At 39.4% G+C, this 57,671-nt stretch carries 51 protein-coding genes, 4 tRNA genes and 2 pseudogenes (1 of these 57 running past the window's edge); 41 read left to right on the plus strand and 16 right to left on the minus strand.

Annotated features, from left to right (window positions below):
• The 11 genes and pseudogenes from BMW42_RS04965 to BMW42_RS05015 form a co-directional block, all read left to right on the plus strand.
• Window positions 1–264, plus strand: a pseudogene (locus BMW42_RS04965) (elongation factor Tu); the annotation flags it as partial.
• Between the two features lie 47 nt (window positions 265–311).
• Window positions 312–387: transfer RNA gene (locus BMW42_RS04970), tRNA-Trp, on the plus strand.
• 77 nt (window positions 388–464) lie between these two features.
• On the plus strand, window positions 465–905 hold the full coding sequence (gene secE / locus BMW42_RS04975; protein WP_035265936.1) for a preprotein translocase subunit SecE: 441 nt from the start codon (window positions 465–467) through the stop codon (window positions 903–905).
• Between the two features lie 7 nt (window positions 906–912).
• On the plus strand, window positions 913–1,446 hold the full coding sequence (nusG, locus tag BMW42_RS04980) for a transcription termination/antitermination protein NusG (RefSeq protein ID WP_035265938.1): 534 nt from the start codon (window positions 913–915) through the stop codon (window positions 1,444–1,446).
• Window positions 1,447–1,561: 115 nt separating this feature from the next.
• The gene (rplK, locus tag BMW42_RS04985; protein WP_004813566.1) at window positions 1,562–1,990 is read left to right on the plus strand and encodes a 50S ribosomal protein L11; all 429 of its coding nucleotides are present in this window, start codon (window positions 1,562–1,564) and stop codon (window positions 1,988–1,990) included.
• Between the two features lie 3 nt (window positions 1,991–1,993).
• On the plus strand, window positions 1,994–2,689 hold the full coding sequence (rplA, locus tag BMW42_RS04990; protein ID WP_035265940.1) for a 50S ribosomal protein L1: 696 nt from the start codon (window positions 1,994–1,996) through the stop codon (window positions 2,687–2,689).
• Between the two features lie 301 nt (window positions 2,690–2,990).
• Window positions 2,991–3,497 carry a 50S ribosomal protein L10 gene (gene rplJ / locus BMW42_RS04995; RefSeq protein ID WP_035265941.1) on the plus strand — a complete coding sequence of 169 codons (507 nt, stop codon included), beginning with the start codon at window positions 2,991–2,993 and terminating at the stop codon, window positions 3,495–3,497.
• 51 nt (window positions 3,498–3,548) lie between these two features.
• Entirely contained in the window at window positions 3,549–3,920 is a 372-nt protein-coding gene (rplL, locus tag BMW42_RS05000; RefSeq protein ID WP_035265942.1) for a 50S ribosomal protein L7/L12, read from the plus strand.
• A 305-nt stretch (window positions 3,921–4,225) separates the two neighbouring features.
• Window positions 4,226–8,314 carry a DNA-directed RNA polymerase subunit beta gene (rpoB, locus tag BMW42_RS05005; protein WP_092766627.1) on the plus strand — a complete coding sequence of 1,363 codons (4,089 nt, stop codon included), beginning with the start codon at window positions 4,226–4,228 and terminating at the stop codon, window positions 8,312–8,314.
• Between the two features lie 145 nt (window positions 8,315–8,459).
• The gene (rpoC, locus tag BMW42_RS05010) at window positions 8,460–12,653 is read left to right on the plus strand and encodes a DNA-directed RNA polymerase subunit beta' (RefSeq protein ID WP_035265945.1); all 4,194 of its coding nucleotides are present in this window, start codon (window positions 8,460–8,462) and stop codon (window positions 12,651–12,653) included.
• A 198-nt stretch (window positions 12,654–12,851) separates the two neighbouring features.
• On the plus strand, window positions 12,852–13,208 hold the full coding sequence (locus tag BMW42_RS05015) for a hypothetical protein (protein WP_035265949.1): 357 nt from the start codon (window positions 12,852–12,854) through the stop codon (window positions 13,206–13,208).
• 61 nt (window positions 13,209–13,269) lie between these two features.
• On the opposite strand, the gene BMW42_RS05020 is transcribed toward BMW42_RS05015, so the two are convergent.
• The gene (locus tag BMW42_RS05020) at window positions 13,270–13,758 is read right to left on the minus strand and encodes a DUF4442 domain-containing protein (protein ID WP_035265952.1); all 489 of its coding nucleotides are present in this window, start codon (window positions 13,756–13,758) and stop codon (window positions 13,270–13,272) included.
• 124 nt (window positions 13,759–13,882) lie between these two features.
• Between BMW42_RS05020 and BMW42_RS05025 the strand changes: the two genes are divergently transcribed.
• The 6 genes from BMW42_RS05025 (at window position 13,883) to BMW42_RS05050 (ending at window position 20,110) form a co-directional block, all read left to right on the plus strand.
• On the plus strand, window positions 13,883–14,761 hold the full coding sequence (locus BMW42_RS05025; protein ID WP_092766628.1) for an alpha/beta fold hydrolase: 879 nt from the start codon (window positions 13,883–13,885) through the stop codon (window positions 14,759–14,761).
• A gap of 92 nt (window positions 14,762–14,853) precedes the next feature.
• Entirely contained in the window at window positions 14,854–16,224 is a 1,371-nt protein-coding gene (locus tag BMW42_RS05030; protein WP_092766629.1) for a Na+/H+ antiporter family protein, read from the plus strand.
• A 308-nt stretch (window positions 16,225–16,532) separates the two neighbouring features.
• Window positions 16,533–17,117 carry an OmpW/AlkL family protein gene (locus tag BMW42_RS05035; protein WP_092766630.1) on the plus strand — a complete coding sequence of 195 codons (585 nt, stop codon included), beginning with the start codon at window positions 16,533–16,535 and terminating at the stop codon, window positions 17,115–17,117.
• Window positions 17,118–17,248: 131 nt separating this feature from the next.
• On the plus strand, window positions 17,249–17,596 hold the full coding sequence (locus BMW42_RS05040) for a lysozyme inhibitor LprI family protein (protein ID WP_035265964.1): 348 nt from the start codon (window positions 17,249–17,251) through the stop codon (window positions 17,594–17,596).
• Window positions 17,597–17,688: 92 nt separating this feature from the next.
• Window positions 17,689–19,608, plus strand: a complete 1,920-nt coding sequence (htpG, locus tag BMW42_RS05045) for a molecular chaperone HtpG (RefSeq protein ID WP_092766631.1) — start codon at window positions 17,689–17,691, stop codon at window positions 19,606–19,608.
• 220 nt (window positions 19,609–19,828) lie between these two features.
• Window positions 19,829–20,110 (plus strand): hypothetical protein, encoded by a 282-nt coding sequence (locus tag BMW42_RS05050; protein WP_092766632.1) that lies wholly within the window; start codon window positions 19,829–19,831, stop codon window positions 20,108–20,110.
• A gap of 62 nt (window positions 20,111–20,172) precedes the next feature.
• Here the strand turns inward: BMW42_RS05050 and BMW42_RS05055 are convergent, their stop codons facing one another.
• A complete protein-coding gene (locus BMW42_RS05055; protein WP_228143084.1) occupies window positions 20,173–21,369 on the minus strand; it encodes a hypothetical protein in 1,197 nt (398 codons plus the stop codon).
• 429 nt (window positions 21,370–21,798) lie between these two features.
• On the minus strand, window positions 21,799–22,512 hold the full coding sequence (locus BMW42_RS05060; RefSeq protein ID WP_092766633.1) for a DsbA family oxidoreductase: 714 nt from the start codon (window positions 22,510–22,512) through the stop codon (window positions 21,799–21,801).
• 298 nt (window positions 22,513–22,810) lie between these two features.
• Between BMW42_RS05060 and BMW42_RS05065 the strand changes: the two genes are divergently transcribed.
• Complete coding sequence (locus BMW42_RS05065) at window positions 22,811–23,605, plus strand: hypothetical protein (RefSeq protein ID WP_092766634.1); 795 nt, start codon at window positions 22,811–22,813, stop codon at window positions 23,603–23,605.
• Window positions 23,606–23,659: 54 nt separating this feature from the next.
• On the opposite strand, the gene BMW42_RS05070 is transcribed toward BMW42_RS05065, so the two are convergent.
• Window positions 23,660–24,655, minus strand: coding sequence for an Lnb N-terminal periplasmic domain-containing protein (locus BMW42_RS05070; protein ID WP_092766635.1), 996 nt, complete (start codon window positions 24,653–24,655; stop codon window positions 23,660–23,662).
• Window positions 24,656–24,912: 257 nt separating this feature from the next.
• On the opposite strand from BMW42_RS05070, the gene BMW42_RS05075 reads away from it, so the two are divergent.
• Window positions 24,913–25,425, plus strand: coding sequence for a hypothetical protein (locus tag BMW42_RS05075; protein WP_092766636.1), 513 nt, complete (start codon window positions 24,913–24,915; stop codon window positions 25,423–25,425).
• A gap of 239 nt (window positions 25,426–25,664) precedes the next feature.
• Here BMW42_RS05075 and drt2 read toward each other — a convergent pair whose 3' ends face one another.
• From drt2 to fadB, 3 genes are all read right to left on the minus strand, one after another.
• Window positions 25,665–27,029 (minus strand): antiviral reverse transcriptase Drt2, encoded by a 1,365-nt coding sequence (gene drt2 / locus BMW42_RS05080; RefSeq protein WP_092766637.1) that lies wholly within the window; start codon window positions 27,027–27,029, stop codon window positions 25,665–25,667.
• A gap of 416 nt (window positions 27,030–27,445) precedes the next feature.
• On the minus strand, window positions 27,446–28,618 hold the full coding sequence (fadA, locus tag BMW42_RS05085; RefSeq protein WP_035265978.1) for an acetyl-CoA C-acyltransferase FadA: 1,173 nt from the start codon (window positions 28,616–28,618) through the stop codon (window positions 27,446–27,448).
• A 12-nt stretch (window positions 28,619–28,630) separates the two neighbouring features.
• Window positions 28,631–30,784 carry a fatty acid oxidation complex subunit alpha FadB gene (fadB, locus tag BMW42_RS05090; protein ID WP_092766638.1) on the minus strand — a complete coding sequence of 718 codons (2,154 nt, stop codon included), beginning with the start codon at window positions 30,782–30,784 and terminating at the stop codon, window positions 28,631–28,633.
• Window positions 30,785–31,289: 505 nt separating this feature from the next.
• On the opposite strand from fadB, the gene lpxO reads away from it, so the two are divergent.
• Together lpxO and BMW42_RS05100 are read left to right on the plus strand one after the other, a co-directional pair.
• Window positions 31,290–32,204 carry a lipid A hydroxylase LpxO gene (gene lpxO, locus BMW42_RS05095; protein WP_092766639.1) on the plus strand — a complete coding sequence of 305 codons (915 nt, stop codon included), beginning with the start codon at window positions 31,290–31,292 and terminating at the stop codon, window positions 32,202–32,204.
• A gap of 129 nt (window positions 32,205–32,333) precedes the next feature.
• Window positions 32,334–33,287: a hypothetical protein gene (locus BMW42_RS05100; protein WP_092766640.1), complete on the plus strand. Its 954-nt coding sequence runs from the start codon at window positions 32,334–32,336 to the stop codon at window positions 33,285–33,287.
• Between the two features lie 32 nt (window positions 33,288–33,319).
• Here the strand turns inward: BMW42_RS05100 and BMW42_RS05105 are convergent, their stop codons facing one another.
• Window positions 33,320–34,369: an AAA family ATPase gene (locus BMW42_RS05105; RefSeq protein ID WP_092766641.1), complete on the minus strand. Its 1,050-nt coding sequence runs from the start codon at window positions 34,367–34,369 to the stop codon at window positions 33,320–33,322.
• 228 nt (window positions 34,370–34,597) lie between these two features.
• On the opposite strand from BMW42_RS05105, the gene uvrC reads away from it, so the two are divergent.
• From uvrC to BMW42_RS05130, 5 genes and pseudogenes are all read left to right on the plus strand, one after another.
• A complete protein-coding gene (uvrC, locus tag BMW42_RS05110; RefSeq protein ID WP_092766642.1) occupies window positions 34,598–36,397 on the plus strand; it encodes an excinuclease ABC subunit UvrC in 1,800 nt (599 codons plus the stop codon).
• Between the two features lie 115 nt (window positions 36,398–36,512).
• Window positions 36,513–37,307 (plus strand): acyl-CoA thioesterase, encoded by a 795-nt coding sequence (locus BMW42_RS05115; protein WP_092766643.1) that lies wholly within the window; start codon window positions 36,513–36,515, stop codon window positions 37,305–37,307.
• A 103-nt stretch (window positions 37,308–37,410) separates the two neighbouring features.
• On the plus strand, window positions 37,411–37,998 hold the full coding sequence (gene pgsA / locus BMW42_RS05120; RefSeq protein WP_035265993.1) for a CDP-diacylglycerol--glycerol-3-phosphate 3-phosphatidyltransferase: 588 nt from the start codon (window positions 37,411–37,413) through the stop codon (window positions 37,996–37,998).
• 57 nt (window positions 37,999–38,055) lie between these two features.
• Entirely contained in the window at window positions 38,056–38,343 is a 288-nt protein-coding gene (locus BMW42_RS05125) for a hypothetical protein (RefSeq protein WP_092766644.1), read from the plus strand.
• Window positions 38,344–38,464: 121 nt separating this feature from the next.
• Window positions 38,465–38,998, plus strand: a pseudogene (locus BMW42_RS05130) (DUF4269 domain-containing protein).
• A 3-nt stretch (window positions 38,999–39,001) separates the two neighbouring features.
• Here the strand turns inward: BMW42_RS05130 and BMW42_RS05135 are convergent.
• Complete coding sequence (locus BMW42_RS05135) at window positions 39,002–40,804, minus strand: ABC transporter ATP-binding protein (protein WP_092766646.1); 1,803 nt, start codon at window positions 40,802–40,804, stop codon at window positions 39,002–39,004.
• 135 nt (window positions 40,805–40,939) lie between these two features.
• Here BMW42_RS05135 and BMW42_RS05140 point away from each other — a divergent pair, with 135 nt between their 5' ends.
• Entirely contained in the window at window positions 40,940–41,563 is a 624-nt protein-coding gene (locus BMW42_RS05140; protein ID WP_092766647.1) for an alpha-ketoglutarate-dependent dioxygenase AlkB family protein, read from the plus strand.
• Between the two features lie 16 nt (window positions 41,564–41,579).
• Here BMW42_RS05140 and ruvX read toward each other — a convergent pair whose 3' ends face one another.
• Window positions 41,580–42,023: a Holliday junction resolvase RuvX gene (ruvX, locus tag BMW42_RS05145; protein ID WP_092766648.1), complete on the minus strand. Its 444-nt coding sequence runs from the start codon at window positions 42,021–42,023 to the stop codon at window positions 41,580–41,582.
• Window positions 42,016–42,570: a YqgE/AlgH family protein gene (locus BMW42_RS05150; protein ID WP_035266003.1), complete on the minus strand. Its 555-nt coding sequence runs from the start codon at window positions 42,568–42,570 to the stop codon at window positions 42,016–42,018. Before BMW42_RS05150 ends, ruvX begins: the two co-directional genes overlap by 8 nt.
• 309 nt (window positions 42,571–42,879) lie before the next feature.
• Here BMW42_RS05150 and BMW42_RS05155 point away from each other — a divergent pair, with 309 nt between their 5' ends.
• From BMW42_RS05155 to BMW42_RS05170, 4 genes are read left to right on the plus strand one after another with little or no spacing between them, the layout of a single operon-like run.
• Window positions 42,880–44,250, plus strand: a complete 1,371-nt coding sequence (locus BMW42_RS05155; RefSeq protein WP_228143085.1) for a COG3014 family protein — start codon at window positions 42,880–42,882, stop codon at window positions 44,248–44,250.
• A 20-nt stretch (window positions 44,251–44,270) separates the two neighbouring features.
• Window positions 44,271–44,675, plus strand: coding sequence for a YcfL family protein (locus tag BMW42_RS05160; protein ID WP_092766649.1), 405 nt, complete (start codon window positions 44,271–44,273; stop codon window positions 44,673–44,675).
• Between the two features lie 10 nt (window positions 44,676–44,685).
• Window positions 44,686–45,285, plus strand: a complete 600-nt coding sequence (gene lpoB / locus BMW42_RS05165) for a penicillin-binding protein activator LpoB (protein ID WP_092766650.1) — start codon at window positions 44,686–44,688, stop codon at window positions 45,283–45,285.
• A 52-nt stretch (window positions 45,286–45,337) separates the two neighbouring features.
• Window positions 45,338–46,321, plus strand: a complete 984-nt coding sequence (locus tag BMW42_RS05170) for a CsgG/HfaB family protein (RefSeq protein WP_092766651.1) — start codon at window positions 45,338–45,340, stop codon at window positions 46,319–46,321.
• Window positions 46,322–46,354: 33 nt separating this feature from the next.
• Here BMW42_RS05170 and recN read toward each other — a convergent pair whose 3' ends face one another.
• Window positions 46,355–48,013 (minus strand): DNA repair protein RecN, encoded by a 1,659-nt coding sequence (recN, locus tag BMW42_RS05175; protein WP_092766652.1) that lies wholly within the window; start codon window positions 48,011–48,013, stop codon window positions 46,355–46,357.
• A gap of 316 nt (window positions 48,014–48,329) precedes the next feature.
• Between recN and BMW42_RS05180 the strand changes: the two genes are divergently transcribed.
• The 3 genes from BMW42_RS05180 to BMW42_RS05190 all read left to right on the plus strand — a co-directional run bounded on the left by BMW42_RS05180 (window position 48,330) and on the right by BMW42_RS05190 (window position 50,469).
• Complete coding sequence (locus BMW42_RS05180) at window positions 48,330–48,653, plus strand: pyrimidine/purine nucleoside phosphorylase (RefSeq protein WP_092766653.1); 324 nt, start codon at window positions 48,330–48,332, stop codon at window positions 48,651–48,653.
• A 136-nt stretch (window positions 48,654–48,789) separates the two neighbouring features.
• Window positions 48,790–49,536 carry a 23S rRNA (guanosine(2251)-2'-O)-methyltransferase RlmB gene (gene rlmB / locus BMW42_RS05185; RefSeq protein ID WP_092766654.1) on the plus strand — a complete coding sequence of 249 codons (747 nt, stop codon included), beginning with the start codon at window positions 48,790–48,792 and terminating at the stop codon, window positions 49,534–49,536.
• Window positions 49,537–49,542: 6 nt separating this feature from the next.
• Window positions 49,543–50,469: a DMT family transporter gene (locus BMW42_RS05190; protein ID WP_092766655.1), complete on the plus strand. Its 927-nt coding sequence runs from the start codon at window positions 49,543–49,545 to the stop codon at window positions 50,467–50,469.
• 16 nt (window positions 50,470–50,485) lie between these two features.
• Here the strand turns inward: BMW42_RS05190 and coaE are convergent, their stop codons facing one another.
• The 4 genes from coaE to pilB are packed head-to-tail and all read right to left on the minus strand — an operon-like array spanning window position 50,486 to window position 54,947.
• Entirely contained in the window at window positions 50,486–51,088 is a 603-nt protein-coding gene (coaE, locus tag BMW42_RS05195; RefSeq protein ID WP_092766656.1) for a dephospho-CoA kinase, read from the minus strand.
• A gap of 42 nt (window positions 51,089–51,130) precedes the next feature.
• On the minus strand, window positions 51,131–51,991 hold the full coding sequence (locus tag BMW42_RS05200; RefSeq protein WP_035266012.1) for a prepilin peptidase: 861 nt from the start codon (window positions 51,989–51,991) through the stop codon (window positions 51,131–51,133).
• Window positions 51,991–53,217, minus strand: coding sequence for a type II secretion system F family protein (locus BMW42_RS05205; RefSeq protein WP_092766657.1), 1,227 nt, complete (start codon window positions 53,215–53,217; stop codon window positions 51,991–51,993). Before BMW42_RS05205 ends, BMW42_RS05200 begins: the two co-directional genes overlap by 1 nt.
• 20 nt (window positions 53,218–53,237) lie before the next feature.
• Complete coding sequence (gene pilB, locus BMW42_RS05210) at window positions 53,238–54,947, minus strand: type IV-A pilus assembly ATPase PilB (RefSeq protein WP_092766658.1); 1,710 nt, start codon at window positions 54,945–54,947, stop codon at window positions 53,238–53,240.
• 261 nt (window positions 54,948–55,208) lie between these two features.
• Between pilB and tpiA the strand changes: the two genes are divergently transcribed.
• The 7 genes from tpiA to nusA all read left to right on the plus strand — a co-directional run.
• A complete protein-coding gene (gene tpiA, locus BMW42_RS05215; RefSeq protein WP_035266016.1) occupies window positions 55,209–56,000 on the plus strand; it encodes a triose-phosphate isomerase in 792 nt (263 codons plus the stop codon).
• Window positions 56,001–56,013: 13 nt separating this feature from the next.
• The gene (secG, locus tag BMW42_RS05220) at window positions 56,014–56,343 is read left to right on the plus strand and encodes a preprotein translocase subunit SecG (protein WP_035266018.1); all 330 of its coding nucleotides are present in this window, start codon (window positions 56,014–56,016) and stop codon (window positions 56,341–56,343) included.
• A 53-nt stretch (window positions 56,344–56,396) separates the two neighbouring features.
• Window positions 56,397–56,481 (plus strand) — tRNA-Leu (locus BMW42_RS05225).
• Window positions 56,482–56,529: 48 nt separating this feature from the next.
• Window positions 56,530–56,606 (plus strand) — tRNA-Met (locus tag BMW42_RS05230).
• A 91-nt stretch (window positions 56,607–56,697) separates the two neighbouring features.
• Window positions 56,698–56,774: transfer RNA gene (locus BMW42_RS05235), tRNA-Met, on the plus strand.
• A 202-nt stretch (window positions 56,775–56,976) separates the two neighbouring features.
• Window positions 56,977–57,501: a ribosome maturation factor RimP gene (gene rimP / locus BMW42_RS05240; RefSeq protein ID WP_035266019.1), complete on the plus strand. Its 525-nt coding sequence runs from the start codon at window positions 56,977–56,979 to the stop codon at window positions 57,499–57,501.
• Between the two features lie 39 nt (window positions 57,502–57,540).
• Window positions 57,541–57,671 carry the beginning of a transcription termination factor NusA gene (gene nusA / locus BMW42_RS05245; RefSeq protein ID WP_035266021.1) on the plus strand. Its footprint extends 1,354 nt past the window's final position, so only the first 131 of its 1,485 coding nucleotides appear in the window; it begins with the start codon at window positions 57,541–57,543; its stop codon lies off the right edge, out of view.

Consider the following 57,671-nt stretch of genomic DNA (forward strand, 5'->3'; position numbering starts at 1 on the left):
GAAGTATACGTGCTTTCTAAAGAAGAAGGTGGTCGTCACACTCCATTCCTTAACGGTTACCGTCCACAGTTCTACTTCCGTACAACTGACGTAACTGGCGCGATTCAATTAAAAGAAGGCGTTGAAATGGTTATGCCTGGTGACAACGTAGAAATGTCAGTAGAATTAATCCACCCAATCGCAATGGACCCAGGTCTACGTTTTGCGATCCGTGAAGGTGGTCGTACAGTTGGTGCTGGTGTTGTTGCGAAAGTAACTGCATAATAGAAGTACAAACGAAAACCGAGAGTTTCGATTCTCGGTTTTGTTATAGGTCAGTAGTTCAATTGGTAGAGCGTCGGTCTCCAAAACCGAATGTTGGGGGTTCGAGTCCCTCCTGGCCTGCCAAATTATTTTTGATAAAAAGCTTGATGCTGGCTAAACTGGTCATATAATAAGTCGCGAATTCAACGACGAGTACAAAAATGTCGAATGATAAATCGCGTGACGCATTAAGCGACGCGCCAATTCCTCAAAGAAACAATTCCGCTGAAGTCGTTAAATCTGGTTCACCAGTTGACGTGATTTTATGGATTATTGCATTGGCATTACTTGCTGGTGCACTTATGGTAAATCAACATCTTCCAGCATATTGGGTTCCCGCAAACAATATTTGGGTGCGTGTTGGGGTGATTTTGGCTTGTATCGTTGTGGCTTTAGGTTTATTATACGCCACCCATCAAGGCAAAGGCTTTGTTCGTTTGTTGAAAGACTCACGCATTGAACTGCGTCGAGTGATTTGGCCAACAAAGCAAGAAACAGTAACTGCATCATGGCAAGTGTTACTTGTTGTTGTAATCACCGCTATTGGTTTATGGTGTTTTGATTACATTATTAGTTGGTTGATGAAGTTTATTATCGGGTAAAAGAGCTATGAAACGTTGGTACATTATTCATGCCTATTCAGGTTATGAAAAACAAGTGATGCGTTCGCTTAATGATCGAATCCAGCGTAGCGCTGTTGCCGATAGCTTTGGTGAAGTCCTTGTTCCTACCGAAGAAGTGGTAGAGATGAAGGATGGTAAGAAACGTAAGTCAGAGCGTAAATTCTTTCCTGGCTATGTGTTAGTTGAAATGGAAATGAATGACGATACTTGGCACATTGTTAAAGAATGTCCAAAAGTACTCGGATTTATTGGTGGTACGGCAGAAAAGCCTGCTCCAATTACGCAAAAAGAAGCTGACGCGATTCTTGCACGTGTACGCAATACTGGCGAAGCACCTCGTCCTAAGACAATGTTCGAGCCAGGCGAAGAATTATTGGTTACTGATGGTCCATTCACAGACTTTAAAGGTGTGGTGGAAGAAGTTCAGTACGAAAAGTCACGCTTAACGTTGACGATTAATGTATTCAATCGACCAACTCAAGTTGAATTGGAATTTCGCCAAGTCGAAAAAACAATTTAATCTGAATTGGTTGAAAACGCCCGATTTTATTAATCGGGCATTGTTGTTGTAACGGTATCGTTACTTGTAAATATTGGGGAGCCTTAACCGGCGTTTGTACCCAGAGGTAATTGAAATGGCTAAGAAGATTGACGGCTATATCAAGCTGCAAGTTCCAGCTGGTAAAGCGAATCCATCTCCACCAATCGGTCCTGCACTAGGTCAACGTGGTGTAAACATCATGGCATTCTGTAAAGAATTCAATGCTGCTACACAAAAACTTGAAGCTGGTCTTCCGATTCCTGTAGTGATCACTGTGTACAACGACAAGTCGTTCACATTTATCATGAAAACTCCGCCTGCTGCTATTCTGCTTAAGAAAGCTGCTGGTATCCAAAAGGGTTCAGCTGTACCTAACAAAACTAAAGTTGGTAAGTTGACTCGTGCTCAATTAGAAGAGATCGCGACTACTAAAGAACCAGATTTAACTGGTGCTGACTTAGACGCGCGTGTACGTACCATTGCTGGTTCTGCACGTTCTATGGGCTTGGAAGTGGAGCTTTAAGACATGGCTAAATTAACTAAACGTCAAAAAGCGATTGCAGCTGCTGTAGAAGCGAACAAAGTTTATACTTTGGAAGAAGCTGTAGCAGTACTTTCTAGCCTTCCAGCTGCTAAATTCAAAGAATCTTTGGATGTAGCTGTAAATCTAGGTGTTGATCCTCGTAAATCTGACCAAGTTGTTCGTGGCGCGACTACACTTCCTGCAGGTACTGGTAAAACTGTACGTGTAGCTGTGTTTGCTCAAGGTGCTGCTGCTGAAGCTGCTAAAGCTGAAGGCGCGGACGTAGTTGGTTTTGATGACCTTGCTGAAAGCATTCAAGCGGGTAACCTTGACTTTGACGTAGTGATTGCTGCTCCAGATGCAATGCGCGTTGTAGGTAAGTTGGGTACAATCCTTGGTCCACGTGGCTTAATGCCAAACCCTAAAGTGGGTACTGTAACTCCTGACGTAGCGACTGCAGTTAAAAATGCAAAAGCTGGTCAAGCACGTTACCGTGTAGACAAAGCGGGTATCATCCATGCTGCGATCGGTCAAGTAGGTTTCACTGCTGAAGCTGTTCGTCAAAACGTTGAAGCTCTTGTAGCTGACCTTAAGAAAGCAAAACCTGCAACTTCTAAAGGTGTTTATATCAAAAAGATCACTTTAAGCTCAACTATGGGTCCTGGTCTTACTATTGATGTAACTAACGTTTCTAACTAAGTTTAACTTAGACAGAATTTTAAAGCCCTGAGTAAGATTTGAAGCGTTGCTTCAAATCTTACGCAAGATACCGGTTTTGGATTTCTTGCGAACTTAGGCAAACTTTGAATTGGTAAATGAGAATTTATCAGCGTCAAAGACCACAGGCGAGGGGAGTTTTATGCTTCGCTCTTAATATTCCAGCCTGCGTAGACGCGGTGGTGTGATTTAGTTCATCCTCCGCGTGTTGACTCAGTGATGAGTTAACGAACTGGGAGTGTACTTCGCGTGAGTACATAAATCACCGTTAGGAGGTTTTACAATGGCTCTTCTTATCGAAGACAAAAAACAGATCGTAGCTGAAGTTAACGCTGTTGCTTCTACTGCTTTCACTGCTGTTGTTGCTGACTACCAAGGTTTAACTGTTGAGCAATTAACTGCTCTTCGTGTTGAAGCTCGTAAACTAGGTGTTACTACACGTATCGTGCGTAATACTTTAGCTAAACGTGCTCTTCAAGATACTCAGTTCGATATCTTGAACGACAACCTTGTTGGCCCAACAATTTTAGCTTTCTCGACTTCTGAAGACGACATGGGCGCAGCTGCTCGTTTGTTTGAAGAATTTGCTAAAACTAATAAAGCATTTGAACTTAAAGCTGCTGCATTCGATGGCAAGGTTTATCAAGGTGCTGAAGTTAGCGTAATCGCGAACCTTCCGAACCAAGAAAAAGCGCTTACTATGCTTGCAAATGTTCTTCAAGCTCCTATTTCGAAATTGGGTCGCCTTATTACTGCGCTCAAAGAGAAAAACGAGTCAGAAGCTGCTTAAGCTTAATAAATCAATTTCCACACCATTCAATATCCATTTGGAGTTATTCTCATGGCTTTAACTAACGAAGAAATCTTAAACGCAGTTGCTGAAAAAACTGTTCTTGAACTTGTTGAACTTATCTCTGCTTTTGAAGAGAAATTCAATGTATCTGCTGCTGCTGTAGCTGTAGCTGCTGCTCCAGGTGCTGGCGCTGCTGCTGCTGAAGAACAAACTGAATTCAATGTAGAGTTGACTTCTTTCGGTGCTAACAAAGTTGCTGTAATTAAAGCAGTTCGTGAAGCTACTGGTCTTGGTCTTAAAGAAGCTAAAGATTTAGTTGAAGGCGCTCCAGCTCTTCTTAAAGAAGGTGTTTCTAAAGAAGAAGCTGAAGAACTTAAGAAGAAACTTGAAGAAGCTGGTGCTCAAGTTACTGTTAAGTAATTTCGCCATGGGGTCATTATTAATTTGACCCCAAAAATTGGCTGATGGCTCTTGGGTCATCAGCCTTTTTGCGTTACAATTATCGGCTCGATTTTTGTTAACTTGATGTAAAAATCATCAATACTAACTATAATTGAATAAAATCAAACGCTTACCAATATTTTTCCATGTTTAAAAATATTGTTAAGCGTTTTAATACCACTGAACATTGCAGCATTTGAACAAAGTGGTGGTCATATCGACCTGCGTAATTCCTTCTAGACCCGTTCTGCAGGCGGGTTTAGTTTACTTTCCGAGGACTCCAGATGGCATACTCATATACCGAAAAGAAACGGATCCGTAAGAATTTTGGTAAATTGCCCCAAGTGATGGATGCTCCGTACCTGCTCGCGATTCAAGTCGACTCGTACAGAACGTTCCTTCAAGATGGCAAAACACCAAAAAACCGCGAAGATATCGGTCTCCAAGCCGCATTTCGTTCAGTTTTTCCAATTGAAAGTTATTCTGGGAATGCTGCTTTAGAATTCGTTGAGTATAGCCTTGGTAAACCAGAGTTTGACGTTCGCGAATGTATTCTTCGTGGCTCAACTTATGCGGCACCAATGCGCGTAAAAATTCGTTTGATCATTAAGGATCGCGAAACGAAATCAATTAAAGACGTACGTGAACAAGAAGTGTACATGGGTGAAATGCCACTTATGACACAGAATGGTACGTTCGTGATCAATGGTACTGAGCGTGTAATCGTATCTCAATTACATCGTTCACCTGGTGTGTTCTTTGATCATGACAAGGGTAAGACGCATTCAAGTGGTAAGGTGCTTTATTCAGCACGTATCATTCCTTACCGTGGTTCATGGTTAGACTTTGAGTTTGATGCTAAAGATTTAGTATACGTTCGTATTGACCGTCGTCGTAAGTTACTTGCGACTGTGATTCTTCGTGCCTTGAACTATACAAACGAACAAATTCTAGACATGTTCTATGAAAAGGTTCCTGTATATCTAGACATGGGCAGCTATCAAATTGACTTGGTTCCAGAGCGTCTGCGTGGCGAAATGGCACAATTTGATATCACAGACAATGACGGTAAGACAATCGTTGAGCAAGGTAAACGTATTAATGCGCGTCATGTTCGTCAAATGGAAGCTGCAGGCTTAACTAAACTTCCAGTACCTGATGAATATTTATATGAGCGTATTACTGCTGAAGATATTACATTACACAATGGTGATGTGATTGCTGCAAACACGGTTCTTAGCCATGAAGTGATGGTTAAAATCGCTGAAGGCGGCGTTAAGCAATTTAACCTACTTTATACCAATGACATTGATCGCGGTTCATTCGTAGCTGATTCATTACGTGCTGATACGACTTCTGGTCGTGAAGAAGCGCTTGTAGAAATTTACAAGGTAATGCGTCCAGGTGAGCCACCAACGAAAGAAGCTGCAGAAAACTTATTCAATAACTTGTTCTTCTCTTCTGAACGTTATGACTTATCACCAGTTGGTCGTATGAAGTTCAACCGTCGTTTGGGTCGTCCTTACGAAGTGGGTACAGATCAGAAGTCACGTGAAGTTGAAGGTATTCTTTCAAACGATGACATCATTGACGTATTAAAAACACTGGTTGAAATCCGTAACGGTAAAGGTGAAGTCGATGATATCGACCACCTAGGTAACCGTCGCGTACGTTCTGTTGGCGAAATGACAGAAAACCAATTCCGTGTTGGTCTAGTTCGTGTTGAACGTGCTGTGAAAGAGCGTTTATCACAAGCAGAGACAGATAATTTGTCTCCACAAGACTTGATCAACGCAAAACCAGTAGCGGCTGCAATCAAAGAATTCTTTGGTTCAAGCCAGTTATCTCAGTTCATGGATCAAAACAACCCATTGTCTGAAATTACACACAAACGTCGTGTATCAGCATTAGGTCCAGGTGGTTTAACACGTGAACGTGCGGGCTTTGAAGTACGTGACGTACATCAGACTCACTACGGTCGTGTTTGTCCAATTGAAACGCCTGAAGGTCCAAACATTGGTTTGATCAACTCATTATCTGTATATGCGAAAGCGAATAGCTTTGGTTTCTTAGAAACTCCATATCGTAAAGTTGTTGATGGTCGTGTAACGGATGAAGTTGAATATTTATCTGCAATTGAAGAAGTAGGTACTGTGATTGCACAGGCCGATTCTCAATTGGATAAAGATGGCAACTTAACAGAAGAATTCGTATCTGTTCGTCACCAAGGTGACTTCGTACGTATGCCGCCAGAAAAAGTAACGCACATGGACGTATCTGCTCAGCAGGTTGTTTCTGTGGCTGCGTCACTGATTCCATTCCTTGAACACGATGATGCGAACCGTGCATTGATGGGTTCAAACATGCAACGTCAGGCTGTTCCTACGCTGATTGCTGACAAGCCTCTTGTTGGTACAGGTATGGAAGCGAACGTGGCGCATGATTCAGGCGTGTGTGTGATCGCGAAACGTGGCGGGCGTATTGAATACGTAGATGCATCTCGTGTCGTTATTCGTGTGAATGAAGATGAAATGGTTGCGGGTGAAGCAGGTGTAGATATCTACAACTTGATTAAATACACACGTTCAAACCAAAACACATGTATTAACCAAAAAGTGCTTGTGAACCTAGGCGACAAAGTTGGTCGTGGTGATGTACTTGCTGATGGTCCATCAACTGATGGCGGTGAATTGGCACTTGGTCAAAACATGCGTGTCGCGTTCATGACTTGGAACGGTTATAACTACGAAGACTCGATCTTATTATCTGAGCGTGTTCTTCAAGAAGATCGTTTGACGTCTATTCACATTCAAGAACTCTCTTGTGTCGCGCGTGATACTAAACTTGGTTCAGAAGAAATTACTGCTGATATCCCGAACGTAGGTGAGGCTGCACTTTCTAAGCTTGATGAATCAGGTATTGTCTATATCGGTGCTGAAGTAACTGCTGGCGACATCTTAGTTGGTAAAGTAACACCTAAGGGCGAAACGCAGTTGACTCCTGAAGAAAAATTGCTTCGTGCAATCTTTGGTGAAAAAGCAGCTGATGTGAAAGACTCTTCACTTCGTGTTCCATCTGGTACGAAGGGTACAGTTATCGACGTTCAAGTGTTTACTCGTGATGGTATCGAGAAAGACGAACGTGCTCAAGCGATTGAAAAAGCTCAACTTGATGCATACCGTAAAGATTTGAAAGAAGAATACAAAATCTTCGAAGAAGCTGCACGTGAGCGCGTTGTACGTTTGTTGAATGGTCAAGAGTCTAATGGCGGCGGTACAACAAAACGTGGCGATAAGTTAACTGATGAAGTTCTTTCAAATCTAGAACTTGTTGATCTACTTGATATCCAACCAGTAGATGAAGGCATCGCGGAGCGTTTAACTCAAATTCAAGTATTCTTGAAAGAGAAGAGTCTTGAAATCGATGAGAAATTCGCTGAGAAAAAACGCAAGCTTTCTACAGGTGATGAGTTAACAACTGGCGTATTGAAAGTTGTTAAAGTTTACCTAGCAGTAAAACGTCGTATTCAGCCTGGTGATAAGATGGCGGGTCGTCATGGTAACAAAGGTGTTGTATCAAACATCTTGCCAGTTGAAGACATGCCACATGATGCGAATGGTGTTCCAGTAGATATCGTATTGAACCCACTAGGTGTACCTTCACGTATGAACGTGGGTCAGATTCTTGAAACTCACTTGGGTATGGCTGCGAAAGGTCTTGGTGATAAGATCGATCAAATGTTGAAAGAACAACGTACTGTACTTGAACTTCGTGAATTCTTAGACAAGATTTACAACAAAGTTGGTGGCGAGCAAGAAGATCTTGATAGCTTAACTGATGATGAAATCTTGGCACTTTCAGGCAACCTCCGTAAAGGTGTTCCACTTGCAACACCAGTATTTGACGGTGCGGAAGAAGGTCAAATCAAAGAGTTATTAGAACTATCTGGTCTTTCACGTACTGGTCAGACAGTACTGTATGATGGCCGTACTGGTGAACGTTTTGACCGTCCTGTAACTGTAGGTTACATGTACATGTTGAAATTGAACCACTTGGTTGATGACAAGATGCATGCGCGTTCTACAGGTTCTTACTCGCTTGTAACGCAACAGCCGCTTGGTGGTAAAGCACAATTCGGTGGTCAGCGATTCGGTGAGATGGAGGTCTGGGCACTCGAAGCATATGGCGCAGCTTATACGCTTCAAGAAATGCTGACTGTGAAGTCGGATGACGTTGAGGGTCGTACCCGTATCTATAAGAACATTGTAGATGGTAACCATTATATGGACCCAGGTATGCCTGAATCGTTCAACGTATTGACCAAAGAGATCCGTTCTTTAGGTATCAACATTGAACTGAAAAATGGTGACTAAATCCCCCTCAATCCCCCCTTTGATAAAGGGGAGACTTTCCCCTCTTTAAAAAAGAGGGGTTAGGGGAGATTACCAATTCAGTTAAAAAACAATATTTGTGACCCAGTTGTGAAGTGAAAATCTCCACAACACACGGAGAAAAAAATTGAAAGACTTGCTCGATATCATGCGCAAAAAGACGGATTCAGACGGTCATGCTCCTGTAGAGTTTGATCGCATCCGTATTGGTCTTGCGTCACCAGAAATGATTAAGTCATGGTCTCATGGTGAAGTTAAAAAGCCAGAGACAATTAACTATCGTACGTTCAAACCTGAACGTGATGGTTTATTCTGTGCCAAAATTTTTGGTCCAGTAAAAGATTACGAATGCTTGTGTGGTAAATACAAGCGTATGAAATACAAAGGCGTCATTTGTGAAAAATGTGGCGTTGAAGTAACAACTGCGAAAGTTCGTCGTGAACGTATGGGTCACATTGAGCTTGCTTCACCAGTTGCACACATTTGGTTCTTAAAATCACTGCCTAGCCGTATCGGTCTTCTTTTAGACATGACGCTACGTGATATCGAACGTGTATTGTATTTCGAATCTTACGTTGTAACAGATCCTGGTATGACTCCGTTCGAAAAATACCAACTTCTGAATGACGAAGAATACTTCACAGCATTAGAAGAGCACGGTGATGAATTCACTGCGAAAATGGGTGCTGAAGCAGTTCAAGATTTGTTGAAAGACATTGATCTTGAGGCTGAGATTTCTCGTTTACGTGAAGAAATTCCGAATACAACTTCTGAAACGAAGCTTAAGAAAGCATCTAAGCGTTTGAAGTTAATGGAAGCGTTCAAAGAGTCGAATAACAAACCAGAATGGATGGTGTTGACTGTACTTCCAGTACTTCCACCAGATCTTCGTCCGCTTGTACCACTTGAAGGTGGTCGTTTCGCGACATCTGATTTGAACGATCTTTATCGTCGTGTGATTAACCGTAACAACCGTTTAAAGCGTCTTCTTGATCTAGCTGCTCCAGATATCATCGTACGTAACGAAAAACGTATGTTGCAAGAGTCTGTAGATGCATTGTTAGATAACGGTCGTCGTGGTCGTGCAATTACTGGTTCGAACAAACGTCCTCTTAAATCTTTGGCAGACATGATCAAAGGTAAACAAGGTCGTTTCCGTCAAAACTTACTTGGTAAGCGTGTTGACTATTCTGGTCGTTCGGTAATTACTGTAGGTCCTACTTTACGTCTTCACCAATGTGGTCTTCCTAAGAAAATGGCACTTGAGTTATTCAAGCCGTTTATTTTCGCGAAATTACAAGCGTCTGGCCAAGCAACTACCATTAAAGCTGCGAAGAAAATGGTTGAGCGTGAGACTCCAGAAGTTTGGGACGTTCTTGCATCTGTGATTCGTCAACATCCAGTGATGTTGAACCGTGCGCCAACACTTCACCGTTTAGGTCTTCAAGCATTTGAGCCTGTACTGATTGAAGGTAAAGCGATCCGTCTACACCCACTCGTATGTGCTGCGTTCAACGCCGACTTCGATGGTGACCAAATGGCGGTACACGTTCCATTAACACTTGAAGCTCAATTAGAAGCTCGTGCGTTAATGATGTCAACGAACAACATCTTGTCTCCAGCAAACGGTGAACCAATCATCGTTCCATCGCAAGACGTTGTCTTAGGCTTGTATTACATCACGCGTGATGCAATCAATGCCAAAGGTGAAGGCATGGTGTTCGCGGATACTCACGAAGTAAACCGTGCGCTTGCAACAGGTCAAGTTGATTTACATGCTCGCGTTAAAGCTCGTGTACATCAAACTGTGATCAATGAAAATGGTGAGCGTGAGCAACAAACGATTATCGTTGATACAACGCCAGGCCGTTGTTTACTTTGGGAAGTTGTGCCAGAAGGTTTAAGCTTCGAGCAAATCAACGTTGAGATGACCAAAAAGAACATCTCTAAATTGATCAACTCTTGCTACCGTAAGCTTGGTTTGAAAGATACTGTTATTTTTGCTGACCAATTGATGTACCTCGGTTTCCGTCAAGCAACACGTTCAGGCGTATCGGTGGGTATGGAAGACATGGTGATTCCACCTGCGAAGTATTCAATCATCGAGAAAGCTGAAGTTGAAGTTCGTGAAATTGAGCAACAGTTCGAACAAGGTTTCGTAACTGCCGGTGAACGTTATAACAAAGTTGTCGATATTTGGGCACGTACAAACGACCAAGTAGCGAAAGCGATGATGGATAACTTGTCTTACACGACTGTTAAGAACAAACAGGGCGAAGATGAGAAACAAAAATCATTCAACTCCATCTACATGATGTCTGACTCTGGTGCCCGTGGTAGTGCAGCACAGATTCGTCAGCTTGCAGGTATGCGTGGTTTGATGGCAAAACCGGATGGCTCGATTATTGAGACACCAATTAAAGCGAACTTCCGTGAAGGTTTGACAGTACTTCAGTACTTCATTTCAACACACGGTGCGCGTAAAGGTTTGGCCGATACAGCATTGAAGACAGCGAACTCGGGTTACTTGACACGTCGTCTTGTAGACGTAGCGCAAGACTTAGTGATTACTGAGCCAGATTGCGGTACTTTTGACGGTCTCGTAATGACGCCATTCATTCAAGGTGGTGATGTTATCGAGAACTTAGGTACTCGTGTGCTTGGTCGTGTATTAGCTGAAGATGCGAAGCGACCAGGTTCTGATGAAGTAGTACTGCCACGTAATACACTAATCGATGAGAAACTTGCAAACTACCTAGAAGAGCAAGGTGTCGATGAAGTTAAAGTACGTTCAGTAGTAAACTGTGCATCTACTTTTGGTGTATGTGCGAAATGTTATGGTCGTGACCTTGCACGTGGTCACTTGGTGAATCCAGGTGAATCAGTGGGTGTAATGGCTGCTCAATCCATTGGTGAGCCAGGTACACAGTTAACGATGCGTACATTCCACGTGGGTGGTGCTGCGAGCCGAACTTCTGCTGCGAACAGTGTTCAAGTACGTAATGCAGGCTTTGTCCGTTTCCATAATGTGAAGACAGTGCAACACGCTAAAGGTCACTTAGTGTCTGTATCTCGTTCTGGTGAGATTGGTATCACTGATGACATCGGTCGTGAGCGTGAGCGTTATAAACTTCCTTACGGTGCCTCAATCTTGATTAAAGATGGTGGTGCGGTAGAAGCTGGCGGTATTGTAGCGACTTGGGATCCGCATACGCATCCATTGGTAACAGAAGTTGCTGGTAAAGCACGTTTCAGCCAAATCGCTGATGGTGTAACTGCAACATCTAAAACAGATGATGCAACTGGTATGACAACAGTTGAAATTTTACCTGTAACGTCTCGTCCAGCTTCTGGTAAAGACTTACGTCCAGCGATTGTATTAGATACAGTTGATGGTGGTGAACAGTTCTACTTCTTACCACAAAATACAATTGTGACTGTCCGTGATGGCGAAACAATTGGTGTCGGTGATGTAATTGGTCGTGTACCTCAAGAAACTTCACGTACTCGTGATATTACCGGTGGTCTTCCACGCGTAGCTGACTTGTTTGAAGCACGTAAGCCGAAAGAACATGCGATACTTGCAGAAGTTTCAGGTGTTGTAAGCTTTGGTAAAGAAACTAAAGGTAAGAATCGCCTTGTGATCACACCGGATGATGGCTCAGAGATTTACGAAGAGTTAATTCCTAAGTGGCGTACGATTAACGTGTTCGAAGGTGAGCATGTTAACCGTGGTGAAACGATTTCTGATGGTCCGCAAAATCCACATGACATCTTACGTTTGAAAGGTGAAGTGGCGTTGACAAATTACATCGTGAATGAAGTTCAAGACGTATATCGTCTCCAAGGTGTAAAAATTAACGATAAGCACATTGAAGTCATCGTACGTCAAATGTTGCGTAAAGTTGAGATCATCGATGGTGGTGATACAAGCTTCATCAAAGGTGAGCAAGTAGATTACATTCGTGTTGTCCAAGAAAACCAAGCAGTACTTGCTCAGAACAAGTTCCCTGCGAAGTTTGAACGTCAATTGATGGGTATTACGAAAGCTTCGCTTTCTACTGACTCGTTCATTTCTGCTGCATCGTTCCAGGAAACAACACGTGTGTTAACTGAAGCTGCTGTAACAGGTAAAGAAGATGACTTACGTGGTCTAAAAGAAAACGTGGTTGTTGGTCGCTTAATCCCAGCGGGTACAGGTTTGGCTTACCACTTAGAGCGTCGTCGTCAAGAAGCAGAAGCTGCTGAACACGAATTGGTTAATGACTTCTCTGAAGTTGACCAAGCGTTCTCACAAGCATTAAATGAAGATCAGTTTTAATCTAAACTGAATTAAGAAGGCACCTACGGGTGCCTTTTTTTTATTGAGTTTGATGATGTGAGTTTGAGGCTAAATATCTATTTTGAAAAAAATTCTTTACAAATAGCATCATTTTAGCGTTGTCTTGTAACAGAAATTGAAAATTTTATTCTCTAGATCGCGATATGCTTATATAAATAGACAAAGAGGGACATCAAGATGAAAAAGTTAACAGCTGTCATGGCGATGGCAACCGTATCTACAATGCTACTTGCAGGTTGTGAAAGCATGACGCCGAATCAACAGCGTATTGGTGCAGCTGCTGCAGGCGGTGCACTTGGTGGTGGTGTTGGTAATAATGTTGGTGGTGGTGTTGGTGCAACGCTTGGTGGTGGTGCAGGTGCCGCTGTAGGTAGTAAAGCTCAAGGGGGCTCAGATCGTAATGCCACTTATAGTGGTGTAGGCGGTGCAATCGGGTCTGCAGTCGGTAAAAGTATTTTTGGTGGTAACTCTGGCGCTGCAATTGGTGGTGCAATTGGCGGCGGTGCAGGAGCAGCGATAGAGCAAAAGCGATAGAACAAAATAATCGTTAATTTGCTAAAGTGATAAAAAAAGCGCTCATAGAGCGCTTTTTTTATTAACGGAAACGTGTGGCTTTTGCCTTCTTGCGACGGATATACACAGTTTTGTGAACTTCTGCGATCCGTAAGCCTGATTCATCCATAATATTCACAGTATAGTTACGGTAAACAGGAGCATGATTGCTAGCGAGCTCTTTGATGAGTTGTATTTCACTGGAATCAATGCGGATATCTGCATAAACAGTGCTACGACCAGGAGTTAAAAAATCGATGCTTGCAGCCTTATCCCAAACAATATATTTATCACCTAAGTGATACATGAGTAATGTCATATAGAATGGGTCAACCATAGAATAAAGGCTACCGCCAAAGTGGACACCCACAATATTTTTATTTTTTCGTGTAAGTGGCATTTTTACACGAATATGATGATTTTTTAAGTCGATTTTATCGATAGTAATGCCTGCGCCTTGAAAGGGTGCAAAGCTATTAAACATATACTTGGAGATTAACGGAATTGTCGTTAGCTTTTTCAAAATACTCATTTAGGTCAATTATTTTTATTTCATTAGTTAGCATACTAAAGTACAAAAAATATTCTGGCATTGATCGAAAATCATCGTAGACCAAGAAAACGGTCAATCAATAACAAAAAAGGTTGAGCATATTATGCAATTTGAATCGCATTGGATTAACACGACAGATCAACAAAAACTCTATGCTAAAACATGGGGAGATCGGAATAAGCCGGCATTGGTGCTTGTGCATGGTTATCCAGACAATCAAGAAGTATGGGAACCAATCATTTCGAATTTAATCGAAGATTATTTTGTTGTAACTTATGATGTGCGTGGCGCTGGTCAATCGAGCGTACCGAAAAAGATTCGCGCTTATGCATTAGCTCAACTGTCTTTGGATTTGGAGAGTGTGGTAAATCATCTGTTGCCAAATCGAAACTTTCATGTGGCAGCACACGATTGGGGCTCAATTCAAACATGGGAATCCGTAACTGAATCTAAATTTAAAGGTCGTATTCTTTCATATACCACTATATCTGGACCATGCTTGGACCATGCTGCTTATTGGATGCGTGAACAATTCAAACATCAAAAACCAAAGTTCTTTAAGCAATTGATTAAGTCTTGGTACATCGTACTATTTCAGCTACCCGTAGTTGCACCGACGATGTGGAATTTTCTCAATCCAGATCGCTGGGGCAAAATATTTGAAATTCTTGAAGATACAAAAGGCTTACCCGTAAACCAAAATATCTCTAAGGATGGTGAGTATGGTGTGGCACTGTATCGGGCAAACTTTATTCCACGTCTAACGATGCCTCGTCAACGTCATGCGATTTGCCCCGTTCAAGCGGTAGTCTTAAAACGCGATAAATATGTAAGTCCAGAGTTGATTGACGAAATTCCAAAATGGGCGACAGGTTTTGAACGTGTTGAGCTAGATGCGAATCATTGGGCTGTTTTAAGTCGTGCCCAAGAGATCGCATCGTATATTAAACAATTTGCAAAAAAAAATGCGCAAGGCGAATAGAATCTGACGAGTGAAGGTATCAACCCCTGATGAGCAGATTTATTACAAACAAATTCTGATAAAATAGTTTTTTTGTCTGATTCCTATTTCTTATGTTTGCAATTCTTGCTGCCATTGGGGTCATGTTTGGCCTCTCTTTGGCTCGTGTGCCTGTGGTATTTGCACTGATCATTGGTGCTGTAACAGGAGGCCTATTGGCTGGTCTTGGTTTACAAGGCACTATGGAAGCGTTTAATGGTGGTTTGGGCAAGGGTGCCCAGATTGCTTTAGCTTATGGTGTACTTGGTGCATTTGCCTTAACTTTGGCTCGTTCAGGTTTGCCAGATCTTCTAGCATATAAAATGATTAATTCACTTAAAGGTGAGGCTAATCTTAAAATACAAAATCGTGTCAAATATGCCATCTTTGCAACGGTTGCAATAGCGGCTGTTTGTTCTCAAAACGTAATTCCCGTGCATATTGCTTTTATTCCTGTATTGATTCCACCATTATTGATGGTATTCAACCATTTAAAGCTTGATCGACGATTGGTTGCATGTCTACTCACATTTGGTTTATGTGCAACTTATATGTTGATCCCAGTCGGTTTTGGTGCAATTTTCCTAAATGATATTTTAGGTCAAAACATCAATACTTTTGGTGAACCACTTGGCTTCCAAATTGATTATGATCAAATCCCTTCTGCGATGGCGATTCCTGTGTTTGGGATGTTCGTAGGTTTATTAATCGCAGTGTTTTATAGCTATCGTAAACCACGAGAATATCGTGACATTCATGTCGAAGAACAACCACAAAGCATTTCGGGTGAAATGGGTGTTCAAGAAGGTTCTGCGAGACCGGAGGTTTCTAAATTTACGATTTATATGGCGGGGGGGGCTGTTTTAGCAACGCTTGCAGTGCAATTGTATTCTGATTCGATGATTTTAGCTGGTTTAGTCGGCGTGGCGATCCTAAGCTGTGCAGGTATTTTCAAGTGGAAAGAAGCTGACGATGTCATCATTACTGGTATGCGTATGATGGCACTCGTGGGTTTTATTATGATCGCAGCACAAGGTTTTGCAGCCGTGATCGGCGCTACTGGTCAGGTTCCAACGCTAGTTGAGGCTTCAGTCGCATGGATTGGTGATAGTCAAGGTTGGGCAGCATTCTGGATGTTACTCATCGGATTGTTAATTACACTAGGTATAGGATCATCATTCTCCACAGTGCCAATTCTTGCAATCATTTATGTCCCATTATGTATTCAGTTTGGTTTTAGTCCAGCAGCAACAATTGCGCTCATAGGTACTGCTGCAGCTCTAGGTGATGCAGGCTCTCCAGCTTCAGACTCGACTTTAGGACCAACATCAGGCTTGAATATGGATGGTCAACATGATCATATGAAAGACAGTGTGATTCCGACATTTATTCATTTCAATATTCCATTGATGATTTTTGGTTGGATCGCGGCAATGGTCCTATAACTACATTTAAAAAATGATTGAATAAAAGGCGATTAATATAATCGCCTTTTTTATTTTAAATCAGATTAAAATAGTAGGATTAAATAAAAAATTCCGAGTAAAATAATATGATCAATAGGTTATTTAAAATAATTGATGGTTTTATAATTGACTAAATTGGTATGATTTAAAATAAATTATTATTATAATCAGTTATTTATAAATAAAATGTATTTTATTTAATTTTTGAGAGTTGCATATTAATTTTTGGCATGTTTATTATATTTAAATAGTGTTTTATTTAGATATTTCTTTCAGAGGTTATAATAATGTTAAATAAAATTGCACTGATTGTTTTAGTTGGGATGTCAGCAAATGCACTGGCAGGAGAATGGCAACTTAAGGTAGGTGCATCTGCAATTTCTCCAACGCAAGATACCACTGTGGCTGCTCTAGGAGGAGCTAAAGTGGAAGCCGATGATGAATTTGCTTTTACCCCTTCGGTGGAATATTTCTTTAATGATCAAATTTCTGCTGAATTATTATTAGCGACTCCAGTTCGCCATGATGTTTTGATTAATGGCGCTGATGCAGTGACGATTAAACATTTACCACCAACACTGACTGCGAAATATCATTTTAAAAATACCTCGGGATTTACACCTTATGTTGGTCTTGGTGCAACAGCATTTATTGCTTGGGATGAGCAAGGCGTTCAAAGTGTAAAAGAAGATTTTGGTTATGCAGCGCAGTTAGGTTTCAATTTCCAACCAGCTGATGCAAAAAACTGGGGTGTATTCGCTGACGTACGTTATGCAGATTTGAACCCTGAAGTGACTGTAGATGGAACAACAAAGTTCAAGCTAGATATAGATCCAGTCATCTATAGCATTGGTTACAGCTACAAATTCTAAAAATAAAGTTGCGCCTAGCCCTATTAATCAATAGGGCTTTTTTTATGTGTCGTACTATAACAGGTAGAAAATACCATATAAAAAAACAATTTTTTTCAATAATCTAGAAAGCTCATAACAGAGTAGTATGCATGAAGAACCAATTCATAAAACTCATCATTGTGCTGGCTGCATGTGGAAGTGTTCCAGTATTTGCAGCGAGTTTTGATTGCAAAAAAGCGCAGTCCGAAACTGAGAAAGCTGTTTGTGAACATCGTATCCTGAATGATGCAGATGTTAAAATGGCTGCCACTTATCAAATTCTTCGTCGTTTAGTACCGATGGGAATGCGATCAATCATTCAGAATGAACAAGTCAAATGGCTGGAATTACGTGATCAATGCCAAGCAAATTTGCAATGCTTAAATCATGTCTATCAAATGCGTCAGCAAAAACTAGAAATACATCTTGATCGAATTTACAAACAAGGTCCTTTTTAAAAAAAATTAATTTTGACCATTGAAAAAATTAGAAGCTACACCATTCATTAAGCATTCAAAAAAATTGTTTTGATGTGTTTAAGGAGTAGTTTATGAGCGAGCAGAATACACAAAAACATAGTTTCCAAGCGGAAGTTGCTCAGCTTTTACATTTAGTGACGCATTCACTTTATTCAAATCCAGAAATTTTCCTTCGTGAGCTAATTTCAAACGCTTCAGACGCATGTGATAAATTACGTTTTGAAGGGATTAATCATCCTGAATACTATGAAAATGATCCAGATTTACGTGTACGCGTACAATTGGATAAAGATAATAAAACCATCACCATTTCAGACAACGGTATTGGTTTAAGCCAACAAGAAGCTATTGATAATTTGGGTACGATTGCTAAATCTGGTACTAAAGACTTTATGTCTAAATTAACCGGTGATCAAAAGTCAGATGCACAGTTAATTGGTCAGTTTGGTGTCGGTTTTTATTCTGGCTTTATTGTCGCTGATAAAATCACAGTTGAATCACGTCGTGCAGGGGCTGAAGCTTCAGAAGGTGTACGTTGGATCAGTGGTGGTACAGGCGAATTTGAAGTTGAGCAAATTACAAAAGAAGGTCGCGGTACAGATATTATTCTACACTTGCGCGAAGACGCATTAGATTATTTGCAAAGTTATAAAGTAAAGCAAATTATCAATAAATATTCAGACCATATCAGTTTACCAATTCAAATGGAAAAAGAGGTATGGCAACAAGAAGAAGCAGCTGAGGGAGAAGAAGCCAAACCAGGCCAGTATGTCAAAACGGGTGAATGGGAGGCGATCAATTCTGCCAGCGCATTGTGGACACGTAGTAAGAATGACATTACTGAAGAACAGTATATTGAGTTTTATAAAAACTTAAGTCACGACTTTGAAGCACCGATTACTTGGGCGCATAACCGTGTAGAAGGGAGCACTGAATATACGCAATTACTGTATATCCCAAGTAAAGCACCGCACAACATTTTCTCACGTGAAGCAAAAGCAGGTATCAAGCTCTATGTGAAACGTGTCTTCATCATGGATGATGCAGATAATCTCATCCCGAACTATTTACGTTTCGTACAAGGTGTTGTGGATAGCGCAGACTTACCGTTGAATGTGAGTCGTGAATTACTTCAAGAAAGTCGAGATGTTAAAACCATCCGTGAAGGCAACACACGCCGAATCTTAACAACTTTAGATACTTTAGCTAAATCTGAAGATGAAGCAGATCAAGAGAAATTTAAGAAGTTTTATGCTGAGTTTGGGTCTGTCTTAAAAGAAGGTTTGGGTGAAGATTTCACCAATCGTGACCGAATTTTGAAGCTTCTACGCTTTGCAACTTCAAACAATGATGAGGTCACCACTTCATTGGCTGACTACAAAGCAGCAATGAAAGAAGGTCAAAAGGCAATTTATTATGTAACGGCGGAAAGCTTAGCCGCTGCTAAAAACTCGCCACAACTTGAGTTATTCAAGAAAAAAGGCATCGATGTTCTGCTAATGACTGAACGTGTAGATGAATGGGCAATGGAATTTGTTCATGAGTTTGACGGGACACCAATGCAGAATGTCGCAAAAGGTGCTGTAGACTTAGGTGATTTACAGGATGCTGAAGAGAAAAAAGCATTAGAAGCGGCGGCTGAGCAGTTTAAACCTGTGGTTGAAAAGTTGTCTGAGTCATTAAAAGACAAAACCAAAGAAGTGCGCGTAACCACTCGTTTGGTTGATTCTCCAGCGTGTCTGGTAACTGGTGAAGGCGAATTGTCTCCACAGTTGATTCGCATGTTAAAACAAGCAGGTCAAGCAGTCCCAGAAAGCAAGCCAATTTTAGAGATTAACCCTGAGCATCCATTAGTGAAAAAATTGGAAGGTTCAGCACAATTTGACGATCTTGCAAATGTGATTTTTGATCAAGCGATGATTGCGGAAGGTGGTTTACCAGAAGATCCAGCTGCATATTTAAAACGCATTAACAGCTTATTATTGAAATAAGCGCATATTTTAAATTGTGATCGAAAGCCTATCTTCGGATAGGCTTTTTTAATGCAGCGCCGTCGTAGAATGCAAAAGGAACTATTTAAGCTTTGAGTTAAACTAGATAAATTTTTTCGATGTTGATGATAAAAAAATACGTCCAAGTTTCGATTTGTAAAACATATCAAAAAATAATAATTAATCTATAATAACGATCATTAAATATTGGGAATATTCTATGAAAACTTCAATGATGCTCGCATTTAGCATGTTTTGTTTGAGCTTAACCAATGTCACTTATGCAGAACAAGATGTGAAGAAAATTGTTCGAAATGATCGTGTAACCGTGGTGAAGCACCAAATTCCACAATTTGATATTAATCCTTTTGTGGATAGTAAACGTATCGCACGCACAGATCGCGTCGGTTATGTTTTACCTAAAACTGAAGCTGAAGCGTCTCCTAAAAAAACACGTATTACACGTAATGATCGTATCGTGATTCAAAAGCCTGTCATTTGAGAATCTAAGATCCAAAAAAAGCCCATCAGTGATGGGCTTTTTTTTATGACTATTATCGAGCGCTAAAATCTAGCTTCAAGACGAACTAATGCACGAGGATAGTGTGATCGATCTTCACGCTTGTCATTAAAATAGTTAAGATCACCTTGAACAAAGAACCATTCGCGGAATAAGGGTTGGCGCCACGAAACAAAAGGTCCCCAACTGTTCATACGTAAATCATCGTTATTGTAATACCCACCCACATACATACCGTAGTTAAAGCGGTTATCATGGAAAAACTGATGTTGGCGATAGGTACGATTATCCCAAGTCCAATCATCATCCTGCTCATCCGCATAAGTTAGATAAAGCTGATTTGAAATAAATGCTTCATTTGGACGTGCGTGGGTGAGTTCCAAATTGGTTCTTAGATAATTTTCACTATCTATACCATAACGATAGATTTGTTCAGCATGAAAGGAAAAATCATTCCCGAGAGTCCAATCTTTTTTTGCCTTTAAGCGGGCATAAATGTCATCTCCAGATCGGATACCTAAATCAGCATCTAAATCGAAAGGTAATTTATCAGACAGTTGTGACCAACGTAAGGCGATAGAACTGTTATCTTCACGGATTCGCTTAGTGTCGACATTTTTGTCGGGATCACCAGCGGGATTTTCATTGGTAATGGCAATATTGTTGTCAATTTCATTATCCAGTGAATCATCACCAAAGACTAAACTTAATTTACGCTCTAAGGTTGGTAAGTCGATTTTACCGCGTATACGTGGCTTGAATTCGTAATCATCATACTTATTCCATTTATTATCAAAGATTACACGTAGCGTTGCTTTGGCGGTTTCATCTTCATAACCTTCACCAAACCAACCATCGATTCGCTGTGCAGTTCGGTCTGCCCATTGGCGAATCGATTTTTGACGTCGGTCAATCCATGATAAATCTTCAGTCGCTTGGGTCGGAGCGTATATTTTTTTATTGGATTGTTCTGGGAATAGTGTCGGCGTTGCATCAACCATGCGAGGCACGTAGTTAATCCAACCTAAGCTATTTTCATCCGATGTTGGCCAGTCTTTTTGTTGAAATTCTAAAGGATAGTCTAAAGTAGGGAATTCGCTACTGACACTGATTTCATCTGTTTGATAAGGATCAGTCAAGTGATCTATCTGATCTTGGCTATACACGAAAGTACTTAAAAAGCTACAACTTAAGACAAGACTTAAGGTTGACGGTTTGAACTGCTGCATGATTCTTTTCATATTCGCTCTAAGTCATTTTCATTGTTAAGCCACTGAATTTATTTATAAAATTAAAAAATGGGCTTAAGCATCGTGATATTATTAAAAATCAATGTTTGATCTATTCTAATGAATTGTTCAACAAAATTCACAATAAACAACAATGAATTTATAGTCATTTAAAATTAGAACAGATAATGAGAAGACTTAAAACTCAAATAATTTTATTAAATAATTGTTTTATAGATAAAAAAAGACCTCCTTGGGGAAAGAGGTCTATAAAAATTTACCATGTATAGAGTCATGCAGTGAATCTATACATGAAGTATATTCAGTTCCAATTCACTTGAATAGGCTTGTTTATGCAACGCTGAATTCTATTTTTATAACAGTCTAAATATGGCTTAAGTCATGCAACCTTAAACCAGTATTTAGGTTCTCGAAGATGTTTTATGATTTGCTTGGTGGCACGTCACAATACTCATCAGTACAAGTTTCTGCATCTTCAACAGTGGGTTGATCTGCTTGTTCATTGGCAGTCGTCAATACTTTATTGATCACATCTTGGAAGACTTGAGTCGGTTGAGCACCAGCCAAAGCCACACGCTGATCGAATACAAAGAATGGTACGCCAGTCACTTTCAATTGATCGCGTGCAAGTTCTTCATCGAATTGGACAAAATCGGCATATTGATCAGAATCCAAAATATCATCCACTTCAACTGGATTTAAACCAATTCGCGAAGCAACATCTTCGAGGGTTTCACGCTCGCCAATGGCTAAACCTTGGGTCATATAGCTATAGAAAAAGGCTTCTTTTGCTTCCGAACCCAATCCTAAGCTTTGTGCATGATGAATAATTCGATGGGCGTTGAATGTATTCCCTGAGTTGGCATTTTCCCAATTGAACTCGATGCCTTCTGCTTTTGCCATTTCCGCAATATTGCGTTGCATTTCTTCAACTTCAGCGACAGTACGCCCATATTTCAATGCCAAACGTTCGCTATTGGAGACTTCTTGACGTGGTGGTGCATCAGGATCTAACTGGAAACTGTGCCAATGGACTTCAAGTTCAACACCAGTTGCAGCAGCTGCTGCTTCTAAACGTTTTTTTCCGATATAGCAAAAAGGGCATACTACATCTGACCACACATCTACACGCATAAAAAATCTCTAATCATCATTTATGAATCTATAGTGTGGGCAATGACAACAAAATTAAAGGTCTAAATCTGAAACGCAGAGTTTCAATCCGCGATATTTCCGTCGAAAATATGAATTTTGCGTAATAAATTATTGAAACTTGATCACAGAGTCACGAATAAATCGACAAAATCACAGCAATATCCACTAAATTCATTCCTATTTCTGCTTAAAAAATATGCTATACAATACACTTCATGTGCTTGTCATTGTTCGCAAGTGATTCATTACTCAAACAAAAAAAGGGTAGGAGTTTGAGATGCGCGGAATTTTAGCGATGGTTATCGTCATGGTGACCTTATTATTTGGTTATTGTGCGTACGCGCAAAATGAGAAAAATGATGAAGTGCAACGTCAACAATTTGATTTGGTGATGACGGAAAAAATTGAGCAGCTTTATGTTCAAGCGAAGGATTGGAAAACCCCTCTGAATTTTAAAGTTGAAGATGAGCGTTTGGATGGTGACTATAAAGTACTTTCTGAATTTATTTTGAAGTATTGGGTAGACAATATTGAATCACGAAATATGTATTTACGTGAGTTAGATCAAGCCAAGTGGGATGAGTTTCTGAACGTTCGTCGCCTAGAATTAGATAAAAAGAATAAATATCAAAACACCGAAAAGATGTTTGTCCAAGTGAAGAAAATTCAATCTGAATATCAAATGCGTGACCAACAAATTTATGCGACAGCTTTACAAGCGCTTGATGCTTTGGAGATGAAATCAGACTTGCGTGAGCCAATGAAAGAAAAGTTAAAATTCAGCCGACAGCATAATAATGATCAAGCTTTGTTTGCTTTAGAACTTAAGATCACAAAAAAAGCTGAAGAAATGTTTGAGTTTTTGAAGAATCATGACTGGCAACGCCGTAACGAAATGATCCTATTTAAAAGTGATCTCAGTGTGAATCGCTTTAACGAGTTATATCGCGAATTAAATCAATTACAACGCGAAATTGATCAGTTAAAAAATCAAAATGCCGAAGTGATTGAAGCACAAACAGTGAATCAAAGTCCAAGTTCAGAGCCTGCTGTTCAGGAAGAAACGCAATAAACAAACTTTCTTGGTTGTTTCTTTCAGCGTGGTTATAAACAATGGACGCCTGCTTTACTCACGGAGTAAGGCAGAGAAGGCTTTACTTGAAAGTAAATGTACATCATGAACATGCTCAATTTTAGGATTAATGTGCGCTTTTTCTTTCCATTGATCTAAGGTGATACCATTATCGAGCACTTTTTTGTCATATAAATAGTTTGGAATTAAACCTGGCAGTGTCACGCGATAATCTCGTGGAATTTGTCCTACTGCATGTTCTAATAAATCAAACAAGATGGTCGTACAATTACTGATATAGGTGTTATACCAAACTGGGGTATGATTTAGCCGATTGGCTTTGTTCAAGAATTCTAAAAACAACATCTGAATTTCGGTTTGATTCATTTGAATTGGATAAATATAGACATCTTCTTCGCGAATATTTGAGCGGGTATAAATCAAATCATTTTCATCGCCTACGACCAGTGCCAATTCATACTGCCGAAAAAACCCGCCAATGGTGGAGAATCCTTCATCTTTTTCCTGACGAACTTCTAAAGAAAATGCGAGATGTCCGCCATCATCAAAACCAAATGTAATAAAAACATGCGCAATAGGACCTTGCATAAAATGTGATACCACTAAATCTATACGATCTAACTTTTCTAAATCGTATTGTCGTGTTTCCCATCGCGTCACGTAGTCTTTATCACTGTGCCAAATAAAATTTCTGACATTCTGTAATTCCACTTTGCCATCTTTGAATTGGAATTGAATAATTTTGTCGGTTTCATCCTGCCAAACGCGATCATTGCGCGGCTCTAAGGAAAAAAAGCTAATCATGGCAATCAAAAAAATAATCAAATACGCCCATGTGAAATAGGGCTTATAGCTGTGTTGCTTGAAATGGAATATCCCTGTAATGATGGCAAGTCCAACCCAAAACAAGATTAGTGCATAAGTGAAAATGGCATTAACAGGCTGATGTGTCCAAATGAATAAGATTGCCCAGAGTGATGTGAGACATAAAAATATAACGAGTAGGCTGTTTTTTATTTTAGTTTTCATGGCTGATGGATATGTATGAGTTTTCTATTTTTATAATGAATTGAAGTTAAGCTTTGAAGTCCATATTTGTAAAATCAGACCGAGTCTTGAAATTCAGTTGCTTAGCAAAACCTTTAAAAAACACTTGAAACCATTTATCTGAGTGCTGATGAATACGTAAATAAATTGGTGTAGTTTAGATAAATAATAGCTCTATTTGTTTAGTTATTCTTCTTTCTTGGTGCTCGATTTGAACGATGCATGTCAGAGTCTTGCTTATGACTAATTCTAAATTACGTTTGATGTTCGGTGTGATCTCAGCTTTGCTGATGAGTTTGACTCATGCCGAAAATATTGCAAGCCTGCCTTCAATTCAATTGTTGGCGGACGATGACTTACGTGATGAAGTTGTGACGACTGTTACACCTTTTCAAGAAGATCAAAAGGTGCGTCAATCTTTGCAACATCAAGTGATCAAAAAAGAGCAGGATATTCAAAATGCTACTTTAGAGCAAAGTTCACCTGCACTGAATATTCAACCAAAAACCCCAGTGCCTGATATGAGTCATCTATCACCTTTACAGCAGCAGTATGTTTTGTCTGTTGTAGCAGGTTTACAGTCGAATGATCCAAGTTCAGGCATTTTTAGAATGTTAGAACCTTTGGGGATTGATCGTAATACTGCAATAGACGCTGTGAAAAGTGGTTCGGTGAAAATGAATTCAGATCTGTCTCGTTTCAAGTTGATGTTTGGAGATAAACAAGTACAAGCTGCTTTTCCAAGTAAATAAATTGCAGTGAAAGTTGTTTAATGAAGTAAATCGTGTGACTGGCATTTGTTTTTAAAAATGATCGTAATGTGCTAATGCCATATTATTAAACTTGCTCAGCAGTTAAATTCTGCTGATGCCATGATTTTTGATGCAGGATTTTTAGCAAGTGATGGGTATGGATCGTTTGATGAGATAAAATTAGTGTTAGCTAGCTTCTTAAATGAATAAATTTTGCAATTTTAAAATTTGGATATTTTTCATCTATGGGTATGTTGAATAGACCATTCTGAACAGTAATGAAAGGAATTATTGTATTCATACTTCTGAATATGTTGTTGAATTTTTTTCCAATGAGGTTTGATCTGCTTTTTAATTGCTGGTTCATTCATGATTTTAGATGCACGAAGAGCATAACTTATATAATTCCTTGAGCCAATGAATGAGAATCTCCTATAAATATGCTTTTTGTGGCGTTCAAGAGGCAACTCGCCACGATTAATTCGAGCTTGGTTTATTTTTAAAAGATGTTTATTAGACATTTTTATTGCTTTCATTACTTTATGAGAATATTTAGCTAGTCCAGTGTCTCTTAATAAAATTTTTTTTCCATCATACGTAAAACCTAAATATTGCAACTCATCCTTTGAAACTCGTAATCCATTTGCAAAATGGACAATTTTTGTTTTTTCTGGATGAATGACTAAATTAAGTTTTTTAATAAGAGCTTGGATGTCTGTAAGTATGTACAAGTGATCTTTCTTGTTACAGATTATTAAAATATCATCACAATAGCGATAATACTTTCCACCTGCTTTCTCTACTTTGATATGTATTTTTTCGTCAAAGTCAAGCATGTAAATATTTGATAAAAAAGCACTAATTGCAGAGCCTTGGGGGATTCCTTTAGAGTCTGTATGAGTTTTTATGATTTCCTTTTTTCGAATTTTCTCGCGAAACTCAGAGACTGAACACAATCTTTTTAAATTTTTATAATTTTGATTAAGTGACAAATTTAGATGATGATAAACATCATTTTTGTGGACATACGAAAATTTAGTAATTGATCTAAAAACTTTATAGTGATCCTTAGGTAGTATTTCTAAACCAAGAATATTTTGCCAAGATTTTTTCAAAAGTTGATGATCTAGCTCATCAAAAAAACTTTTTATATCAATACAAAGAACAGAGCAGTCTTTTCTATTTTTGATCTCGTCAAACACATTCTTAGCAAAATGTATGTTATTGGGAGATTCTGGAAGTTTTCTAAAAGCTAATACTGAATCACTAATATTCTTCTCAAACAATATTTTTTCATAATTTTCAGACAGTAAATATGCATAATAAGCATATATATGCCCATCTATATGAGCTGAGTATTTTATAGGTCTAATTTTTGGAGGTTTCTTTTCAACAATAGTAGTTTTTTTTCCGTTCACGACTTTATAACCTTTCTTTTTTATTTTATATGAGCTGATTTCAAAGTGAATAAAGGGAAAAAAAGAATGTTTTTCAATATTTTGAGGATTAGTAACGAAACTAAATATTTTCTCAGGTGGGAGAGGGTAATCGAAATGTAAATAAGATTTCTGACGGTTTTTAAAAAAATTATAATCAATATTCATTTAGAAAACTCAAGAAAAGGCTGACGATAATCCTCGTTTTGACACGCTCTATTCTAAGAATAAAGTTCCTTGAGCATACCCAAGTACCCAAAATTACGTACCCTCTAGAAGAAAAACTCCTACATCGTCTTTAGATCACGAAAGGATTATACTATGAGAAGCATTGATTACATTCTGTGGAGTTCAACATACATTGTCTGTATATGGTTCCAAGCAGTTTGCATTGTTTCACCAGATGTATTAGAAATCGTTCTAATATTATGTGGTGCAATACTTGACAACAGATTACCTTCCCCATATTCAATAATATAGGCTTAATTAATATACTAAGAATAACAATGTTCTACAATATCTATTTGTTTTGAATGAAGAAACCCCGCATTAAGCGGGGTTTCTTTTGGTCTCGTATTTAAAACTTAAACACGTTCGATCACAGTTGCGATACCTTGACCTAAACCAATACACATCGTCGCAAGACCGATTTGTGTATCTTGTTGTTCCATCACGTTTAGAAGCGTAGTTGTGATACGCGCACCAGAACAGCCCAATGGGTGACCAAGCGCAATCGCACCACCGTTTAAGTTCACGATGTCTTGTTTGTCATGTAAACCTAGACCTTTCAATACTGAAAGACCTTGAGCAGCAAATGCTTCGTTTAACTCAACAGTTTGAATGTCACCAATGCTCAAGCCAGCACGTTTAAGCGCTTTTTGAGTTGCTGGAACTGGGCCATAACCCATGATCGCAGCATCACAACCTGCAACTGCCATAGAGCGAATTACAGCACGTGGCTTAAGACCTAATGCTTGTGCACGCTCAGCAGACATCAATAACATTGCAGATGCACCGTCAGACAACGCTGATGATGTAGCAGCAGTCACTGTACCGCCTTTAGGGTCAAACACAGGACGCAACGCTTTAAATGCTTCAAGGTTCGCATCTGGACGAATCACTTCGTCTACATCACATAGGATTTTGAAGCCATTTGCATCATGACCTTCAACACCAATGATTTCGTTTTTGAAACGACCTTCTTGAGTAGCAGCCCAAGCACGACGGTGAGATTCAACACCAAAAGCGTCTTGCTCTTCACGGCTAATGCCATTCATACGACCTAACATTTCAGCCGTTAAGCCCATCATGTTAGATGCTTTTGCATAATGTTTAGATGCTTGTGGGTTCAAGTCGATACCGTGCATCATGCCAACATGCCCCATGTGCTCTACACCACCAATGATGAAGATATCACCTTGGTTTGTCGCAATTTGAGCAGCTGCGGTATGAATTGCTTGCATTGAAGAACCGCAAAGACGGTTAACAGTTTGACCTGCAACAGTTTTTGGTAAGTCTGCCAATAACACGATGTTACGACCGATGTTCATGCCTTGCTCTAGAGTCTGGTTCACACAACCCCAGATCACATCTTCAACTTCGTTCACATCAAACTGGTTACGAGCAACCAATGCACGAACTAATTCAGCAGATAAGTTATCGGCACGTACATTGCGGAACATACCATTTTTGGTTTTACCCATTGCTGAACGTACGCCATCAACGATGACAACGTCACGTGGATTTAAAGTAGCCATTCACGTTGCTCCTTAACCGTAGAATTTTTTATTGTTAGCAGCCATGTCACGCAACATTTGTGGCGCTTCATAAGCCTTACCTAAATGCGCATACTTATCGCAAAGCGCAACATACTCAGCTACACCAGTTTGATCGATGTAACGGCATGGACCACCACGGAATGGAGGGAAGCCTACACCCATGATCATTGCCATATCTGCTTCGTTTGGTGTTGCAACGATGTTGTCTTCTAAGCAACGAACAGTTTCGTTACAGAAAGCAATCATCATACGGTCAATGATCTCTTGAGAATCAAATTCACGTTTTTCACCAGTCACGACAGAAGCAATCACGTCATACGCTGTTGGATCAACAGTTTTTGCTTTCTTGCCTTTCTTGTCCAATTCATATTTGTAGAAACCAACATCGTTCTTTTGACCAAGACGTTGTGCTTCATACATTGTTTGGATTGAACCTTTGAAATCAGGCTTCATACGGTCAGGGAAACCTTCAGCCATCACTTCTGCACCGTGAACGCCAGTATCAATACCGACAACGTCCATTAAGTATGCAGGACCCATTGGCCAGCCAAATTTTTCCATCACTTTGTCGACTTGTTGGAAGTCAGCGCCGTCTTTAAGAAGAAGGTCAAACGCACCAAAGTAAGGGAACAATACGCGGTTTACAAGGAAGCCCGGGCAGTCATTGACAACGATCGGGGTTTTACCCATTTTTTGAGCGAGTACGACAGTCGTTGCAATAGCTTCAGGTGAAGTTTTTTCACCGCGGATCACTTCAACCAAAGGCATCATATGCACTGGGTTGAAGAAGTGCATCCCTACAAAGTTCTCAGGACGTTCAAGGTTTTCAGCCAAACGCGTGATTGAGATCGTAGAGGTATTTGATGCAATGATCGTGTTTTCACGTACTTTAGATTCAGTTTCTTTGAGTACGATACCTTTCACTTTCGGGTTTTCAGTTACCGCTTCGATCACGATATCGACTTCTTTAAACTCATCATAGCTTAATGTCGGACGGATACGTGCAAGCGTTTCACCCATTTGAGCAGGCTTGATTTTCTTACGTTCAACTTGTTTAGTTAGGAGGCCGTTTGCTTCTTTCATTCCTAAAGCAAGTTGTGGGTTACCAATATCTTTCATGATAATTGGTGTGCCTTTGCTTGCCGCTTGATAAGCAATACCACCACCCATGATACCTGCACCAAGTACTGCAGCTTGATTTACAGGGTGAGCGCCTTGTTCATATTTTTTCGAAGTTTTCTTCACAACTTGGTCGTTGATGAATAGACCAATCAACGCGCCTGCTTGTGGCGTTACCGCTGCTTTTGCAAAGTGTTCAGCTTCTTGGCGAAGTGCACCAGCACGATCTAAGCTTGAACCTGCTTGCATAGAATCAAGCAATAATTTTGGCGCAGGGTATTGTGCAGGATTAGCTTTCGCAAGCACCACACCTTTAGACGAGTTGAAAGCCATCATTTGTTCTAATGGATTCAACTTAATTGGATCTAATTTTTCTTGACGCTTCGCTTTCCAGTCTAAACGACCTTCGATTGCTTGTTTAACGATAGAGATCGCAGCATCTTGTAATTTATCAGCAGCAACCACCGCATCGACCGCACCATCTTTAAGTGCAGCAGGTGCTTTTTTCGGGTTCGCCATTGCCATCCATTCAACAGCGTTATCGATACCGATAACACGGCTTAGACGAACAGTACCACCGAAACCAGGAATGATCCCAAGTTTAATTTCTGGAAGACCAACTTGTGCTGATTCTGACATCACGCGATAGTCACACACCAAGCACATTTCGAAACCGCCGCCCAATGCCATACCATTGATTGCAGCAACTTTAGGAATATTTAAATCTTCGAATGAATTGAAAATTTCATGAACAGGCATCGCCCAATCTACAATGACTTGTTCGCCTTGCGCAAAGTTTTCACCAAACTCAGTGATGTCTGCACCAACGATAAATGTAGATTTACCAGATGTAACGATAAGACCTTTGATCTCAGCGTTTGATTGAACAGCAGCAATTGCAGCTTTAAAGTCGTCAATTGTTGCGCGGTTGAATTTATTAACCGACTCACCTTGTAAGTCAAAGCGGAATTCTGCAATTCCGTCCGAAAGCATTTGGACGGTAATGGCATTGCCAGCGTGGATCATGCCCTGATCTCCTTTTTTTTGGAGGACTTCTAAGTTGATGTTGTGAAGCAAGTGCGTATTTCCTGCGCACATTAAAGCTTCGCTAATCTTACGATAACTATATCGAAAAAGAACATAACAAGTTGTATCAAGCCGTGACGCAATGGTCATCTATTTATTGCACCAGCATGCGTTATAAAACAGCAGATGCGCATGTAGAGTTTGTTCTTCTTACAATAAAGCGATTGTTTCAATTGGCATTTTATTTAAAAACACTTCAACTTATATCTGGGGTAGGTAGGTAATTTCAAGTTATTTTGCACTTTAAATTTCGTCATAAAAGTCAATAAACTGAAATATAAAGCCATCAAAAGTCTATTTGTAGAACACAATGTTTCGTTGTTTGGGGTAGTCATTATACAATTTACGTGATTATCTATACATCTAAATTGGAACAATTCATTTTCAATTTAGGTGCAGCATCTCTTCATTTAACCCGCTAACCAAAGATAAACCGAGTCAATCAATGATCAAGTGGATTATTCTCGCGATATTCATCATATCGGCACTGTATATTCAACGTCGTGGAAAAGTACGACATTCGTTCTATCGTCAATTCTTTGATCATTCGACCATTTTGGCACCTATTAATTTTTTGATGTATATGTTCTCTAAGGTGCCAAACCAACCTTATATCGACACACAGCATTTTAAAGATTTAAAAGTGTTAGATGAAAATTGGGAAATGATTCGTGATGAAGCCAAAGATTTATATGAGCAGGGTGGGATCAAAGCCTCTGAAAAATATGATGACCTAGGCTTTAACTCATTTTTTAAAACTGGTTGGAAGCGTTTTTATTTAAAATGGTATGACTCTGCACATCCTTCAGCAGCAGAACTGTGCCCTAAAACGACAGCATTGCTTAAAACATTGCCAACCATTAAAGCGGCGATGTTTACTGAGCTTGCTCCTGATAGTCGATTGGTTCGTCATCGTGATCCTTATGCGGGATCTTTACGCTATCATTTAGGGCTGTTGACGCCAAATGATGATCGTTGCTTTATTGATGTAGATGGTCAGCGATATTCATGGAGAGATGGTGAAAGCGTTGTGTTTGATGAAACCTACATTCATTATGCAGAAAACACGACGGATCAAAATCGTATTATTTTCTTTGCTGATGTAGAGCGTCCTTTAAAGACACGTTGGATGGAACGGTTTAATCATTGGTTTGGTAAAAATGTAATGACTGCGGCAAGTTCACCGAATGAAGCAGGGGATCAAACGGGTGGTCTGAACAAAGCATTTGGTTATATTTATCGCTTGCGTGTGAAAGCAAAAGCACTGAAAGCGAAGAACCGTCAGTTATATTACTTTTTAAAATGGTTCTTGATGTTAGGGATATTCTTCCTGATTTTTATTCGACCTTATGTGTTTTAAGAGCATTCAGATCAAAATGCGCCTCAGGGCGCATTTTTTAATTTTACTTAAAATGATGTAAATTAAAATTGAGAAGTGGTTCAATAAAAGCTATGCTTTTATTTGTAAAATATACAAAAGAAAATTCAAATGAATCTCAAAAAAACAATATTAGTACTAAGTGTTTTACCGTTTTTTTTAAGTGCCTGTGGCGGCGGTGGGTCGGGAGATTCGTATGAATCATCACCGAGTACACAATTTCGAAACGGTGATCAACTTTATTCAATTTACTATAATTCCAATGATCGATTCGGCTTAAATTATATTGAATTTCAAAATGGACAATTTACTTATACGGATAGTTTTAAACCGTTGAATAGTGTGATTGTGACGCGAAATCGTATCTATCAAACCTATGATCAAGCCCAAAATACGCTTAGTGTGAATAGTCCTAGTCATTGGACGATGAATATCATTGATGACATCCAAACGGATATCGAAATGGAGCGTGTAAACCTATCGGGTAAAAATGTTTTTGATACAGTTTTACCAGGTTATCGCAACATTGATCGAAATGATTTGAGCCCTAATGTGAGATTGTTTATCGCCAAAGATGGTCTTAAAAATTTTTCTTCAGGTAGCTATTGTTATAGAAAGAAAGCAGAACAAAACCGAGTAGATTATTTACAACTCTATCCAAACACGAGTGAACCATTGGAAGAGAGTTTTAACCAATTTTATGAAGATAACTTGCTGTATCTTGATCTTTTAAATGAAAAAAATCCAATAGTTAAATTTCAACTCGCTAAAGATCGTTGGATGGGTATGAATTTTAGCAGTATTTTTGACACCAGTATGAAGATTAGTTTAGATGATTCAACAGCCATTGAATTTGAAAGCAAACTATATCCTGCTGAATATCATCAAACTTTGAAGCGTACGACTGATGATGAATATAAGCTCTATGAAAAATTGCTAATGAACGATGAAGTTGCAGAAAATAGACAGCGTTATCAGTTATTAATGGCAAATATTGAAAAAGGGTGTACGTATTATAATAAAACGGCAGCAGAATCCTTTGTCACGATTCCTGGTTTAAGATGATTTGTTTAAAAAAAGCCCATAATGGGCTTTTTTTATTGATTGATGATCGAGAGCTGACCGTCTTTGCAATCCAGCTGGAGATGAAGTTGATCTGGATGCTTTAGAAAGTAGATCGCAATAATGGGTTCTAGTTCAGTTCTCATTTTACGTGCTAAATGACGTGCCCCAAAGCGGATATCATGACCCTGATAGAAATATGCTTTGGCAAGGTCTGATAAATGAACCTGACGTTTTTGATGTTGCAAACGAATGTTGAGTTTTTCCAGTTCAATATCAACCAATTTAGGGAGTGCATCATCTTGAACAGGTTGATAATGAAGGACACGATCAATTCGATTAAGAAATTCGGGATCAAAACTGCGATGCAGTATTTTTTCAATGATGGCTTTCGTGGGTAGGCGTTTTAAACATAGATTTTGAAGTTTTTGTGGTAAAACATTTAATTTATCTAAATATTGTTGTGCTGCGCGTGCTCCTGCATTACTGGTCATAAAAATCATACAATTACGAAAATCAATCGTTTTTGTTCCAGCAGTAAGGGTTAGACGACCTGTATCCAACACATTCATTAAGCCACGAATCACTTCGGGAGAGGCTTTTTCAAGTTCATCAAACAGCATAATGCCAGGACGGGTATGAGAGCCATTAATCGCAGTTTCATCGAATAAACTGTGACCTTCTTTCGAACCGACATATCCGGGCGGAGCGCCTGTTAAAGCGGCTGCATAATGTTCTTGAGCCAGTGTATTCATATCGATACGACAAAATGCATCAGGACGACCATAAATCGCTTCAGCAATCAAACGAACAGTCTCTGTTTTACCAACACCTGTTGGTCCAAGCATTAAGGTGACGGACAAGGGGCGTTCAGGACTTGAAAAGTCAGCTTTGACTACGTGAAGCAGTTTTTCGATTTCATCTAAGGCTGGATTTTGCCCAATGATACGATCACGCAATAACTGCATCGCTTTGGCTGGTTCAAAATGAAAGCGAGACTTTCCAATGAGTCGATCTTTTTCTGAAGGACTATGGGATGAGAGTGCAGGTTGTATGGCGTGAAAAGCACGATCGGTCGCAGTCATGTTGGCGCATCCATGAATGAATCAGTTGAAAAGCATATCAAACTTGAATTTAACAACTCAGACTTTTTAACAATCAGCTGATTATAAAATCTGCGATCATTACCCTGAACTGTTGGATCAACAAGGTTTTAAAATCGTCTACCGAAATGCACTTGAAATAGAGCGCGTTACCATCACAATAAGCTCATGCTGTTGCATGAATGACTGACTCTACATTAAAGGCTGCTTGTGAACGAAAACGCACGTGAACACATTGAAAAAATCTTAGCCAATCTTACGACTTTGCCTGGTGTCTATCGCATGTTAGGTAAAGATGGAGAGTTGTTGTATGTGGGAAAAGCCAAGAATTTAAAAAATCGTGTTTCTAGCTATTTTGTTAAAACCATTGAGCATCCCAAAACACAGGCTTTAGTTGCCCGCATTCATGATATTGAAACCATGGTGGTCCGCTCAGAAACGGAAGCATTACTTCTTGAACAAAACTTAATTAAGCTTCATCGACCGCCATATAACATCATGCTGCGAGATGATAAATCTTACGTCTATATTTTTGTGTCCAGTGATAAGCCTTATCCACGTATTGCAGCAGGTCGTGGTAAGGGGAAACATCAAGCAGGTAAATTTTTTGGACCTTATCCAAGTGCTTTTAATGCACGTGATACATTGGTGGTCTTACAAAAATTATTCAATGTCCGCCAATGTGAAAATAGTTATTTTGCGCAACGTAAAAGACCGTGTTTGCAGTATCAAATTAAACGTTGCTCAGCTCCATGTGTGGGCATGATATCACCTGAAGATTATAAAGATGATGTCGATAACTCAATTCGCTTTTTACAAGGGGATACAGGTGAGCTTAATCAAGAATTAATTGCCAAAATGGAAGCGGCAGCAGATGCTCTTGAATTTGAAAAAGCCGTTTTTTATCGTGATCGGATGGCATTATTGCGTGATGTCCAAACGCAACAAGCGATTTATAAAGTCAAAGGTGAAGCAGATATATTGGCGATCGCATACCAAGCGGGGGTAACGTGCGTTCAGATTATGCATGTGCGTAATGGGAAGATGTTGGGAGGAAAAAGTTATTTCCCAGATATGTTGGGCGATGATTTGGGACAAATGCTGGCAGATTTTATCGCGAACTTTTATTTCCAAGTTGCCGATGAGATTCCAACAGAATTAATCGTCAACGTGGAGCTGCCAGACAAGAAAGACATAGAAGAGGCACTACAACAAAATTTTGGCAAAAAAATTCTGATTAAATCAAAAGTTCGAGAAACCCGTGCAGAATGGCTCGAGCTTGCGACCATGAATGTACAGCATGCCATTAAAGGACAACTTGCTAACCATTATGAATTGAATGAACGTTTTCATCAGTTAGAAGAGGTGGTCGGACGTCCAATTGATCGTATCGAATGTTTTGATATATCCCATACGATGGGCGAAGCAACGATCGCTTCTTGTGTTGTCTTTGATAGTGGAGGGGCTCGCAAGCGCGATTACCGTCAGTTTGCTATCGAAGATATCACTGGCGGTGATGATTATGCTGCCATGCGTCAGGCTTTGACACGACGGTATAAGAAGGCGATGCTGCCAGATTTGCTTCTCATCGATGGTGGTAAAGGGCAATTACATATGGCAATGCAGGTCATGCAAGATCTTGGATTGGATGCATTCATGGTGGGGGTTTCAAAAGGGGAAGGACGTAAGCCTGGTTTGGAAACCTTACATTTCACTGATGGCACAAAGATTCAACTGTCTGAAGACCATAAAGCGCTACATTTAATTCAACAGGTTCGTGATGAGGCGCATCGATTTGCCATTACTAAACATCGTGCCAAGCGCGATAAACGTCGTGGGCAGTCAGTTTTAGAAGCCATTCCAGGGCTAGGACCAAAACGACGCCGTGATTTATTAACACATTTTGGTGGGATTCAAGGGGTATTAAAAGCCTCTGAAAAGGATCTGAATTTAGTCCCAGGTTTTGGTGCAAATCTCGCTCGGACTGTGTACAAAATCTTGCATGAGTAATCATGCATATCAATTTGCCAAAATGATCATTGACCTGCGAGTCATTGATCATTTACCTCAATCTGAAAATTCAGCATGCTAGCGCGATAAGAAATTTAAAATAAAAGGGTTGCACATGTCATTTGGACAGGTATTTCAAGAAATTGATCAACAAGAATGGGTGGAGATTCCTGAGGGCTGGTTGCAAGGTCGTACCATTTTTGGTGGTTTAACCACGGCGATGATGCTACACAAAGCAACACAAATGATTCATGACCCTCAAAAAAGATTATTGAGCACCAGTGTGGTATTTGTGGGTCCTGTTCAGGAAAAGCCAGTTAAAGTGACAGTGGAAATTTTAAGGCAAGGTAAATCTGTGACCAATATTGAGGCTCGGATTTGGCAGGATGATGCTGTACAGGGAATTCTGCTGGCAAGTTTTGGTTCAGACCGTGAATCAGTTGTGAATATGGATCAAACTCGCACAGCACCACAGTATGATTCGCCTGAAAGTTTAGTTAAGTTGCCTTATCATCCTCTTATGCCGCAATGCTATCAGAACTATGATCTGATTTGGGCTGAAGGGAAATACCCTTGTACGGCTGCTGAAAAGCCAGATTTTGGCGGGTGGTTTCGATATGCAGAGTCTAAATTTGAAGCAGGTCCGCTGAGCATGCCTGAATTTATAGCAATGTTAGATATTTGGCCTGCAGGAATTTTTCCTATATTAAAAAAACCAGCACCGGGAAGTTCAATTTCTTGGTATGTGACGCTGTTAGAACCTATTCAAGCTGACCGACGAGATTGGTTTAAATATAAAGTATTTACAGATCATTCTGCGCATGGTTATTCTACTGAATATGCTCATATTTGGGACCATAATGACCGTCTCGTTGCAATTTGTAGACAGACTGTCGCGATTTTTACCTAGTCGACAGCGGGTAGTGAATCGTTTAAAGTAAGCGGATTAAAGAATCAAAGCTCAAGTTTTTATTGCAAATTTTAGCTGTAATTGGGGCAAACTGGCGGTGTCTATGTCTACAGGTCGCATCCTGAATATACCAAATATCTTGACGCTAGCACGTATTGCGTTAATACCTGTTTTTTTAATTATTGCCTATTGGCCTCCTGCGATTGGTGTGGGTGGGCATGAAGGGGGTATGACGCGTCATATCATTCTGACTGCAATTTTTGTGATTGCTGCTGTCACAGATTGGTTTGATGGTTATTTGGCAAGAACATTGAATCAGACTTCTGCATTCGGACGTTTTTTAGATCCTGTTGCGGATAAATTAATGGTCGCAGCAGCATTGATTGTTTTGGTGCAATGGCAACCTACAATTTCGATGGCTTTTGCTGCGATTGTGATTATTTCACGCGAGATTACGGTTTCTGCTTTACGTGAGTGGATGGCTGAGCTCGGTGCACGTACCAATGTAGCTGTATCAACGGTTGGCAAATATAAAACAGCTTTTCAGATGATTGCTATTTCGGTGTTTTTACTCAATTGGAAACCACTTGAATTAGTTGCATATGGTTTGTTGTATACCGCTGTAATTTTAACACTGTGGTCCATGTTTATTTATTTAAGAGCGGCATGGCCATATCTAAAACAACCTTAATATATTTAAAGCGCCAAAAGGCGCTTTTTTTATTTCGTTAAGAACGTGAATTAAAAAATGAGAAGTAAATTTGCTATTGCTTTGAGTATCTTGTCGAGTTCAAGCATTTATGCGGATGATTTATCACGGGCACAAGAGTATTTGCATAATGATGGAATCGCGTATTGTCTATCTCATTCTGAGATTTATACAAATGAAGCAAATATTGCGAGAGATGGATATTTTCAACTCGGTGAGCATAGCCATGAAGCGTCAAAACAAGTGCAAAATTATATTGATCAAGCGCTCAAAGAAGCGTTAGGCAGCTATCAATATTCAAAAGAGAAAGCATACCTTATGCGTTAGATGTTATCGAAAATCAAAAATAACCTTAATTGCTTAAGCTTTTCTGCTGAGGGTTAAAGTAATCCATATTGGGGGATTCAACCGCTTTAAAGTTGAATCATCTTAGAGATTAAAAATAACAATGAAAAAAATACACTTTCAGAAAGTCATTGATGACTTAAACCTTTTGGAATTACTCAAGCGGTATCAAGTTACAGTGGTCGGTACGCCACCATTAGGAATTGCAACAGCACAAAGTGATATCGACCTCATTTGTAGTTATCCGATTGAGCAAGAGAATCATTTGATTGAAACACTAAAATTATTTCAAACATATAAGGCATGGTGCATTGAGCGAAGTTATTTTGAACGTGATACTTGGATTTGCCGATTCGAATATTGTGCTTGGTCAATTGAGATATTTTGTTCTACAACACCAATTCATCAGCAGGCGGGATTCCAGCACTTCTACGTTGAACATAGAATATTATATTTGGCAAATGACCAATTTAAACAGGAAATCATTCGCCTTTAGCGAAAAGGTATAAAAACTGAACCTGCATTTGCACAAATATTAGCGCTCGATGGTGATCCTTACACGAAGTTAAGTCAGCTCTATGAAGCAGATGACTGTGTGTTGATTCAACTGCTTCAATGTCAAGGTTACCTAGATTAAACTTTAACTATGGGTTTCCTCATCCCCATCGTCTTCAAAAGTTTTTGCAATTTTTTCGATATTCAAACTTTTAGCCATCGCATCAAAAATTTGTTTATATACACCGTCTTGATGGTAAAGGGTATCATGTTCTCCATGCTCGGCAATTTCGCCTTCTTTCATGACATAGGTGTAATCCGCATCGATAATTTGCGACAGGCTGTGCGAGATAATAATGACAGTACGTCCTTGTTTAATCTCATCAAGGCTTTGTTTAATTTGTTCCGAAGCAATGGCATCCAAACTCGCTGTCGGTTCATCTAAAAAGATAATCGGTGGATTTTTCAAGAACATACGAGCAATCGCAATGCGCTGTTGTTGTCCTCCAGAGAGTTGCAATGCATCGGAATGATAGCCATCTGGAAGTTGTAAAATTTGCTCATGAATGGATGCTTTTTTAGCAGCAATGATCACGTCTTCTTCAGTAGCATCTGTTTTACCATAGCGAATATTTTCAAGAATAGTCCCTTGGAAAATATGATTTTTTTGTAGGACTAATCCAATATGATCTCTCAAATATTGTGTATCAATTTGATTGAGATCGATTCCATCGAGTTCGATACACCCCTGATTAGGTTCATAAAATTTATCTAAAAGACTGATTAAGGTTGATTTTCCCGCACCTGATAAGCCAACTAATGCAGTAATTTTATTGGGTCGAATCTCCATATTGATATTCTTTAGTGCGTGGTGACCGTTTGGATAAAAGAATTCAACATTTTTCAGCGTAAATTTTCCTTGAATTTGCGGTTTGAGTTGACCTGTAGGTTCAATTTGATCATCTGCTTCTAAAATTTTAAAGAAGCTTTCTGAATAGATCATGGCATCATTCACTTCATCATATATACGATGTAAGGAGCGAATTGGTGCGGATACATTATTGAACAACAGTACATGAAACATGATCATACCGATGCTCATCTGACCATCAAGCACAAAATACGCAGTTAGGATGATGATTAAAACAATACCTATTTGTTCAATAAAGGTTTTTAACCCATCAAATAAAAAGCTGACCTGACGGGTTTGCATTTGATTATCTGTGAGTTCTTTTTGTAGTTTGAGTTGTTTGGTTGATTCTATTGACTCGCGGTTGAAAGATTTGATAACCGTAATTGAATTAATAATTCCGAGGATACCTTGGCTTTTCTTTTCTCGACCATCACGTAAATTTCGACGCCAGCCTCCGAGTTTTTGTGCTTGTTTATAAGTTAACCAGAAGTAGATTGGAACGATAGTGGTCGCCACCAAGCCAACATAAAAGTTGGCGTAGTACATTAATCCTAAAGCCACGATTGCACTGGTAAATAACGGCAAAATGTCAATAAAGAATATTTGAACTAGACGAGTCAGAGAACCAATACCACGATCGATTCGTGTTTGTAATTTTCCCGCCTGATTATTCTCTTCGTTGAAAAAAGCTAATCTATAGGTCAGAAATTTTTCAATGATGCCTTGTGCTAAATCTTGTGAAATAAAAATTCTAAGTTTTTCACCATAAAACTTTTGTCCGAATTGCACAAAAGCATTAATCACTTCTTTACCCAATAATATCGCTGTAATGGTAATCAGGATATTCCAGCCTTCGGCTAAGCCAAAGCCATTCTCAACCAGCGCATTAATTTCATCAACCGCATACTGCAAAGTGAGTGCATTCACTTGAGCTGTGAATGAGCCGATGAGCGTAAGAAAGAGAGTGGCAATCACTAAAAAGCGATAAGGTCGAACGAAAGGTTTAAGTTTTAGAAAAAGTTGCCATAAATTCATAAGCGATTGTTTTTATTGTCTAGATTTATGCCAGTCTAAGCTTGATTGTCCAGTGTCACAAGCGTTCACAATGTTTCAATTTGTCAGTTGAAATATTCAGCTAATATACGGTTATATTTTCATGGCAAATTGGTTATGAACTTCGAGCTGTTTGCACCCGAACCCAATTCAAATCTCCTACCTTGTGATGGGATTGTAGAAGATTACGGCCTTATACTTACTCATGCTGAATCACAGGATTATTTCGATTATTTTTTAGAAGGTTTGGCTTGGAAACAGGATGAAGTGATTTTATACGGCCAATATTTTAAGACGGGTCGTAAAGTCGTATGGTATGGTGACCAAAACTATCAATATCACTATTCAGGAATGGATAAACAAGCACAGATTTGGGATTTGAAATTATTAGCACTCAAGCAAAAAATTGAACTTATAACAGGAGTTCAATTTAATTCTTGTTTTGCTAATTTGTATGAAGATGGAACTCAAGGTGTAGGATGGCATAGTGATGATGAGGCTGCATTAAGAGATCCTGAACATGGCGAGACTGTCATTGCCTCACTGAGTCTCGGTGCAACACGAAAATTTAGATTTAAACATCGTGATAAAACTCATACTGCGGAAATATATCTACAATCAGGACAGTTAATTGTAATGAAAGGTAAAACACAGCGTTTTTGGAAACACACTTTAGCGAAATCAACCAAAGTATTAGAGCCTAGAATCAATTTAACCTTTCGCTATTTTTATCCTAGATGAAATGGTAAGTATTCTATTAAGGTTGAATACCTTGAGGATTACGATACCAACTTTCAATAAATAAAGCAGCTGCCAAGCTGTCTGCGGACAACTTTTTTCCACGCCCTTGCGCCTGATAATGATCGAGTTCATCACGCGCTTCGCGAGTTGTTAATCGCTCATCCACCATCCATGTTTCTATATTGGTTTTGTGTCTTAAACGACGAGCAAATTTACGTGCTCGTGTTGATAGTTCCGATTCGCTATCATCCATATTCAGTGGTAGCCCGACTAAAAACAGATTTGGAGAATGCTGTTTTACAATTTTGAGTAGATCATCCCAATTGGGAATGCCATCTTTCATCGGTAAAAGTGAAAGTGGCGTAGCACTTTCAATAATAGACGATCCTACAGCCATTCCTGTTTTTTGTGTGCCAAAGTCAAAGGCCATAATGAGTTGAGCGGTAGTTGAATCAGGCATGTCCAATCTCAGATGAAAGCCATGTACGATCGACCCCCATTTTTCTATAGGCAGCGTCCCAGCGATCGTCATAGGGTAAGTTAAAAATCAAATCCATATCAGAGTCACAAATGAGCCAGTCACCTCGAGCGATTTCTTGCTCCAACTGATTTTTACTCCAACTGGCATAGCCTAAAGCAATTTGATAGCGACCAACACCTTCATTGTGTGCGATTGCATCAAGAATATCCTTTGAAGTTGTTAAACAAAGGTTTTCACCTACAGCGATGGACGCATGCCAAGTAGGTTGACCTGTATGAAGTACAAAACCCGCTTCTGGTCGTAAAGGACCACCTTGTAAGACATCATGTGGGTGAACATGATCTGCAACGATATCAAGATCTGTTAAGAGTTCTTTAACCTGAATCCCAGCTGGACGATTGATCATAATTCCCTGCGCACCTTCATGATCATGACGAGCAATATAGACCACACTATTTGCGAAGAAATCATCTGCTAAATCAGGTGGGGCAATCAGGCAACGGTGCGTTAGAAATTGTTTACTCACCTAATGGCTTCTCCAAAATATGTCTTTCCAAGAACAATACCTTAATTTATATAGATTTGAAAAAATATGGTAAAAAGAAATAAGGAACTCAAAAATATAAAAAAAATTGTAACAATTAAAATTTAGTAATATTAAGTAATTAAGTGTTTTTTTTATTCTTTTAACGATTATCTAAAACTTTAAAATATATATTGTTAAGTGTAACTGAACTCAGGATATTGTATCTTAATTTTGTAATTTGTTGTTTTATTGAAACATAATATTAATATTTGTATCATTTTGATAAGGGGTAATAAATTAATTTAGATCATGAATTTTTTTAAAAAAAATACACTTTTTTTTTCGTTTGTTTTACTGGGATTGTGTAGTACTACAAATGGTGCTGTTTTTAGTACTTATGCTGAAGATGGGAGTTTGTTTAGAAGCCATCTAAATGGTGAGTTAGCATCAAATATTATTGAGAGTTTTGATAAAAAAATTAAATCAAAAGATGCAGGACTTTATTTACTTGAAAAAGCTCGTCTTTTACAAGTTAATCATCAGTATCAAGAAAGTGCCGAGGTGTATAAGCAAGCTTTTGAGATAATAGATAAACAAAATAATAGAGCTAAAGTAAGTGTGAGCCGTCTAGGTTTTAAAGCTTTATCATTACTGAGTAATGACTCCGTCGTGCCTTATGATGTGCCTCGTTATGAGCAAGTATTGGCTCACGTTGCTCAGGCCAAAAATTATATTTATTTAAATAATCCAGAAGCTGCTGGCGTTGAAATGCGTATAGCTCAGCGCATACAGCGAGAAATCGAAATAGATCATCAAAAGGAATTAGAAAAAAAAGCTGAAAAGCTTAAAGAAAAAGAAAGCAATGCTAATACATCATCAGCTTTTAATGTGCTTGATGAAGCTTTTGTAGGATTAGATCCAATTGCTGGCAAAATTAAAAATTCATATCAGAATGCCTATGCTTTTTATATGGCGGCAAATTTATGGGAGGCTACAGGTGAATTAAATGATGCACTTGTTGATTATAAAAAATCATATGAATTACAGCCTGATCAATATATTGCTAAAGATGTTAAGCGTTTAGATCATAGCCAAATTAAAAAAGGTAATTTCGTTCCTGTTATCGTTTTTATTGAACAGGGGACAGTCCCAGAAAAAATTGAAAATAAATTAGCGTTACCTTTGCCGAATGGCATCGTGAATATTGCGTTTGCAACTTATGAACCTAGTACATATCAAATACCTCAGACACTGCGAGTGAAGGTGGGAGATAAGACGATACATCAAAGCTTTGTACTGAATGATATTGGAGCATTAGCAGTTAAAGAGTTAAAAGAAAAAACACTCAATACTGTCACTACTCAAATAATAAGAACAACAGCAAAATACGCGGTTCAGCAAGAGTTGGGTAATCAACTTGGTGCGATTGGTCAATTGGCAGGGACATTAATGAATATAGCCACTGAGCGTGCAGATTTGAGAGCTTGGTCTACGCTTCCAAGTAATACTCAAATATCAAGATTTGAATTAAAGCCAGGTGTTCATTCTTTGCAGATCCTTGGACGTAAAGCAAAAAGTGAAATTATGAAGTTGGAGGCTTTGCCTAATCAAACAGTATTCGTTTATGTGAATGACGTGAACGATAAAATTACGACTAGTGTTAGTACAGTCTCTCACTAAAAATTTATAAAGAGTTAATTATGAATTCTATTTTTAAAATTACATTGGCGCTTGGCTTTTCTGCTGTTTTAGTAGGTTGTACAGCATCAAACTCACTTTCAACTCATACCGCTTTAGATGGAAGTTATGTCGTAAAAACAATTGGTAATAATCCTAAGCTTACATCAGAGGTGATGATTGAGCGTGTAAGCATGGCAACCATTGGTGATTTAAAGAAAGTATCTCTGTCAATCAAAGACCGTTGGTATGTGAATAAAAATTTCGAGTACAAAATTGTATGGGTTGATGCACAAGGGATGGAGGTCAATCCTGAAGGCTCCCGTTGGAAGCCGATTCAACTCACTGGACGTGAAGTAAAAACAGTCCAATCTGTGGCACCAAATCCATCAGCTGTAGATGTTGTTGTTTATTTAAAGAAAGATTAAGGATCTCACAATGAATATTAAAGTTTTATTTGCTTCAGTATTAATGGCAGCCGCATTTACTGGTTGTGCATCGACTAGTGCGGTTCGTTATGGTGATGCACAATCTGTTGAAACTTTAACAACTGATTTTGGATCAACGGATTTGCAAATGATTGCAGACAAAATGGTTGATGACATGCTGACATTTCCAGTAATCGTCCAACTTACTCAGACACGCCGTCCCGTTATGTTTGTTGATCGTATACGTAATAAAACTCAAGAACATATTGATACGGAATCAATTACTGACACCATTCAAAATAAATTGATTAACTCTGGTAAGTTTCGTTTTGTAGATATGACAGCTGTTAACGCTATGGCGAATCAATTGAATTATCAAAAAAATAGTGGATTAGTTAATCAAGCGACTTCTGTTAAAGCTGGCGGTCATATTGGTGCGGAATTTATGCTGAATGGGAATCTCTCTAGCATTGTTAAAAATGCTGGTGGCCGTAGCGATGTGTACTACAAATTTACTTTGAAATTACAAAATGTCCAAACGGGTATTGTTGAATGGACAAGCGAAAAAGAAATTCGTAAATCAGGTAAGCGCTCTGCATTTGGTCTGTAATAAAAATAGCTCAGTGATTACGTCTTAGGCGTAATCACTTTAGAAGAAATTTATGAAAAAAATACTTATATCTGCTTTAGCAATCTTAGGAGTTTGCAGTAGTTCTGCATATGCACAGCTGAAAGAGGTTGTGAAAGAGGCTTCAGGAAGTGGTTCTACACAACATCAAGCTATATCTGAAGCTTTACTTATTGCAGTTCAATCTGTTAATGGTACAACAGTTTCTCAACGCGTTGATATGGAGCAGACGGTCAATATGTCTTTGTCTAATCGCCAATGGACATATGTAGGTAAATCTTCACCTGTCTTTAGTGTGGAAAGCTCAGGCTCTGGATCAGTTTCAAAATTTCAGGTTTTGAGTATTTCTGGATCAAAGAATAATTATCGTGCAAAAGTTCGTGCTCATATTATTCAATTTCAATCTTCAGTTCAGGATCAAGGACAGCGTAGGATTGCTGTTTTACCATTTCAATTTTTTGAAAAAAATAATCGTGTAGCCAGCAATCAGACTGCGAGAGAGTTTAGCTCAGAACTCGCTGATAGTTTGGGAAATTATTTATCCCAGTCTGGTCAATTAAGCTTGGTAGATCGTCACTACTTAGAAGAAATGCAATTCGAAAATGAGTTCCTTTTCTGGGATGGTGCTCCACAAGAAATGGCCAGACTTCAACAAAAAGTTGGAGCGGATTATCTACTAGTGGGACGTATAAATAATTTAAGCCAAGATAATGGACAAACCATGTATGGCTTAAATCATGGTGCTGAACAAGTAAGACTATCTTGGCGAGTGATTGAGGCGAACACAAGTAAAGTTGTTGCTGCTGGTAATTTTAATCGTAATATGAGTAAAAATCAGGTTCAAAATTTATTAGATAATACAATCCAAGCTAGCGGCGCTGAAAAGCTCGCAGAGTCATTGGCTGATGATGTCTTAGTTGCACTCAAACTAAAGGCTAAATCATTAGGTGAGGGGACAAACTTTGTACCTACTTATGAAATGACGCCTGGTTCTAGTGAAAAACCAATTAAATGGTGAAAAAAATCCCAGTTGAAAAACTGGGATTTTTTTTCAATTTTGAAACTTTAATTGTCTTAATTGTTTTGCATGTTGAAGGGTGGTCTCGCTAATTTCGACACCACCAGTCATGCGAGCAAGCTCTAATATCCGCTGATCTTCATCAAGCTCAACGATAGTGCTGCTAGCAGGGTCTGTTTGCAATTTTTTCACTAACAAATGTTGGTCCGATTGCGCTGCAACTTGGGCTTGATGTGTAATACATAGAATTTGAACATGTTGACCTAATCCAGCCAATAAGCGACCGACAATCTCAGCTGTTCCACCACTGATACCCACATCAATTTCATCAAAAACGAGTACTTCGGCTTCGGTTTTTTCTGCATTCATGACTTGCATGACCAATGCAATACGTGACAATTCACCACCAGAAGCAACCTTCGCAAGCGGTTGAGGTGGAATCCCTTTGTTTGCTGTGAACAACAATTGAATAAAACTAAACCCTTCAGATGAAGGCTGCTCCAGAGGATCGAAACGGAATTCAAAATGAGCTTCTGGTAAAGCCAGTTGTTTGACTTGTTCTGTTAAGAGTTTGGCTAAGGGCTCTGCTGCTTTACGACGGATATCATCTAGATATTGAGCTTTCTCTATAAATTGTTGATGTGAAATTTCAACTTGTTCAGCCAAAGTCTCTGGATCTTCAAGTTGATGTAGTTGTTCTAGCTCTGCCTGCCAATGTTCGTATTCTGATTTTAAATCTTCGGGTTGTACTCGATATTTGCGCGCTAAACGATGGAATATTTCCAGTTGTGTGTTTAACTCTTCCATTCGTTCAGGATCAAAACTTTGACGGTCAATGAATTGTTTTAAATTCGCACTGGCATCATCGATTTCACTTTGCGCATTTAATAATGAGTTATAAATTTCAGAGAGTAAATCACTACGACCTGCATGAGATTCAAGCTTGCGAATAATACTTGAAATTTCCTGAGTGATATTTTGATCAGACTCATCTAAAACGTTGATTGCATAACTACAATCTTGCATGATGTGTTCATGATGACTTAAGCGATCGAACTCTTGTTCAATTTCTTTATAGTCAAGTCGAACCACTTCTTCTAATTCTTCTAATTGAAGATTTAGTGTCTCAATGCGTTGAAGGCGGGTGGTCTGTGCATCAAGCGCAGCTTGATGCTGTCGGATATTTTTTTGCCATGCGTTATAACTGTCTTTGACAGCAAGCGTATGTTGACCAAAGTTGCTGTAACGATCTAACCAATGTTTTGGATAGGGCGGTTCTAACAATTGTTGCTGACTATGTTGGCTGTAAAGTTGGACTAAGAGTCTGCCAATTTCCTTTAATTCTGACAGACTACTTGGACGTCCATTGATCCAAGCTTTACTACGACCTGTAGCAAAGATTACCCGTCTTAGGTGAATTTCACCCGATTCATCTGCCAGCTCATGAGTGCTTAACCATTCAGCTTCAGGACTTTGATCTTGATAACTAAATACGGCTGTAACATCAGCCTTATCTGAACCATAACGAACGTAATTCGTATCAGTACGCTCGCCTAAACACGCTGATAATGCATCGAGTAATAAAGATTTACCTGCACCAGTTTCACCCGTAAGAACATTGAAACCTTGATCAATATCAATGGCTAAGTTATCGGCTAAAGCAAAGTTGATCAGATTAAGGTGTGTCAGCATAAACGCATCCGAGCTGCGAAAGTGTGGATTCTAAGATAGAGAAATTTTGTTTTAGTCTCAAGTCACGACATTTGAATATGAGAACTTTTAGTTTGCATTTTAACTGAAATTAGGTTGATTACTAGTGACTGAATATATTCTTTTAACTGTGTACAAAAGATATATAGAAGAAATCAAAAAAATCTTTAAATTTCATCAATAGGGAATAAAAGTTGCTTATAAAAACCATTGCAAAACACTGATTGATTAGTTGCTCGAGCGCAATTAAACTACGGCAATTAAAATTTATAAAATGCGCATTATTTGGAGAATACGCATGTCATCACAATTTGATCATGTATCTGTTGTAAAAAAATCAAATGTTTATTTTGGCGGGACGTGTATTAGCCACACTGTTCAATTTGAAGACGGTACGAAAAAAACACTTGGGGTTATTCTACCGACGGAACAACCGCTTACTTTTGAAACACATGTACCAGAGCGTATGGAAATTATTTCTGGTGAATGTCGTGTCACAATTGCAGACAATGAAGAACATGAGCTTTTCCGTGCAGGGCAGTCGTTTTACGTGCCTGGTGAGAGCCGTTTCAAAATCGAAACAGATGACGTATTAGACTACGTTTGTCATTTCGAAGGTTAATTACCAAAAAAAAATTTGACCAACATTCAATGGTCAAATCGGTTAAACTATTCGCTATATAAAATCCTGTAAAGTTGGCTTTGCGGGATTTTTCTTTTCTATATTATTGTATTGTCTTAGTGAGTTGAGGTCGTTCATGGCTAAACCCGAATATTATTATGGCGTTCATTCTGTGGAGTCATTGTTGGAGTTAGAACCTGAACGCGTTTTGACTCTATTTGCACTAAAAGGTCGTGAAGATCAACGTTTAAAACGTATTTTTGAGTTGGCTGAACCTTTCGGAATTAGTATTCAAAAAGCGAGCCGAGACAGCCTTGAAAAACTGGCTGGACAACCTTTTCATCAAGGTGTCGTTGCTGCAGTTCGTCCTCATCCAACGATGAATGAAAATGATCTTGAGCAATTAATCAAAAGTACAGACAATGTTTTTTTACTGGCGCTTGACCAAGTGACGGACCCGCATAATTTGGGTGCGTGTATTCGAACTGCGGCAGCCATGGGCGTACACGCGGTTGTTGTTCCTCGTGATCGTTCTGCGAGCTTAACACCAACGGCTCGTAAGGTTGCTGCTGGTGGTGCAGAGAAAGTTAAATTTATCCAAGTGACGAATTTGGCTCGTACTTTAGCTAAAATCAAAGATGATTTTAATGTTCGAGTGATTGGCACGATGTTAGATGAGCATGCTCTACCTATTCACGAATGTGATTTGACTGGTCCTGTCGCAGTGATTATGGGTGCTGAAGATACTGGTTTAAGACCGATTACTCAGGCGCAATGCGATCACAAAGTTTATATTCCAATGAGTGGCAATTTACAAAGTTTGAATGTGAGTGTGGCGACAGGCATGGCACTTTACGAAGCGTGTAGACAACGTCAAGCCTAATTTGAGATGGCACTTTCAGATCGAGCCCAAGGCTATTTTTTTCTTATTACTACCATGTGCATCTGGGGGGGATTTACCCTCACTGCACGATTAAATGCGCTATGGCACATCAATACGTGGGACATTGTGGCACTGCGTTTTTCACTGGCTTTTTTGATCTTAATGCCGATTTTACTTTATCGTAGAGAAGCCTCTTTTTTACTTAAAAAAGAACCATTTATTTTGGCAATGATTGGTGGTGTGATCTATTGTTTGTTGGCTTATAGCGCATTTCACTATGCACCGACTGCGCATGCTGCAATTTTTCTCAATGGTTGTATTCCTATTTGTACTGCCATCGTGGCTTTTATATTGATGAAGCAGGCTTTTGATCGTCATACATGGGCAAGTTTGCTCATTATGATCACCGTGCTCGGTATTATGAGTCTCCTGATGTATCGTGAATCAGGCATTCCTTTTGGTGCTGGTGATGGATTATTCTTCTTGAGCGCCATTTTTTGGGCAATATTTACCGTATTACTGCGTAAATTCCAACTGAGTGCATGGCAGGCGATGTGTGGAGTTGCCATCTGGTCAGCCGTGATTTATGTACCCATTTACGTGTTATTTTTACCCAAAGATCTTAGTACTCCTGAGCCTCAGCATTTACTGTTTCAGACAATATTTCATGGCATATTCGTGGTCATTATTGCAACTTTAACTTATGTGGAAGCGATTAAAAGACTCGGGGCTTTTAAAGCAGGGAGCATTACCAATTTAGCGCCTTTTTTAGCTGCAATTTTGGCAGTGCCTTTGTTAAATGAACCTTTAAGTATTGCGATGTTATTTGGGTTGTTGGGTATGGCGATAGGCGCATTACAACCATGGCGATGGCTGGGTCGCCAAGATGCACTAAGCCAAAAACTTGAGCAACAAAAAAAGCAGTCTTCTTAGACTGCTTTTTTAAAATCTAAGCTTGTTGTGTAATATCGAGATAATATTGGTGTTTTACTGCGAGTTGTTGATAGAGATGATCAAGTTCACCATCATTAATAACAACATCGTCTGCACGTTTTAATTTTTCTTCACGAGACATTTGCGCACTCATTATTTTTTTAATTTGCTCAATGTCTTGATGATCACGTTGCGAAGCACGCAAGATTTGTAATTCTGTGGATGCATCGATCAGTAAAGTACGTTGAGTAAGTTGGTGTTGATTGGTTTCAAATAAGAGTGGGGAAACTAAAATGGCATAAGGACTGGTCGCCCGTTGTAGTTGTTCAATAATCGATAGGCGAATTGCAGGATGCGTAATATTTTCTAATATCTTTCTAGCTTCAGGATGTTTGAAAATATGGTCTCTTAACGCTCTGCGGTCGAGTGCGCCATCTTCCAATAGCACCCAATCCCCAAAATGATCTTTAATTTTTTGTAGTGCAGGTTTTCCAATTTCAACCACTTCACGTGCTACGATATCTGCATCAACAACAGTAATACCTTGTGTTTCAAACCACTGACTTGCAGCAGTTTTTCCACTTCCAATACCACCTGTTAAGCCCAAAATAAAGCGCATGTAAAAAACCTTGTAATTATCATAATGGGGGCTTATTTTAGCTTAACCCCCTAAATAAACCTTCATAATTTCGTTACCCCATAAGAATGCAATCCATCCAGCAATCGCAATATAAGGTCCAAAAGCAAAGGGCTGATTTTCTTTTTTGACTTTCATCAAAATGATGCCGATGATTGCACCGACTAAGGATGAAAGTAGGACAATGAGCGGTAATAAAAATGGACCCATCCATGCACCAAGCGCGGCCAGTAATTTGAAGTCGCCATATCCCATTCCTTCTTTGCCTGTCACGATTTTAAATAGATAGTACACCACCCATAAACAGAGGAAACCAATCAAATATCCCCAAATTGCGGAGGTAGGTGAGGTGTAGAGTGCATAGCTATTTACCGCTAAACCAAGTGCAGCCAAGGGGAGAGTATATCGATCGGGTAAAAGTTGTGTATCGAAGTCGATGAATGTGAGTGCGATCAGTGTCCACGTTAAAATTAAGCCAAAAAGCATTTGTAGGCTTGGACCAAATACCGCGACGACCACTAATGAGCAAACAGCAGTCAAAACTTCTACCAGTGGATAACGAATACCAATCGGATTTTCACATTCACCACATTTTCCACGTAAAAATAACCAACTTATCACGGGGATATTTTGATACCAACGAATAGGTGTTTTACATTTTGGGCAGGTCGATGCAGGTTTACTTAGCGTGAGTTTATCTTCATCAATTATGGCTTGGTCGGGATGTAAAAACATCTGACAGTCTTGGCGCCATTCTTGCTCCATCATTTTAGGTGTGCGGTAAATGACAACATTTAAAAAACTGCCGACACATAAGCTGATGATTCCTACAGTTAAATAGAGTGCTGTAGGCGATTGAATTAAATACGCAATTATTTCGTTCATTACACCACAGAACCCATTTGAAAAATTGGAAGATACATTGCGATGACTAAGCCGCCGACCAAGACACCTAGAATGGCCATAATCAAAGGCTCCATCATGGAGGTTAAGCCATCGACAGCATTGTCGACTTCACTTTCATAATGGGTTGCAACCTTATCTAGCATAGCATCGAGTGAACCCGATTCTTCACCAATCGCTACCATTTGCACAGCCATAGATGGGAATAAATTGGTCGAGCGCATAGCGAAATGAAGTTGTTGACCAGTCGCAACGTCGTCACGAATACGCATAACTGCTTGCTCGTATACCACGTTATTCGTTGCGCCAGCTGTTGATTGGAGTGCATCGATTAAAGGGACGCCGGCAGCAAATGTGGTTGAAAGTGTACGGCTATAACGTGCGATAATTGCTTTATAAACCAAATCACCAAAAATAGGCAGCCTTAAAGCCGTGCGATCTAATGCATCCGCAAATTTTTGACTACGTTTTTTGGCTTCAATAAAGCCGATAATGGTCAGCGCGATACCAATAATTAAAATAAACCAATATTTTTGCACCCACTCAGACATTGCCACTACGAGTTGCGTGAACGCAGGTAAGTCTGCGCCAAATGAGCTAAACATCTCAGAGAAGACAGGAACCACTTTGACCATCAAAATAATGGTCACAATAATTGCAACCACAATGACAGTAATTGGATACTTCATCGCTTTTTTAATTTTTTGTTTGAGAACTTCACTTTTTTCTTTATAAATCGCAACTCGATCGAGCATGGTTTCAAGCGCACCTGATTGCTCACCTGATTCTACCAATGAGCAGAATAACTGATCAAAATGCTGAGGATATTTGCGTAGTGCACCTGCAAAAGTATTACCACCTTCGACCTCAGTTTTAATACCCAAAACCACTTCACGCATTGCAGGATTATCTAAGCCTTCTGCAACAATTTCAAAGCTTTGAACAAGTGGTACACCTGCTTTCATCATGGTGGCAAGCTGACGCGTAAAGATGGTGATGTCCAAAGTAGACACTTTCTTCTTCATTAAGCCTTCAAGAATATTCTTGCGCTTCTCGCGGATACTACGCACCGTAATGCCTTGTTTGCGGAGCATGACTTTTGCAAGTTGAATATTACGCGCAGGCATTTCACCTTTAACTTTGGTTCCCTTGCGATCCACGCCGTCATATACAAACGTTGGCATCATCTGTGCTTTTTTCACCGCCATAATGATTTCCTTATTTTTAATTATTCACTGGTCACACGATTCACTTCTTGTAAAGAAGTGAGTCCGTTCATGACCTTAATTAAGCCCGAACGTCGAAGATTCTTAAACCCCAGTCTTTCAGATGCAGCTGCAATCTCTAATGCATTGCCATCATCCATAATAATCTTCGAAATTTCAGGTGTCACTTTCATGACTTCATAAATACCGACACGTCCTTTATAACCATCACGGCACTCAGGACAACCGACAGGTTGATAAATTTTAAAATCTGGATCTGCTAAATCCTGTTCTGTGAATCCCATTTCTAACAAACTTGGTTTAGGAATATCAGCAGGTACTTTACAGTGTACACACAGTCGTCTAGCAAGTCGTTGAGCAATGACGAGATTCACCGAAGTTGCAATATTAAAAGAGGGAACCCCCATATTGCGCAAACGGGTTAAGGTTTCAGGAGCACTATTGGTATGAAGTGTAGACATCACCATGTGGCCTGTTTGTGCTGCCTTAATTGCAATTTCAGCTGTTTCGAGATCTCGAATCTCCCCGACCATAATAATATCAGGATCTTGACGAAGGAATGATTTCAATGCGACTGAGAAGCTTAAGCCCACTTTATAATTGACGTTGACCTGATTAATGCCTTCTAAGTTAATTTCTACGGGATCTTCTGCTGTAGAGATGTTGGCATTTTCAGTATTTAAAATATTCAATCCTGTATAAAGCGATACTGTTTTACCAGAACCTGTTGGGCCCGTAATCAGTAACATGCCCTGAGGCTTCTCAAGTGCCTCAAGAAATAAAGCTTTCTGATCTTCTTCATAACCTAATGCATCAATACCGAGCATTGCACTAGACGGATCCAAAATACGTAATACGATTTTTTCACCAAATAAGGTTGGCAATGAGTTAACACGAAAATCAATCGCTTTAGTACGAGATAATTTAAGCTTAATACGGCCATCTTGCGGAATACGCTTTTCTGAAATATCCATTTGAGACATAACTTTCAAGCGTGAAGCTAATCGATTCGCGAGTTGCAATGGTGGATTTGCAATAGTTCTTAAAACACCATCAACGCGGTATCGAACTCGGTACGTTTTTTCATAAGGTTCGAAGTGTAAATCTGATGCACCCATGCGAATGGCGTCAACCAAAAGCTTGTTGATGTACTTAACAATCGGGGAATCATCACCTGAAGGACCATCATCGTTATTATTTTGCGGTGTATCGTTCTCGACCACGTTAACGTCAAGATCTTCATCACCGAAATTGAAATTCTCATTTTCAGAAAAATGCTTTTCGATCAGTTTTTCAAGTTTATTATGTTCTACAGTAATAGGAACGACGTTTAATTTACTATTAAATCGAATTGCTTCCAATGCTTCGATATCTGTAGGATCACTCGTCGCTACAAATAAAGATATACCTCGTTGATATAAAGGTAAGATTACATGTTTTGTAACAAGATTTTCTGCAACGATATCTTTGGGTAGTAACTCAACATTATATGCATCTAAATCGAACAATGGCTCCCCAAACTCTTGAGCAACCATTTCAGCAATCGTATTTGCTCGTATTTTGAGATGTTCAACGAGGTAAGGTACTAATTTTTGATGAGATTTTTTTGAATTAATAATAGCATTTTGCATTTGCTGGGAGGTCAAAATGCCTTCATCAACCAAACGACGACTTAACCCAGAAAATTTTGGCCCACTTTGATCTAAAGTCATCCCCAATACGCCTTAAATTCATTTTATAATTCGAATATTAAAATTATACGGTTATAAGTAGAAAATTCTATACTTAAAATCATTAATATTATCCGAAAACTATGAAAAAATTGAATTTTTTCACTTATTCTGTTGGGTATTGTGTCTTATGTTGTCTTTTTTTAAAGAATTCTAGGTGCTGAATCTGTATCCATTGAATTTTTACGTTAATTTTTTAAAATCCGTGTAGAATGTGCGCATTTTTGATAGAAGGTTAGATCTATGTCGGGTTCGACAATTACTCCGTGGGTTGTAGGCAATTGGAAAATGAACCCAATGCAGGCTAACACGCAACAGCTTTTAGCTGATTTGAAACAACAGCTTGAGCAAGCTTCAATCGCTCATGATGTTTGTAAAATTGGTGTTGCGCCAACTTTATTGGCTTTACTCCAAGTAAAAAATGAACTTGCAACAGATGCTCATGAAGTGTTTGTGGTCGCTCAAGATGTATCACGTATTGCGGGTACTGGTGCATTTACAGGTGAAGTTAGCGCAGATCTTTTAAAGGATAGCCAAGTCGATTATGTATTAATTGGACATTCTGAGCGTCGTGAAATATTTAATGACACGCCTGCGATTCTTAATGAAAAAATAAAAAATGCTTTAGCTGCTAACTTACATATCATCTATTGTGTGGGTGAAAGCCTTGAACAGCGTGAAAGTGGGCAAGCTGAGCAAGTGGTGTTACAACAAATTTGTGACATTGCAGGTGTTGTGAATCCAGAGCAATGGGTGCATATTACCGTCGCCTACGAGCCAATTTGGGCAATTGGAACTGGTAAAACAGCTTCCCCGGATGATGCACAAGCAATGCATGCTAAAATTCGTGAAGGATTGAGTCAAATTACACCTGAAGGTCAAAACATAGCAATTCTTTATGGTGGTAGTGTAAAACCTGAGAATGCTGTTGAATTGGCAGCATGCCCTGATATCAATGGTGCCCTCGTAGGCGGTGCATCACTCAATGCAGAATCATTTGTTCAAATTGCGCAAGCATTTGCCCAATCAAAATAATTAGGAGTTCATCATGCAATCTTTTGTACTGGTGCTACACATCATTTTAGCGTTATTGATGATTATTTTAATTCTAGTACAGCATGGTAAAGGTGCAGATGCAGGTGCGTCTTTTGGCGGTGGCGGTGCAGCGACTGTATTCGGCGCTTCTGGTTCTGGTAACTTCTTAACACGTTTAACCGGGATACTTACTGCTTTATTCTTTATTACAAGTATTAGTTTGGCTTACTTTGCAAAGCAGCAAACGACAGATGCCTATGGTTTGAAAACGATTAACACAACTGAGCAAGTTGATCAAAAATCGCCTGAAACTTCATCAACTGCACCAAAACCAGCTGAATAATTGAATATTTCGCTTTCAATTTTTCATTGAAACCACTAGAATGCGTCACAGCTGCGGTGGTGGTGGAATTGGTAGACACGCTACCTTGAGGTGGTAGTGCTTTCGGGCGTGGGGGTTCAAGTCCCCCCTTCCGCACCAACTTATAATCCAGAAGTTTAAGTTGGTGTTTGCAGCAAAATCTGTTGATGCGGGATGGAGCAGTCTGGTAGCTCGTCGGGCTCATAACCCGAAGGTCGTTGGTTCAAATCCAGCTCCCGCTACCACTTTTGATTAAGGTGCAACTTAATCAAGTCTAATTAGAAAATTTTTCTGATTGAAAAATGATTCAAATTTAGATATAATTTTGCACGTTGATGCGGGATGGAGCAGTCTGGTAGCTCGTCGGGCTCATAACCCGAAGGTCGTTGGTTCAAATCCAGCTCCCGCTACCAAGTTTCTAAAGAGGCTCACAACTAGGTGGGCCTTTTTGCACAGTGGGCATTGCTTTTCTGTGCAATAATGGGGGCGAATGCGCCCTTTTTTGTTATCTATCGTGTAGTGTGGACATCAATTGGCCAAATAATCATGCTATCACTATAGTTAGTCTGTGTCGGTCTATTGGCCGATTGAATCGCACATAAATGACGAGAGTAAATGAAGTTATCAAATAAAACCCAAGCATTGTATGAACTGATCGCACCCGCTGTTGAGGCGTGCGATGTTGAACTATGGGGTTTAGAATTTACACCTCAGGGTAAGCGTTCGCTAGTACGTATCTACATTGACAAGCCTGAAGATCCAAACAAAGAACCTGTTATTTCCGAAGACGGTGAAATTGATCTTGGTCGTGGTGTGGGTGTGCAAGATTGTGTACGTGTTACCCAACAAGTTGGTGCAATCCTCGATGTTCATGATCCAATTTCTGGTGAATATGCATTAGAAGTGTCATCTCCAGGTTGGGATCGTACTTTCTTTAAACTTGAACAGATGCAAGCATATATTGGTCAACAAGTTGCTTTACGTTTGATTTCTGCAGTGGATAACCGCCGTAAATTCCAAGCGAAACTGGTTGCTGTAGATGTAGAAAATGAAATGATCCAAGTTGAAGTTGAAAAGCAACAAGTGCTCGAGATCGATAGTCACAATATCGATAAGGCCAACTTGATCTACCAAGACTAAATTAATCTTAACTAAAAGAATTTGAATAGTAGGTGACTTATGGGCCGTGAAATTCTTACCGTTGCTGAGACGGTTAGTAATGAAAAAGGTGTTAGTCGTGAAGCGATTTTCGAAGCGCTCGAGCAAGCTCTAGTTGCTGCAACGAAGAAAAAATTCTACGAAGGCACAAA

The organism is Acinetobacter sp. DSM 11652 (genome assembly GCF_900109815.1).
Classification (GTDB): Bacteria; Pseudomonadota; Gammaproteobacteria; order Pseudomonadales; family Moraxellaceae; genus Acinetobacter.

What these genes read in the sequence shown, in the direction of transcription:
- rpoB (WP_092766627.1), top strand. Translation starts at nt 4,226, where the DNA reads ATGGCATACTCATATACCGAAAAGAAACGGATCCGTAAGAATTTTGGT.
- BMW42_RS05050 (WP_092766632.1), top strand. Translation starts at nt 19,829, where the DNA reads ATGAAAACTTCAATGATGCTCGCATTTAGCATGTTTTGTTTGAGCTTA.
- rimP (WP_035266019.1), top strand. Translation starts at nt 56,977, where the DNA reads ATGAAGTTATCAAATAAAACCCAAGCATTGTATGAACTGATCGCACCC.
- BMW42_RS05060 (WP_092766633.1), bottom strand. Translation starts at nt 22,512, where the DNA reads ATGCGTGTAGATGTGTGGTCAGATGTAGTATGCCCTTTTTGCTATATC.
- pgsA (WP_035265993.1), top strand. Translation starts at nt 37,411, where the DNA reads ATGTCTACAGGTCGCATCCTGAATATACCAAATATCTTGACGCTAGCA.
- pilB (WP_092766658.1), bottom strand. Translation starts at nt 54,947, where the DNA reads ATGACTTTAGATCAAAGTGGGCCAAAATTTTCTGGGTTAAGTCGTCGT.
- rplJ (WP_035265941.1), top strand. Translation starts at nt 2,991, where the DNA reads ATGGCTCTTCTTATCGAAGACAAAAAACAGATCGTAGCTGAAGTTAAC.
- secE (WP_035265936.1), top strand. Translation starts at nt 465, where the DNA reads ATGTCGAATGATAAATCGCGTGACGCATTAAGCGACGCGCCAATTCCT.
- BMW42_RS05055 (WP_228143084.1), bottom strand. Translation starts at nt 21,369, where the DNA reads ATGAAAAGAATCATGCAGCAGTTCAAACCGTCAACCTTAAGTCTTGTC.
- BMW42_RS05020 (WP_035265952.1), bottom strand. Translation starts at nt 13,758, where the DNA reads ATGAGTATTTTGAAAAAGCTAACGACAATTCCGTTAATCTCCAAGTAT.
- BMW42_RS05075 (WP_092766636.1), top strand. Translation starts at nt 24,913, where the DNA reads ATGACTAATTCTAAATTACGTTTGATGTTCGGTGTGATCTCAGCTTTG.
- BMW42_RS05190 (WP_092766655.1), top strand. Translation starts at nt 49,543, where the DNA reads ATGGCACTTTCAGATCGAGCCCAAGGCTATTTTTTTCTTATTACTACC.
- fadB (WP_092766638.1), bottom strand. Translation starts at nt 30,784, where the DNA reads ATGATCCACGCTGGCAATGCCATTACCGTCCAAATGCTTTCGGACGGA.
- recN (WP_092766652.1), bottom strand. Translation starts at nt 48,013, where the DNA reads ATGCTGACACACCTTAATCTGATCAACTTTGCTTTAGCCGATAACTTA.
- fadA (WP_035265978.1), bottom strand. Translation starts at nt 28,618, where the DNA reads ATGGCTACTTTAAATCCACGTGACGTTGTCATCGTTGATGGCGTACGT.
- rplA (WP_035265940.1), top strand. Translation starts at nt 1,994, where the DNA reads ATGGCTAAATTAACTAAACGTCAAAAAGCGATTGCAGCTGCTGTAGAA.
- BMW42_RS05035 (WP_092766630.1), top strand. Translation starts at nt 16,533, where the DNA reads ATGTTAAATAAAATTGCACTGATTGTTTTAGTTGGGATGTCAGCAAAT.
- BMW42_RS05180 (WP_092766653.1), top strand. Translation starts at nt 48,330, where the DNA reads ATGTCATCACAATTTGATCATGTATCTGTTGTAAAAAAATCAAATGTT.
- lpoB (WP_092766650.1), top strand. Translation starts at nt 44,686, where the DNA reads ATGAATATTAAAGTTTTATTTGCTTCAGTATTAATGGCAGCCGCATTT.
- rplL (WP_035265942.1), top strand. Translation starts at nt 3,549, where the DNA reads ATGGCTTTAACTAACGAAGAAATCTTAAACGCAGTTGCTGAAAAAACT.
- BMW42_RS05105 (WP_092766641.1), bottom strand. Translation starts at nt 34,369, where the DNA reads ATGACTGCGACCGATCGTGCTTTTCACGCCATACAACCTGCACTCTCA.
- BMW42_RS05100 (WP_092766640.1), top strand. Translation starts at nt 32,334, where the DNA reads ATGAATCTCAAAAAAACAATATTAGTACTAAGTGTTTTACCGTTTTTT.
- BMW42_RS05040 (WP_035265964.1), top strand. Translation starts at nt 17,249, where the DNA reads ATGAAGAACCAATTCATAAAACTCATCATTGTGCTGGCTGCATGTGGA.
- rlmB (WP_092766654.1), top strand. Translation starts at nt 48,790, where the DNA reads ATGGCTAAACCCGAATATTATTATGGCGTTCATTCTGTGGAGTCATTG.
- ruvX (WP_092766648.1), bottom strand. Translation starts at nt 42,023, where the DNA reads ATGCCTGATTCAACTACCGCTCAACTCATTATGGCCTTTGACTTTGGC.
- BMW42_RS05160 (WP_092766649.1), top strand. Translation starts at nt 44,271, where the DNA reads ATGAATTCTATTTTTAAAATTACATTGGCGCTTGGCTTTTCTGCTGTT.
- nusG (WP_035265938.1), top strand. Translation starts at nt 913, where the DNA reads ATGAAACGTTGGTACATTATTCATGCCTATTCAGGTTATGAAAAACAA.
- BMW42_RS05205 (WP_092766657.1), bottom strand. Translation starts at nt 53,217, where the DNA reads ATGGCGGTGAAAAAAGCACAGATGATGCCAACGTTTGTATATGACGGC.
- BMW42_RS05155 (WP_228143085.1), top strand. Translation starts at nt 42,880, where the DNA reads ATGAATTTTTTTAAAAAAAATACACTTTTTTTTTCGTTTGTTTTACTG.
- BMW42_RS05170 (WP_092766651.1), top strand. Translation starts at nt 45,338, where the DNA reads ATGAAAAAAATACTTATATCTGCTTTAGCAATCTTAGGAGTTTGCAGT.
- BMW42_RS05200 (WP_035266012.1), bottom strand. Translation starts at nt 51,991, where the DNA reads ATGAACGAAATAATTGCGTATTTAATTCAATCGCCTACAGCACTCTAT.
- BMW42_RS05115 (WP_092766643.1), top strand. Translation starts at nt 36,513, where the DNA reads ATGTCATTTGGACAGGTATTTCAAGAAATTGATCAACAAGAATGGGTG.
- tpiA (WP_035266016.1), top strand. Translation starts at nt 55,209, where the DNA reads ATGTCGGGTTCGACAATTACTCCGTGGGTTGTAGGCAATTGGAAAATG.
- rplK (WP_004813566.1), top strand. Translation starts at nt 1,562, where the DNA reads ATGGCTAAGAAGATTGACGGCTATATCAAGCTGCAAGTTCCAGCTGGT.
- drt2 (WP_092766637.1), bottom strand. Translation starts at nt 27,029, where the DNA reads ATGAATATTGATTATAATTTTTTTAAAAACCGTCAGAAATCTTATTTA.
- htpG (WP_092766631.1), top strand. Translation starts at nt 17,689, where the DNA reads ATGAGCGAGCAGAATACACAAAAACATAGTTTCCAAGCGGAAGTTGCT.
- BMW42_RS05125 (WP_092766644.1), top strand. Translation starts at nt 38,056, where the DNA reads ATGAGAAGTAAATTTGCTATTGCTTTGAGTATCTTGTCGAGTTCAAGC.
- BMW42_RS05065 (WP_092766634.1), top strand. Translation starts at nt 22,811, where the DNA reads ATGCGCGGAATTTTAGCGATGGTTATCGTCATGGTGACCTTATTATTT.
- BMW42_RS05030 (WP_092766629.1), top strand. Translation starts at nt 14,854, where the DNA reads ATGTTTGCAATTCTTGCTGCCATTGGGGTCATGTTTGGCCTCTCTTTG.
- lpxO (WP_092766639.1), top strand. Translation starts at nt 31,290, where the DNA reads ATGATCAAGTGGATTATTCTCGCGATATTCATCATATCGGCACTGTAT.
- coaE (WP_092766656.1), bottom strand. Translation starts at nt 51,088, where the DNA reads ATGCGCTTTATTTTGGGCTTAACAGGTGGTATTGGAAGTGGAAAAACT.
- BMW42_RS05025 (WP_092766628.1), top strand. Translation starts at nt 13,883, where the DNA reads ATGCAATTTGAATCGCATTGGATTAACACGACAGATCAACAAAAACTC.
- BMW42_RS05135 (WP_092766646.1), bottom strand. Translation starts at nt 40,804, where the DNA reads ATGAATTTATGGCAACTTTTTCTAAAACTTAAACCTTTCGTTCGACCT.
- BMW42_RS05070 (WP_092766635.1), bottom strand. Translation starts at nt 24,655, where the DNA reads ATGAAAACTAAAATAAAAAACAGCCTACTCGTTATATTTTTATGTCTC.
- BMW42_RS05140 (WP_092766647.1), top strand. Translation starts at nt 40,940, where the DNA reads ATGAACTTCGAGCTGTTTGCACCCGAACCCAATTCAAATCTCCTACCT.
- secG (WP_035266018.1), top strand. Translation starts at nt 56,014, where the DNA reads ATGCAATCTTTTGTACTGGTGCTACACATCATTTTAGCGTTATTGATG.
- BMW42_RS05015 (WP_035265949.1), top strand. Translation starts at nt 12,852, where the DNA reads ATGAAAAAGTTAACAGCTGTCATGGCGATGGCAACCGTATCTACAATG.